Consider the following 56287-nt stretch of genomic DNA (forward strand, 5'->3'; position numbering starts at 1 on the left):
CGCGTCGGCGGTCCGAATCGCTCAGGTTGTAGACGATGAAAAAACGGACAGCAAAGTTGCGCGAGATCATCGGGAAAAACGGCAGGGTGAACTGTCTTGCGCCGCTGCCATAGACCACCCACTGACCGTTCGGACGCACAACCTCCATGTCGATGGCCGCATTCGTGGCGATGTCCATTTCGATCACCCGGTCGACCCCCTCGTCCTGTGTTTCCTCCAGCACGCGATCCACAACGTTTTCAGTGCGGTAGTTGATCGCCACATCGGCGCCTGCAGCCAGGGCCAACTCAGCCTTCACAGTCGAACTGACCGTCGAGATGACCTGACGCGCACCCAGCAAGCGCGCAAATTGCACGGCGTAGTGCCCCACCGCGCCCGCACCCCCAGCGACAAGCACCCGCTGACCTTCAACGCCGCCATCGGTCAACACGGCATGCAACGCCGTCAGCGCAGGAATGCCCAGGCACGCGCCGACTTCACCGGGCACGTTGTCAGGTAAGGGAACGGCCTGCTGTTCGGGCAAACACACCGACTCTGCTGCGGTGCCGAAAGGTCGGGCCCAGGCAGCGTTCCAGAGCCAGACCCGTTCGCCGTTTCGTGCCGAATCAACACCGGCACCCACCGCATCAATGATCCCCATGCCGTCACTGTGCGGAATGACGCGCGGAAAAGGCATCACAGGGCCGCGCGCACCAGAGCGCGCCTTCACGTCGGAAGGGTTCAGGCCGGACCACTGCAGCCGCACCCGAACCTCGCCGGGTGCGGGCTGCGGGTCGGGCACATCGCCCACCACCAGCACCTGGTCAGCGGGCCCGGTTTGTTCGTAAAAAGCCGCTTTCATCTCACGCTCCATTCGCTTGGATTGCCAACAAGAAATGCACTGTAGCGGTTACGGCAGCGCTGCTGCAGCTGGAGACATCGCTGCGCATCAAATTCGCTGATCTCAGCGTCATCTATTAGGACTTACCCTTGTGCTCATCACTTTTCACTCGGTGAAATTATGTTCGAGATGGATAGAGGGCAGAGTCATCAGGAACACATCATTCGCACCATTCCAAGACCGAACACCGGATCGAGGAAAAACAAACGACGCCTAAATATGGAAGTGGGAAAAGCCATTCCCACCGACCGGCGCAATGGAGACAACATGATTGATCTGAGTGGCAAAGTTGCGGCCGTCACAGGCGCAGCAGGCGGCATCGGCGCAGAGGTGGCTCGCACCTTGGCCAAGGCGGGGGCAAGAGTCGTCCTGGGCGACGTACAGGCCGAGCGCGGTGAGCAAGTCGCCCAGCAGATTCGCGAAGCCGGCGGCCAGGCCGTCTTCGTGGCGCACGACACGTCTATCGAAGACCAATGGATCGCATTCATCGACACCGCGCTGGACAGCTTCAGCGGACTGGACATCCTGGTCAACAACGCCGGCATCGAGCAGACCTGCTTCTTTGAAAACATCACCGTTGCCGACATCCAGAAGCTGCTCGCCGTGAACGTGACCGGCGTTCTCATCGGCCACAAACACGCGGTGCGGGCGATGAAGCCAGGCGGTCGCGCTGGCAAGGGCGGCAGCATCGTCAACCTGTCGTCGGTGGCCGGTCTGATCGGCACGCCCGGTCTGGGTGTGTACTCCGCGTCCAAGGGCGCGGTGCGTTTGTTGACCAAGGCGGCAGCGGTTGAGTTTGGCCGGCTCGGCTACGGCATTCGGGTGAACTCGATCCACCCGGGCCTGGTGGAAACCGAGATGGGCGAAAAGCTGCTCAGCGATTTCGTGAACCTCGGCATGTTCAAGGACCGCGATGACGCCTACATGCAGATGAAGGCGGCACATCCCCTGGGCATCACCGGTCTGCCCAGCGACATCGCCAACCTGGCGCTGTTCCTCGCCTCTGACCTGTCGCGCTGGATGTCGGGCGCCGAGCTCGTCGCCGATGGCGCGATGACAGTGAGCTGAATCCGGTTCATCAACATTGCCAGCCGAGCCGGCTGCAAGCCAGGAGATCCATGCCATGCATGTGCTGAAGATGTTCGACCTGAGCGGCCAAGTGGCCGTGATCACCGGTGCCGGCAACGGTCTCGGATACCAGTTCGCCGAAGCGATGGCAGAGGCAGGCGCAGATGTCGTTTGCGCCGACATCGACACGGCAAAGAACGAAACGACCGCAGCGCGCGTTGAGGCACTGGGACGCAAGGCGCTCAGCATCCGATGTGATGTCACCCGTGAAGCGGATGTGGCGAGCCTCTTCCAGGCCGCCGAGAAGGCATTCGGTCGTGTTGACATTGCATTTGCCAACGCCGGTATTGCGGACCCCGCTCCGCAGCCGCTGCACGATTACCCGACCGACAACTGGAACGCCGTCATCGCGGTCAACTTGCAGGGCGTCTTCTACACCGACCGCGAGGCGTTGAAGATCATGGTGCGCCAGCAGCGCGGCAAGCTGATCAATGTGGCTTCGATGTGGGGCCTGGCCGGAGCGTCGAGCGTGGCGCCCATCCCCGCCTACAACGCGGCCAAGGGCGCGGTGGTGAACCTGACACGCGAACTCGCACTGGAGTACGCGACGCAAAACATCCAGGTCAACGCGATCTGTCCCGGCTTCTTTCGCACCCGACTCGCGGATGGCAAGTACGACGACCCCGACTTCGTCGCCGCGATCACGGCGTTCACACCGATGGGACGCGTGGCCGACGCTAGCGAGGTCAAGGGAACGGCGCTGTACCTCGCTTCAGCAGCGTCGAGTTTCACGACCGGATTGATGCTGGTCACCGACGGTGGCTGCATGGCCAAGTAGATCCCGATAGCCTTCCTTCCCTTATCAACACCAGGAGACAACCATGAACAAAACAACCTTGAACACCACATCCCACCCGTTGCCCTCTCGGAGGACCGTGCTCGGCGCCGGTGGCGCCGTCGGCTTGGCGCTGCTGAACCCCAGCGCCATCTTCGCCCAGGGCGCCGATGGCGCCAACACGATCCGGGTCGGTTTCATCAGCCCGCGAACCGGCAGGTTGGCAGGCTTCGGCGAGGCCGACGGCTATGTGCTCGAACAGGCCCGCAATGCGTTGAAAGACGGCTTGACCGTGGGCGGCAAGAATTACGCGGTGGAGATCCTGGACCGTGACACGCAGTCCGATCCGGCCCGGGCCAGCCAGCTGGCCAAGACGCTGATCAATTCCGACAAGGTCGACCTCATTCTGGTCACATCGGCTCCCGAAACCGTGAACCCTGTTGCCGACGCTTGCGAAGGTGCGGGCGTGCCCTGCCTGTCGACCGTGGCGCCATGGGAGGTGTTTTACTTTGGTCGCGGCGCCAAGCCGGGCCAGCCCTCGCCATTCAAGTGGACCTTCCACTTCTCGTTCGGCGTCGGTGAGTTCGCCAAGTGCTACACCTCGCAGTGGGGCCAGTTGCCCAACAACAAGAAGGTGGCGGCGCTCTACCCCAACGACGCCGATGGCAACGCCATCCGCGCCAGTCTGGCGCCGGCGTTGCAAAAGGCCGGCTTCACCGTCGTCGATGCTGGCCCCTACGAGACCGGCACCACCGACTTCTCGGCGCAGATCGCGAAATTCAAGGCCGAAGGGTGCGACATCTTCAACACCTTCCCGAGCCCGCCGGACTTCGCCGCCTTCTGGCGTCAGGCTGCGCAGCAGGGTCTGGCAAAGTCATTCAAGATTGTTCAGGTCGCCAAGACGGGGCTGTTCCCGTCCACCGTGGAGGCGCTGGGGCCGCTCGGCTTCAACCTCTCCAGCGGCTGCTACTGGCACAAGACCTTCCCCTTCAAGTCACCACTGACCGGGGTGACCAGCCTGCAGCTGGCCGACGGCTACGAGAAGGCGTCGAACAAGCAGTGGAACCAGCAACTCGGTGCGTCAATGTCGCTGCTCGAAGCCGGCTTCGAAGCCTTGAAGGCCAGCACCAACCCGAAGGACAAGGCCAGCGTGGCCAAGGCGCTGGGCTCATTGGTGACCACCACCATGGTGGGCAAGATCGACTTCACCAAGGGCCCAGCCCCGGGCGTTTGCGCCACGCCGCTGATCGGTACGCAGTGGGTGAAGGCCGCTGAGGGCTCGAAGTACAAGCTTGACTACGTCATCACCGAAAACGCGGGCGATGCCGCCGTCCCGGTGGCGGCCAAGCTTCGCACCTACGCCTGAACCCACGCACGCTCGCAACACCATGTCGTCAACGGATGTTTTGCTCTCTGCTCGAGGGCTGCGCAAGCAATACGGTGCGCTGGTCGTCCTGGACGGCGTGGACTTCGAGGTCCGGCGCGGCGATGCGATCGGCATCGTCGGCCCGAACGGCGCCGGCAAGACGACCTTGCTCAGTCTCTTGTCCGGATCGCAAGCCGCCACGGCCGGCACGATCAGCTTCAAGGGCGGCGACGTGTCGTCGATGGACGCCGCCACGCGCTGCAAGATGGGCATCGTGCGCACTCACCAGGTGCCGCAGCCCTTCAGCGGCATGACGGTGTTTGAGAACGTCTTCACGGCGGCCACACACGGGGGTGGGTTCCGGCAGGCCGAGGCGTACGAGCGTTGCATCGATGCGATCGAACTCTGCGGCATGACAAAGGTGGCCAACCGGCGCGCCGCCACACTGGGCCTGCTGGACCGCAAGCGGATGGAACTGACGCGCGCGCTGGCCACCAACCCGCAGGTGCTGCTGCTGGACGAAATCGGCGGCGGGCTCACCGACGGTGAAGCCGCTGAACTCGTGCAAACCATCCAAGTGCTGCACGGCCGCGACATCGCCATCGTCTGGATCGAGCACATCGTGCATGTGCTGCTGCAGGTGGCCAAGCGGCTGGTCTGCATGGACTCGGGCCGCGTGATTGCCGAAGGTGATCCCCAAGAAGTGCTGTCCAACGCCACCGTGGTGGATGCGTACCTGGGGGGCGGAAGATGAGTCTCTTAAAAATCGAAGGCCTGGAGGCCCGGCACGGTCTGCTGAAGGCCGTTCAAGGCATCAGCCTGGAGATCGAGCAAGGCGAAACACTGGCGCTCGTGGGCGCCAACGGCGCGGGCAAGACGACGCTGCTGCGAACGCTGGCGGGCGTGCATCCGGTGACGGGTGGGCGCATCGTCTTCGACGGTGTGGACGTGAGCGCGCTGCCGGCGCACCGCCGGGTCGCGGCCGGGCTGGCTCTGGTGCCCGAAGGGCGCAAGCTGTTCCCCGCGATGACCGTGCAGGAAAACCTGCTGGTTGCCCTGTCGGCCCAGCGCGAGGGCAGCTGGAACCTGGGCACCGTGCTCGACGCCTTTCCGCAACTCAAACCCAAACTGAAGGCGGCCGCCGGCACCTTGTCGGGCGGTCAGCAGCAGGCCGTGGCCATTGGCCGCGCGCTGATGACGAATCCGCGCGTGCTGCTGCTGGACGAAGTGTCCCTCGGCCTCTCGCCGCTGGCCGTGCAAGGCGTCTACGACTCCTTGCGAACGCTGATGGGCAAGGGCACGGCCCACGGCACCACCGTCGTGCTCGTCGAGCAGGACCTGCAGCGCACGTTTCAGGTCGCAGACCGCATCGTCTGCATGCTCGAAGGCCGGGTTGTGGCCAGCGGGCGTGCCGACGAAATGACACGCGAGCAGGTGATGGAGCATTACTTCGGTCATCGCACATCCACGCCCAGCGCCGACTCAAGCGCCGCGTCAAGCACCTCTCCACCACGGGCAACAGCAACATGATCTGGCTCAACCAACTCGTCCAAGGCCTGATGCTGGGTGGCTACTACGCCTTGCTGGCGTGCGGTCTGGCGTTCATGTTCAGCGTGATGGGCATCATCAACCTGGCGCACGGCAGCCTGGCGGTGCTGTCGGCCTACATGCTGTTCGTGCTGGCCGAACGCTTTGAGGTGCATCCCCTGTTGGGGCTCGTGGCCGTGGTCCCGGTCATGGCGCTGATCGGGTGGGTGCTGCACAGGTTGGTGCTGGAGCGCAGCGCCCGCGCAGGCGCCTTGATTCCCTTGCTGAGCACCTTCGGTCTCGCGAGCGTGCTGGACAACTCGATGTTCCAGACCTTCGGTGCCGACACCCGCTCGCTGGCGCCCTACATCGACACGCTCAGCTACGACGGCTGGACCCTGCCGGGTGGCATCATCGTCGGCCAGCTTGCGGTGCTTACGCTGGCCGTCGCTATCGCATTGCTGGGTGGACTGAATCTCATGCTGGGTCACACCGCGTTGGGCCGGCGCATCCGCGCCGCGGCCCACGACCCGGACACGGCGCAGCTGGTCGGGGTGGACGCACGGGCTGTGTACGCGGCTTCGACGGCCATCGCCATGGCCACGGTGGCGGTCGCCGGCGCCTTCCTCGCCATGCGGGCCACGTTCGATCCCTACACCGGCCCCTACCAACTGATCTTCGCGTTCGAAGCGGTGATCATCGGTGGCGGCTCCCTGTGGGGCACGCTGTTGGGCGGCCTTGTTCTGGGTGTCGCTCAGAGCATCGGCGCGCAGGTGCATCCACAAGGCTTCCTCATTGCCGGGCATGTCGTCTTCCTGGTGGTGCTGCTGGCACGGGTGTACGCCGCGAACACCCTGCGCCGCTGGACCCGATCTTTGACCGGCCGCTTCAACAGCCGATCCCGCAGCCGAGCCTGAACGCCATGAACCTGACTCCACACCCTCCCGTTGCCATCACCTGCCCGGGCACCACCGCCCGCGTCACGCGATGGACCCTGCCCTCGATCATGACCGTGTCGCTGGTGGCGGCCGCCCAGCTCGTGCTCGTTGCGGGGCCGCTGTTCCTGTCGCCCAACGTGGTGGAGCGACTCACCACCCTGTTCATCTACGGCATCCTGGCCCTGATGTGGAACGCGCTGGCGGGCTACGCCGGCCTGCTGTCCGTGGGGCACCAGGCGTTCTTTGGCTTGGGGGCGTATGCCGCCATCCGCCTGGCCGACTGGGGCGTCAGCCCGTACCTGGCGCTGTTGCTGGCGGCGATGCTGGTCGGTGCGCTGTCCATACCCATCGCCGCTTTCATGCTGCGACTTCGCGGCGGTGAATTCGCGATCGGCATGTGGGTCGTCGCCGCTCTGTGCCACCTGCTGGTCAACCTGGACAACCTCGTTCAGGGCGAAACGGGCACCTCGCTGATCGCGCTGCAAGCCTATGCCGCCGAGGACCGACGCAACTACACCTACTGGGCCGCCTTGGGCACCATGGCCGCCTTGGCCTGGCTCGTGTTCGTGATGTTGCGCGGCAAGATGGGCACCGCCGCGCAGGCCATCCGAGACAACGAGGAAGCGGCCGGCTCGGTGGGCGTTCGTGTGCTGCCCTCCAAGCGCCTGATCTTCGTGCTGTCGGCGTTTGGCTGCGCGGCAGCGGGCGCCCTGTGGCTCGCCAGCTCGATCACGTTCCAGCCCCAGAACTACTTCAGCGTGCAATGGACGGCCTACATGATCTTCATGGTGCTGGTCGGCGGCATCGGCACCTACGAAGGCCCCATCCTTGGCGCGGTCCTGTTTTTCACCATCGAAACCCTGTTCGGCGCCACCGGGGTGACCTACCTCATCGGGCTCGGCGCGACCGCGTTGTTGTTTGCCCTGTTTGTGCCGCGAGGCATCTGGGGCGAGATCGAACACCGCCTCGGATTACAACTCTTGCCGGTGGGCTACAGACTGAATGGCCGGCCGAACGGCGGCACGGGTGACTCTCCGCCGAGTCAATGAGTTCAACGGCAGCCCGTCAAGAAACTTTTGACGCCCTGAACGGCGCACTGCACGCGTTTGTCCGGGTCAGATCCACCGGGCAGCCTCCGACTGCAGCGGGCCTATTGCACGGATGGGACATCGGGATCAAAGACTGCTTCGACCTCGCCGGCGACATCGCCAGCGTTGGTTCGCCCATGTTGTCGGCGCGGCGGGCGACCCAAACCGCCACCGCCGTCCAGCGATTGCTGGATGCCGGCGCCCACGTCGTCGGCCACACACAGATGGTCGAACTCGCCTTTGGCGGCTGGGGCATCAACGCCGCGATGGGCACGCCGCGCAACCCCTGGGACGGAAACACCGTGCGGGTGGCCGGCGGATCCAGCAGCGGCTCGGCGGTTGCGGTGGCCGCGCGCATGGTGCGGGCCGCCTTGGGCAGCGACAGCGCAGGCTCTATACGGATGCCGGCCGCGTTGTGCGGCATCACCGGGCTCAAGACCAGCTTCGGCCTGATCCCGGAAGACGGTGTGTTTCCTTTGGCTCCGTCGTACGACAGCGTGGGTCCGATGGCGTCATCCGCAGACGACTGTGCTCGACTGTTCGAGGTGCTGACGGGCATCCGCCTGGCGCCGATGCCAGCGCCCTATGGCTGGCGTCTTCGCGTGCTCGACAGCACAGCCTATCCGGTCACGGTGGAACCCGCCGTTCAGCGCGCTCTGGACGCGGCGGTGGACGTCTTCGTTCGCCTGGGCGCGCTGCCGAGCAAGAGCGTGCCGCCGTTCGCCCTGGCCGATCTGACGCAAGACGCAGGAACGTTGATCGGCGCTGAAGCCTGGGACCTGCACCGCGCGCGGTTCGAGGCCGATCCGAGCGGATTCGGAGCGGAACTGCAACGTCGTTTCGAACAAGCTCGCGTGGCTGACCCAGACACCATCCGCTCCGCCCGCGCCGCGCGCGTCGAAGCCAGTGAGCGGTTTCGGCGGTGGTTGCCGGCCGATGAAGTGCTGCTCCTGCCCACTGTGCATTGCAGCGCGCCGGACCTCAGCTCTGTCGACGAACGCGGGTCGCCGCTGGGCCAGTTCACCCGCTGGGTCAACCATGTGGGTGGTTGCGCGCTGAGTCTGCCTGCGGGTTTTGATGCACTCGGATTGCCGGTCGCCATCCAGCTCGTCGGGCGGACGGGGGCCGAGCCGCGCTTGCTGGCCCTGGGCTCTGCGTTCCAGCAAGCAACGGACTGGCATCGGCGCGCCCCTGACCTTGCCTGGGTCACCGACCGATAAAAACCAACCGCGTCAGGCGGCTGGGCTTGCGTCTGGTTTGAGCTTCAACAGCCGCACCGCGTTGTCCTTCAAGATCAAGGGATGAACCTCGGGCTTGAAGCCCGCTTCCATAAAGTCTTTCATCCAGCGATCCGGCGTGATCAGCGGAAAGTCGCTGCCAAAGAGGATGCGGTCCTTGAGCAGCGTGTTCGCGTACTGCACCAACTGCGGCGGGAAATACCTGGGGCTCCAGCCCGACAGATCGATCCAGATGTTGGGCTTGTGCATCGCCAGGGAAATCGCTTCGTCCTGCCAGGGCCAGCTCGGGTGAGCGATGACGATCTGGATGTCGGGGAAGGCGATCGCCACGTCCTCCAGCAGCATGGGGTTGGAGTTTTGCAGCCGCAGGCCGCCGCCACAACGCATGCCTGAACCAATGCCCGAGTGCCCGCTGTGGAAGATGGCGGGCAACTGGTATTCGTTGATGACCTCGTAGATCGGCCAGGCCATGCGGTCCTGCGGCTCGAAGCCTTGCACCGTCGGGTGGAATTTGAAGCCCCTGACGTCGAAGTCTTCGATCAGCCGCCGCGCTTCGCGCGCCCCCATCTTGCCTTTGTGCGGGTCGATGCTGGCAAACGCGATCATGATGTCGCTGTTGGCCATGGCCGCTTCCGCGATCTCTTCGTTGCTGATGCGCTGGCGTCCCAGTTGCGCCTCGGCATCGACCGTGAAATTGACGAAACCGACCTTGCGCTCTCGGTAGTAGGCGAGTGTTTCCTCCATCGTCGGGCGCCTGCTGGATCGGAAGTATTTGTCGGCCGCGCGGTCGTACGCTTCCCCGTAGTTGTCGAACGGGTTGCGGCACGACACCTCCAGGTGGGTGTGCGTGTCGATGGCGATCAGCTTGTCGATGTCCATGTCATTTCCTGCAAGGAGCGCGGGGGAAGCGGTGCACGCCAGAAGGTACGGCGCGCACCGCGCGCCTTCACGCCGTGGCCATTGCCCGGTTTTTTGTGTAAGCCAGCACCTGCTCAACGATGGCGTCTGCGAACTGTGCGTCGTTGATGTGGCAGTTGAACTCGCGAGCCACCACCGTCTTCGGCAAGGCGGCTTTCAGTGCGTCGAGAAACACCGGGCACATGGCCGGGTCGTGCAAGTGGCCTTCCGGGCTGTCGTGGTGCGAGAAGCCGGTGAGTGGCACAAAGAACGACACAGGCCCCTTGGCATCGGCAATCAGGCCACCCATGTGGTCGGCCAGCGCCTTGAGTTCGCTCGGCTCGGTGCGGACCGCCGTCAGGGCGTGGTTGTGCATGTGGTAACGGTGGTTCGGGAACATGGTTTTGGCCATGTCGATCGGACCGGCCACCATGAAATCGGCATTGCCTGGCGCGAAGATCACTGGCACACCCTTCGCCAGTGCCGATTTGGCGCGGTCCGGACCGGCGCTGCACAGGCCGTTGTTGAGAAAGTCATTGATCTCCACCAGCGAGGTGTCGACCACCGCGACCACGTCGCGCTCGCTCACGATCTGGTCCATCGCCATGCCGCCGGTGCCCAGGGTGTGGAACACCATCACTTCAAAGCCCTTGGCTTCGAGCTGTTTGCGCACGTTGACGGTGCAAGCGTCGATGGTGCTGAGTGTCGTCATCGCCACCAGCGGCTTGGGTTCGACGCGTGTGGGCGAGTAGTTCTTGGCCATGGCTGCGGTGGCCAGCGCGGCATTGCGGAACACGTCGCGGGTGATGCTGTTCAGGCCGGCGATGTCGCACACCGGGTTGAACATATTGATGTCCTTGGCGCCGATAAAGGGCTTGGTGAAGCCCGACGCCATGGTGGACACCATCACCTTGGGCAAACCGTACGGGAACATGCCCATGACAACGGTGCCCAGGGCGGTTCCCATCGAACCGCCCACACCGATGATGCCGCTCAGGCCGTGCTTGGCGTGGTACTCGAGGGCGCACTTGACCGAGCCTTCGATCATGACCCCTTGGCATTTGCCTTCGTGCTTCAGGTCGCGCACCTCTTCCAGGGTCTTGCCTGCCGCTGCCGCAATCGCCTCTGGCGGGATCTCGACGCTTGAGTCGGTGGACCTGCGGATGCTGGCGTCGAGGTGGACCACGTCCACGCCCTGCGACTCCAGCACCTCGCGAATGAATTTCGCTTCCACTGCCTTGGTGTCCAGCGTGATGATCATCAGGACTTTGGGTTTGTTGCTCATGCTTGTCTCCTTGTGTTGCTACACGGTAGGTATGCGGTTGCCGTCGAATTGCAGCTTTCCGCGGGGGGGTTAAAAAACGAACGGTTGTGACATCGGGTCAGCTGGTTTGCGGAGCATTCAGCTCATCTTTCAGCTGTTCTGCCAGTCGCTGGAAAAAGGAAATGCTCTTCGGGTTGACCATCGCATCGGGGCTGGCCACTTTCTCGGGCTCTGCCCCGAGCAGCAGCTTGCGCACCGGCACCTCCATCTTCTTGCCGGTGAGCGTGCGCGGGATTTCGTCGACCTGGTAGATCTCGTTGGGCACATGACGGGCAGACGCCTTGGTCTTGATCTGTTGAACGATCCGGGCTTTCAAAGCGTCGTTCAGCACCTGCCCAGGTTCAAGCACCACGAACAGCGGCATGAACGAAGGCCGACCGAGGTACTCAAGATCGACCACGAGGCTGTCCCGGATCTCGGTCAGCTCTTCCACCACCCGGTAGATTTCGGCCGTGCCCATGCGGATGCCGTGGCGGTTGATGGTCGAATCCGAGCGGCCGTAGATCACCGAGGTGCCGCGATCGGTGAAGCGGAGCCAGTCGCCATGGCGCCAGAGGCCGGGGTACATCTCGAAGTAGCTCTCCAGATAGCGCCGGTGCTCGGGGTCGCCCCAAAAGCAAATCGGCATCGACGGCATGGGCTTCGTGATCACCAGTTCGCCCACCTCGTCGGTCACGGGTTCGCCTTTGTCGTTGAACGCATAGGCCGCCACGCCCAGCTCACGGCACTGGATCTCACCCGCCGTCACCGGAAGGATCGGCGCACAGGCCACGAAGCCGGAGGCGATGTCGGTGCCGCCACTGATCGAGGCGAGCCACAGATCGGGCTTAACCGCGTCGTAGACCCAGTGGTAGGCATCTATGGGTAACGGAGACCCCGTGGCATTGATGGCGCGTAGGCTCTGCAACGGTGCGATGTCGCGCGGCCGCAGCCCGTCTTTTTTGCAGTTGATGAGGTAGGCCGCACCACAACCGAACAGGGTCACTTTCTGCTCGTCGATGAAGCGCCACAGCGCGGCCGCATCGGGCCAGGCCGGGTTGCCGTCATAGAGCACGATGCTCGCGCCGGTCAACAAGGCCCCGATCTGCAGGTTCCAGACAATCCAGCCGGTGCCGCCCAGGAACAGCAGCCGGTCGGCTGGCCGCAGGTCGTGCTGCAGCGCCATGGTCTTCAGGTGTGTCAGCACGATGCCACCCTGGCTGTGCACGATGGCCTTGGGCAACCCGGTGGTGCCCGACGAGTAGACGATCCATAGCGGATGTGAGAAAGGCAGGCGCTCAAAGCGCAGCTCGGCGTCGGCCGCAATGGCCTCAGACCACTCCGTGCGATCGCGCCACGCCGGCGGCTTGTGGGACGCAGCGCGGCAGATCGGCCCTGCGACATGGATCACGTGCCGAACGGTCGGCAAGGCGCCCAACAACTCATCGACCAGCTCGCGCCGGTCGTGGATCTTGCCGTTGTAGCTGTAGCTGTCCACGGCCAGCAGCACCTTCGGCTCGATCTGGCGGAAGCGGTCGAGCACCACGGTGGCGCCCATGTCGGGCGAACAGCTGGACCAGATCGCCCCCAGGCTGGCGCAGGCCAGGAAGGCCACCACCGTCTCGGGCCGGTTGGGCATGTACGACGCCACGCGGTCGCCAGGCCCCACGCCCAAGGCGCGAAGGTGGGCCGCCATGGCGCCGGTGTCGCGCTGGAGGTCGGCCCAGGAGACCTCGTGGGTGCCGGTGTCTTCGCTGCGCGCAATGATCGCCGGGCGTTCATCGGTGGCGCGGCGAAACACGTGTTCGGCGTAGTTCAACCGGGCGTTCGGGTACCACTGCGTGCCGGGCATGGCCTGCGAGCCCAGCACCGGTTCGCAGGCCCCATCGGCCTGCACCTCGAAATAGTCCCAGATCGACTGCCAGAAAGCCTCCAGTTCGTCCACGGACCACTGCCACAGGGCGTCGTAGCGGTTGAAGTTCAAGCCCCTGTCGGTGGCCAGCCAGCGCATGTAGGCCGCGAGCCGGGTCGGCTCGATCTGGTCCGGTCGGGGCGTCCACAGCACCTCGACAGGTGCCACCACTGCGGTCGAGGCGGTCATGACAGCAACTCCAGCAAGCGGTCGACGCCGCTGATTGAAAGGTGGGCTCGGCTGGCGGGCGACAGGCGCTCGAAATCCTCGGCGCTGTTCAGACCGGTGTGCACGCCAATCGACATGGCGCCGCCACGGTGGGCCATCGCATTTTCCAGGCTGATGTCGTCGCCAACGATCGCCATCTGGGCAGGCCTCACACCACCCAGACGACCACTGGCGCAGGTCAGCGCCTGGGGTGATGGCTTACCGACGACCACCGCCTTTTTGCCCGTGACACTGGCCACGGCTGCCGACAGCGCACCCGAGATGCCCAGCGTGCGGCCTTCCCGGCTAGCCACCACCGCGGCTTTGGAGACGGTGTAGAACGCCGCGCCGGCCCACACGGCCCGGCATGCGGCGTCCAGGTCACCCAGGCCAAATTCCGGATGCCAGCCAATCAGCACCGCATCGGCGTCGTCTGCCCGCTCGGGCGAACGCACGACATCAAAGCCGGCGTCCGCCAGGGGCTTCCAGACACCTTCGCCACCGAGCACCAGCAGCCGCTTGTAGCCACGGCGTTGAAATAAGTCGACTGCCACGCTCACGGGGGTCAGGGTGTGCCGCTCGTCAAGCTCGATGCCGATGGCCGTCAGGGCCTCCGACAACTTCTGTGGCGTTTTGGTGCTGCCGTTGGTGAACCCGACATAGGGGATGCCCCGTTGGCGTAGCAAGGCGAGCAACTCGCAGGCGCCCGGTAACGGCTGGTAGCCACTGAGGCGCTTGTCCGCGAGTGCCAGCGTGCCGTCGATGTCGAACACAAAGCCACGCACATTGGCCAATCTCGTTTCAGCGTACGCCGGGCCAGGCGTGTGTGCCAATGTCTGAATCATGTTGCTGCTCCTTGGGTCGCGGCGGTTGGGTTGGCCCGCAGGTCCAGCAGGAAGCCGTCCCGTTCGATCCGCGCGTGGGTGACATCGGGTCGGCGCGCCAACTCACCTACCAGCCGCTCCACCGGGCTGGCCACGGCGCTGTAGTGCTGGCGGCAAGGGCCTGCGGCCACCATCGCGTCCACCTGCTCGGCGGGCATGGTGGCGCGCAAGATGAACTCTTCGTCGGACAGGCGCGAATCGAACTTGCGGCGCAACTCCGCTAGTTCCGGCATCGCAGCTTGCGTGGCCAGCTCGCGCGCCCGGGGCAGCTGCTCGATGCGGTCGCGGACGTTGGCGTCCATCGGTGCGGGCGGCGTGCCGAAGCGGCCGATCACGTAGCGAATGACCTCGTCGGGCACGTTGGCGTAGCGCGTGGGTGCCAGCACATTCATCACAGCCATGGTGCCGACCACTTGCGAGAACGGCGTCACCATGATCGGGTAGCCCAGTTCGCGGCGAACGCGGGCGACCTCCTCGAACACCTCGGGCAGGCGGTGCTCCTGGCGCATTTCGCGCAGCTGGCGCCGCATGGTGCCGATCATGCCGCCCGGCAACTGGTGCTGGAAGTAGCGCATGTCGTACTCCTGCGGCACGCCGGTGGCGAGGCCTTCGGCTGCGGCGAGCTTGTTGAAGAAGCTGCTGACGCGGGCCGCGGCTTCCATGTCCAGATTCACCGAGACGCCCTGGCTTTGCAGGTTGGCCACCACGTTTTCGATGGCCGGCTGGCTGCTGCCGTTGCCCAGGGGCCGTGCGGCGGTGTGCAGGGACTGCACACCCAGTTCCGGAGCCTCGGCGTAGGTGAACGGGGCCAGGCCGATGGTGCAATGCGAATGCAGCTCCAGCGGCTTGCCGCCCAGCGCCGCGTGCAGCGCTGGCAGCAGCGTGCGAGCGCGCTCGGGTGTGAGCAGACCGCCCGGGTCTTTCAGGTAGACGCGGGTGATGGCCGGAACCAGAGCGAGCTTGCGCGCCGCGTCGGCAAAGTGCGCGTCGTCGTGGATGGGGCTGACCGTGTAGACAATGGCGCCGACGATCTCGCGTGCGCCCGCCGCCGCGATGGCCGTGGCACTGTCGGTCACGGCCTGCATGTTGTTCATGGGGTCCATCACCATGAAACGCTCGATGCCATTGCGCACCAGCAATTGGTAAGACAGCGCCATCAGCTCGGGGTGCGCCGTCTCCCATGAAATGAAGCGCATGCCGGTGGACAGAAAGCTCAGCGGCGTCCGCGGCATGAGCGCCTTCATCAGGCGGATGCGCTCCCAAGGATTCTCTTTGTGGAACCGCACTGTGACGGCCATGTGCGTGCTGGTAGTGAAGTCGAGCGCGCGGTAGCCGACGCGGTCGAGATCGGGGGCGACCTCCAGCATCATCCCGGTGCGCAGGCCGGTGGCCCCCCACAGGCTCTGGTTGCCATCGCGCAGCGTGGTGTCGATGAAGTCGGGGCCGCTGGAACTCAATGTGTTGGCGCTCATGAGCGTGGTCCTTCAGAAGCGGTGAGGGTGCTGGCCTGTGGGGCGGGCGGCGTGACAGGCTGGCCGAAGATGGCCGCGCCGGAGCCCGCCAGGAAGCGACCGAGAAAGCCCGTGTCGAACCCACCTTCGATGAACTCTGGCGTGGCCAGCACGGCGCGATGCAGCGCGATGTTGGTGAGCACGCCGTCGATGCGCACATCGGCCAGCGCAGACTCCAGCAGACGCCGGGCGTGCTCGCGGTCGCTGCCTGTGGCGATGACCTTGGCGATCATCGAGTCGTAGTACGGCGGGATCATCGCGCCGGCTTCCATGTGGGTGTCCACGCGCAGGTCCGTCCAGGCCGGGAAGTGGGCCGTGGAGAGCCTGCCGGGTGCCGGGCGGAAATCTTGCGTCGGGTCCTCGGCGTTGATGCGGCACTCGATCGCGTGGCCTGTCAGTCGAACGTCGGCCTGCTTCATGCGCAGTGGGTGGCCTTGCGCAACGATGATTTGTTCGGCCACGAGATCGAGCCCGGTGATCTGTTCTGTCACAGGGTGCTCCACCTGGATGCGCGCGTTCATCTCCAGGAAGTAAAAGCGCTGGCGCGCGACATCGACCAGGAACTCGATCGTGCCCAGGCTGCGGTAGTTGATGTGCTTGGAGAAGCGCACCGCAGCGGCGTGCAAGTCGCGGCGCATCTGATCGCTGAGGTGCGGCGCGGGTGCTTCTTCGACCAGCTTCTGGTAACGGCGCTGCACCGAGCAATCACGGTCACCCAGGTGGATCACGCTCTGCCCGTCGCCCAGGATCTGCACTTCCACATGGCGGCCCTGGGTGACGAAACATTCCACATACACCCGGCCGTCGCCGAACGCCGCCAGGGCTTCGGAACTGGCGAGGTCGAACAGCGCGCTCAGCTCGGCCGGTGTGTTGGCGCGCTTCAAGCCGCGCCCGCCGCCACCACCCACGGCCTTGATCAACACCGGGTAACCGATCTGCTCGGCCATCTCCAGCGCTGCGGGCAGGTTATCCACCTGACCGCCGGGCGCGATGGGCACCTCGGCCTGTTCAGCGCAGCGCCGGGCTTCGAGCTTGTTGCCCACGCGTTCGATCTGTTCGGCCGTCGGGCCGATGAAGATCAGGCCGTTCTCTTCGCAGGCCGCCGCGAACTCCGCGCGTTCCGACAAGAATCCGTAGCCCGGGTGAATGGCCTGTGCGCCGACACCCCGCGCCGCCTCGATCAGCGTGCCGATGCGCAGGTAGCTGTCGGTGGCACGGGCCGGGCCGATGCACACGGCTCGGTCGGCCAGGCGGGCGCCCATGCTGTTGCGGTCGGCCGCCGAAACGGCCAGCACCGATTCGATGCCCAGGCGCCTGAGCGTGCGGATGATGCGCACGGCGATCTCACCGCGGTTGGCCACCAGCACCCGCCGGATCGGGCCGTCCACGGCCAGTTGGTCTGCTGTCTTCATGGTCGTGCTCAAGCCGGACGAACACGCATCAGGACCTGATCGAACTCGACCAGGTCACCGTCGCGGGCCAGCACCTCGACCACCACGCCTTCGACCCCAGCGGAGATCGAATTCATCAGTTTCATCACCTCGATGATCCCCACGGCCGTGTTCGCGCTGACGCGACCGCCGACGGCGACAAAGGGTTCGGCACCCGGCTTGGGCGCGCCATAGAAGGTACCCAGCATCGGTGCCCGGACTTCCAGCAAGCTGGTGTCACCGCTGGCCTGGGGCGCCGCGGCAGCGGGGGCTGCCGCAGGTGCTGAAGGCGTCGCTGGCGGCAAGGATGCAGGAGCAGAAGCCACAGGCGCTATGGGCGCTGGGCTCGCAGCAGCGCCACCCCTGCGCAGCGACAGCTTGATGCCATCGGCTTCCAGGTGCAGTTCATCGAAATGCGAACTGTCCAGCAGTTGCAGCAGGCGCTGCACGTCTTCGTGGGAAAAACTCATGAACATGACTCCTTGGATGCAACTGCGACCGTGCAGCAGATAAGGAGACATGGCGCACCGGGCTGAATGGCGGCGCCCGGCGCTGTCTTGTCTCCTGTCGTTTTTTGCTCCCTGGTATCTGAGATCCGGGATGGACGTGAGTATTCGCGGCAAGCAAGTTCATCGGGTAGGATCACGAAAGAAGTTTTCTCCTGGTGAAACTCACCGAAATCTACAAGCCATGCGCGATTACAAAGTCAAGTCGATCCGCGCCCTGGACCGGGGCCTTGAGGTGCTGCAGTACTTGCACCAGGCACGGGCGGCCAGCTTGCACGACCTGTTCCTTGCGACTGGCCTTCCGAAAGCCACCTTGACGCGTTTGATCGTTACGCTCGAGAAGCGAGGAATGGTCTGGCAGCGTCTTGTTGATGGCGCTTACATGGCAAGCCACACCCTGCTGCCACGCGCCCCGCAGCTGAACGACGAGAACTACCTTGTCGAGGTAGCGGCTCCGGTGATGGAGCGGCTGTGTCGCAAGGTCAACTGGCCGTCCGTGCTGGCCGTTCCGCGCCTCGATTGCATGGAGGTGGTCGAAACCAATCGACCGAAGTCCTACTTCTCGCACGTGCCGGTGGGGCCGATCGGCTTTCGCATCAACATGCTGCGATCTGCGTCGGGCCGGGCTTACATTGCTTTCTGCAGCGAGAGCGAACGTCAGGCGATGCTGCAGCGCCTAGTGGCCAGCAACGAGCCTGGCAATTTCATGGCGCGCCAGCCCGCGATGGTGGAACGCCTGCTCGACGAAACACGGCGATTGGGGTACGGGCACAGGACCCCTGACTTTGGTGGGCACTTCGACCAGACGCGTCGAGAATGGAACGACGACAGGGACTCGATTGCTGTACCAATCTGGGCCGGTGACGAGGTGATCGCTGCGCTCAATTTGACGTGGATGCACAAGGTGGCGACCGTGCAGCAGATCGTGAAAGTACACCTGCCCGTTCTCACTGCCGCCTCGCGAGAGATTTCAATGCGACTTGTTGGAACCTAGGTAATCCTTCGGCCAGCCGGCAGGACATCGGTGACGTTTCCCATGGTCTGACCTCTCGCCAGAATTTTCTTCATCGCTGGCGATGTCACATAGGGCATTTTTGGGGTATTCACGTGCTGTTTCTGTGAACAGCCGCTCACCTCTGGCCTCTAGCGCAAGGAGTCGTTCTCGACGCACGACCGGGCCATCATGTATTGAGTAGTCGGTAACGCAGATACAGCGGCCGTTCGACACTTACGTCCTTGAACGGCAGGTGACCGCGGGGGGCCGACATTCAGGCGCGCAAGGTCACCGACAGCAAGCAGCCTTTATCGGGTACCCGGCTGGCGCCGGGCAAGGTCAGCTGATGGCTGAAAACAGCCCAACGACAGCCTCCTTTCACGGAGCGCCGTGGAGGTGGCCGCTCACCAGAAGTTCAGCCCCGCTCAACCCTCCAGCATCACACCCAAGGCCTGCAGCTTTTTCGCAAACGTGTCCCTGCGTTTGTCCGCCCGCTCCGCGGTACCGACGGCGGCTTGAATGGCTTTGGGGCCTTTTTGGGCGGCCTTGATGATCAGTCCACGCTTGTGCGCAGCATCTGCTTCAGCCCGCTTGAAAGTGGCGATCAATTCGGCATGGGCGACGGGTGGTTTCATAAGTTGGGGATTGTATGAAACACCATTTTTTCGCGGTTTGATTTCACTACCGGTTGACGCCGCGTGACCTGTCATTCCGCACAGTGGCCCTTCGGTGGTACCCACCACCACGCCACCGCCACCAGCACCGCAAACCCGGTGTAGGCCGCCACAAACACCCACCAAGGGGCTTCCCAATACAGCAGGCGCGACAGCCAGTGCTCGATGAAACTATGCGTGTAGCTGCCCTGGCCGGCCAGGCGGCGCAGGTCTTGTTCCCACACGGTCAGGGGGCAGAGCTGGCCGAGCCAGGTTTGTGCGGTGATGAAGGCCATGAGGCCCAGGTGGGTGAGGCGCAGGCCGCGCCGGCGCACCCAGCGCCAACCCCTTGCGCCGCCTAGCAACACCAGGGGCAGCAGGCCCACCACAAACACCACCAGGCCCAGGTGCAGGGCTAGCAGGGTGTCGGCCAGCAGGGCGGCCCAGGCGGGCGTGATGCTCATGGGGGTGGCGTGGCCGCGTTGGCGGGCCGGGTTGCTGTGCTGCTCAATCGAACATGTCGGGCTGGGTGCGCAGCAAGTCGTTCCAGATGGTCTGGAAGTGCAGCCAGCCAATGTATTCGCTGCCGACGTGCTCTCGGCTGTAGCGTGCCTTCTCCGGCGGCACCAGCCGGGGTTTGATGCCTGTGGCTTGCACCAGGAGCTGCTGCTGGCAACAGCGTTCCAGCGCAATGAACCAGAACGCGGCCGCTTCGATGCTGTGGCGGCTGGCGGTCAGCAGACCGTGGTTTTGGTGGATGGCGGCTTTGACGCCTTTGAACCAGTCGGCCACTTTCAACCCGGCTTTTACCTCGACCGCGACTTGACCAGCCTCGTCGCTGATGACCACATGGTCTTCAAAGAACGCGGCGGCGTCTTGCGAGATGGGCTCCAGCGGCTGGGCGAGTGCCGCAAACGCCGTGCCGTACAGCGTGTGGGCGTGGCACATGGCGACGATGTCCGGGTGGGCTTCGTGCACGGCGGCGTGCAGCACAAAGCCGGCGCGGTTGATCGCATGCTGGCCCTCGACCACATGGCCCTGGTGGTCGGCCAGGATCAGGTTGGACACCTTGACCTGCGCAAAATGCACCGCCATGGGGTTGGTCCAATACAGGTGCGGGTGCTCGGGGTCGCGCACCGTCAGGTGCCCGGCAAAGCCGTAGTCAAAGCCCTGCAGCGCAAAGGCGCGGCAGGCGCCCACGAGCCGTTCTTTCAGGTGGCGCCGGTGCTCGGCGTGGCTGGTGAAGTGGGGAATGCCGGGGAATATGCGCCCGTGCTGGTCGGGTTGGTAGATCGAAACCTTCTCGTCGGTGAGGGGGTCAAAGCGCGGCTCGCGCTGGGGCGTGATGTGCATCTCGGGTCCTGCGGGGGAAAGGGCAAAGCGCCTCATTTCAATGAAAAAAGGCCGTCAGCGTTTGCACACTGACGGCCGCGCTGAACAGAGACCGTGCTCAGTTCACCTTGAAATACTCAGACACCACTTTCCAGCGGTTGTCTTGCAGCTGCGACAGTCGGGTGGCGTCGCTGCCCAGGCGCTTGGTGGGGCTGAAGGTCATCTCGGAACTGCCGAAAATGTCCGGTGGGATCACCATCGTGTCCATGGCTTTGATGAAGCTGTCGGTGGTCAGGTTGGCGCCGGCTTTGCCTGCAGCACGCAAGAAAGAGTCAACCAGCGAGTAGCCGTACACCGAGAACACGGTCGGGTCTTCGTTGAACTTGGTCTTGTACTTGTTGGCCCAGAACCGGATCGGCTGTGAAGCTTCGTCGGTGTAGGGGTTTTGCACCGTCATGGTGGCGTAGAAGCCGTTCATGGCGGGGCCGCCCAGCTTGTGGATCAAGTCAGTGTAAGCGGCGCTGGAGCCGATAAAGGTGGGGTTGAAGCCCAGGCGGCGGGCGGTGGCAATGCCGCCAATGGTCTCGCGAATGATGGTGCCCATGACGACCAGGTCGCACTGGGACGAAGCCAGCTTTTGCATTTGCGACGAGAAGTCTGTGGCGCCGCGCTTGTAGGTGGTGACTTCGGCAAACTGCATGCCCGCTGCCTTCAGGCCGGCCTCGGCGCCGCGGAACACTTCCAGGCCGAACTCGTCGTCCTGGTACATGGTGCACACCTTCTTGGCGTTTTTCTCTTTGGCCAGCTTGGGCACGGCCACGCGCATCTGGTCGTAGTAGGTGGCGGCAAACGAGTACTTGAGCTTGTGGAATGGCTCGTACATTTCACGCGCGGCGGTCACGGGGAAGAAGTTGATCACGTTCTTCTGAAACTGCACCGGCATGGCGGCCATGTTTTGGGCGGTGCCAATGTGGCCAACCATGGCAAAAATCTTGTCCTGGTTGACGAGCTTCTGCGCGGCCAGCACGGCGCGGCGTGGCTCGTAGCCCGAGTCTTCCACCAGCAGCTTGATCTTGCGGCCGTTGATGCCGCCTTGCTCGTTGGCTTCGTCCACGCGCAGCATCATGCCAAAGCGCACCTGCTTGCCAAAGCCGGCCAGTGGGCCGGACAGGTCTTGAATGGAGCCCAGCACCAGCTCGTTTTTGCTGACGCCTTGCGACTGCGCCATGGCCGCTGTGCTGGCCAGGGCCAGGCTGGCGGCGATCAATGTCAGGGTGTGTTTCATGTCTCGTGTCTCCTTCGTTGTGAATGGGATGGGTGATCAAAAAGCACTGGCTGCGCGTCAGCTGTACATAGCTTCAATTTGCGGGTTGTATTTCTTTTCCACCAGCTTGCGCTTGAGCTTCATGGTGGGCGTGAGTTCTTCGTCTTCGGCGCTGAGCTGGGTGTCGAGCAGGAAGAACTTTTTGATCTGTTCCACCCGGGCAAACTTTCTATTGACGCGGTCGATCTCGTCTTGAATAAGCTGCTGCACTTCGGGGGCACGCGTGAGGCTGGCGTAGTTGGAAAACGGCACGTCGTTGTCCTGCGCATATTTTTCGACGTTCTCCTGATCAATCATGATGATGACGGTGAGGTAAGGGCGCTTGTCGCCGATCACCACCGCGTCGGTCACGTAGGGCGAGAACTTCAACTCGTTTTCCAGTTCGCTGGGGGTGATATTCTTGCCGCCTGCGGTGATGATGATGTCTTTCATGCGGTCGGTGATGCGGAAAAACCCTTCCTCATCGACCACGCCCACATCGCCTGTGTGCAGCCAGCCATCGGCGTCGATGGTCTCGGCGGTTTTCTCGGGCTGGTTGAGGTAGCCCATGAACACGTTGGGCCCGCGCACCAAGATTTCGCTGGTGACCGGGTCCAGCCGCACGTCGTTGTAGCTCGCGGCTGGGCCAATGGAGCCGGGCTTGATGCGCTCGGCCGGCACGCCGGTGGACGCGCCGCAGGTTTCGGTCATGCCCCACACCTCCAGCATGGGTACGCCCAGGGCCATGTACCAGCGCACCAGCTCGGGTGAAATGGGCGCGGCGCCGGTGACCAGAAAACGCGCTTTGTGAATGCCGATGAGCTTGCGCACGTTGTTGAGCACCAGCACCCGCGCCAGGTGAAACTGCAGCTTGAGCGGGGCGGGCACCGGCTGTTGCGCCATCACCAGGTCGGCCACGCGCTGGCCCACACCAATGGACCAGGCGTAGGCGGCTTGCTGCAGCTTGCCGGCTTCTTTCAGCGTGATCATGACGCCGGAGTAAAACTTTTCCCACACGCGGGGCACGGCGGTGAACACCGTGGGTGCGATCTCGCGCACGTTTTCCGGCACGGTTTCGGGGTTTTCAACGAAGTTGAGTTTGGCGCCGGTGTAGAGCGAAAAATACTCGCCGCCCATGCGCTCGGCAATGTGGCACAGCGGCAAGAAGCACATGCATTCGTCGGCGTCGCTGCGGGCAATGAGCGTGTTGTAGCCGCGCACGGTGTACACCAGCCCGTGGTGGCTGTGCATGGCGCCTTTGGGTTTGCCGGTGGTGCCTGATGTGTAAACCAAAATGGCGAGGTCGCTGGGTTTGCAAGCGGCCACGCGGGCTTGCAAGGCGTCGGGGAATTGTTTGGCGTGCTCGCGGCCCAGCGCGCGCAGCGCGTCCAGGCTCATCACTTGCGGGTCGTGCAGGTCGCGCAGGCCTTCCATGTCAAACACCACAATCTTGCGCAGCTTGGGCAGTTGCTCGCGCACGGCCAGGGCTTTGTCGAGCTGTTCGTCGTCTTCCACAAACAGCACCGTGGTGCTGGAGTCTTCACACAGGTACTGCACCTGCTCGGCTGCGTCGGTGGGGTAAATGCCGTTGGACACGCCGCCCGCGCTGAGCACGGCAATGTCGGCCAGCACCCAGTCGATGTTGGTGTTGGACAAGATGGAGGCCGTGTCGTGCGGCGCGAAGCCCAGCGCCAGCAGGCCGTTGCCGATTTCGCGCACCGCCTCGGCGGTCTGGTTCCAGGTCCAGCTGTGCCAGATGCCAAAGTCTTTCTGCCGCATCCAGACGTTGGGGCCACGCGCTTTCACCGCGTTCCAGAACATGGCTGGAATGGTGTCGCCGGGCAACACCACGGCGGTTTGCGGCTGGATGCCGGAGAGGTCCCAGAGATTACTCATGCTCGATGTCCAAGGTCAAAACCACATTCGATACGCAGGGGAGCCGTGCAACCCAGGGCACAGCCGGGCTGGCTTTGCCAGACGGCCAGTGCCGCCCCCTGGGGGGTAGCGCGAAGCGCTGCGGGGGGAGCCACATCTAGCGCCAATTTTTCTTCTTCTTCCAGCGCCGGTCTGCGCGCACGCCTTCTTCCTTCATGCCCAGGTAAAACTCCTTGATGTCGTCCTTCTCGCGCAGGTGGGCGCAGGTGTCTTCCATCACGATGCGGCCGTTTTCCAGCACGTAGCCGTAGTCCGAAGCGTTCAGCGCCATGTTGGCGTTTTGCTCCACCAGCAAGATGGTGGTGCCGCGCTCGCGGTTGATGCGCACCACGATCTCGAAGATCTCTTTGGTGAGCTTCGGGCTCAGGCCCAGGCTCGGTTCGTCGAGCAAGATCAGGTCGGGGTTGGCCATGAGGGCGCGGCTGATGGCCAGCATCTGCTGCTGGCCGCCCGAGAGCAGGCCGGCGTCTTGCAGTGCGCGCTCACGCAAAATGGGAAAGTAGTTGAACACCACCTCCATGTCGCGCGCCACGCCGTCGCGGTCTTTGCGGGTGTAGGCGCCCATCAGCAGGTTGTCGCGCACCGAGAGCAGCGGAAACACTTCGCGCCCTTCGGGCACGTGCATCAGGCCCTGCTGCACGATGTGCGCCGGGTCCTGGGCGGTGATGTTTTCGCCCTTGAATTCGATGCTGCCCTTGCGCGGGTCGATGATGCCGCTGATGGTTTTCAGAATGGTGGTTTTGCCCGCGCCGTTGCTGCCCAGCACGGTGGCAATTTCGCCGCGGCGCACCTGCAGGCTCACGCCACGAATGGCTTTGATGGGGCCGTAGGCGCTCTCGACGTTGAGCAGCTTGAGCACGGCGTTGTCAGTGACCGGGGCCGTCATGCGGATGCTCCCACGTGGTTCTCACGCCGCAGGCTGGACACGTCGTCCACCGAGCCCAGGTAGGCCTCGATCACGCCGGGGTCGCGCTGCACTTCGGCCGGTGTGCCGGTGGCCAGTTCGGCGCCCATGCTCATGGCCAGCACGCGGTCGGACACCTTGGACACCAGGGTCATGTCGTGTTCCACCATCAGCACCGTGATGCCCAGCTCGTCCTTGATGTCGGTGATCCAGAACGCCATGTCTTCGGTTTCTTCCACGTTCAGGCCTGAAGAGGGTTCGTCCAGCAGCAGCAGCTTGGGTTCGGTGCACAAAGCGCGCGCCAGCTCAACCACTTTGCGCACGCCATAAGGCAGCCCGGCCACCATCGATTCGCGGTGGTGTTGCAGGTCCAGCAGTTCAATGACCTGCTCGACTTTTTCACGCGCCTCAATTTCGGCTGCGCGGGTTTTGGCGGTGAAGAAAATCTCGCTCCAGAGCCCGGTTTTGCGGTGGGTGTGGCGGCCAATCAGCAGGTTTTGCAGCACCGTGGCGTGTTCAAACAGCTCGATGTTTTGAAAGGTGCGCGCAATGCCCAGGCTGGCTATTTTGTGCGGCGGCTGGTCGGTGAGCTTGAGCATGCCTTGCGGCCCGGCGTAGTCGATGGTGCCGGTGGTGGGCGTGTAGATGCGGCTGATGAGGTTGAACACCGTGGTCTTGCCGGCGCCGTTGGGCCCGATCAGGGTGAACACCTCGCCGCGCTTCACATCGAAGCTCACGTTGTTGACCGCCAGCACGCCGCCGAAGCGCACGCTGAGGTTCTTCGCTGAAAGAAGGATGTCGTCTGTCATGAAAGACTCGCCAAAACAGAAGCGGCACAGGCGAAGAAGCCCAAGCCGGGAACACCGCCGAACCGGCTTTGCCGGGTGGCAGGTGTTGCCCCCTTGAGGGGGTGACGCGAAGCGGCGCGGGGGTGGTGTTCCATCATTTCAACCGGTCGGATTTTTGGAAGCTCTTTTGCCGCTTGAACATACCCTTGCGGTAGAACGGAAAGAGCTGGAAGTAGGTGCGGATCTTGAGCCAGCGGCCGTACAGACCCATGGGTTCAAACAACACAATGGCGATCAACACCATGCCGTAGACCACGCCCTTGATGCCGGCGGCTTCACCAATCACGGCGGGCAAAAAGTCTTTGCCAATGGCGATCAGCTGCGGCATGACGATGATGAAAATGGCACCCAGAAACGCCCCGTGGATGGAGCCCAGGCCGCCAATCACCACCATCAGCAGCAGGTCGACCGACTGCAGCAGGCTGAACTGGTCGGGCGACAAAAACTGGATCTTGTGGGCGTACAGCGCACCGCCAATACCGGCCAGCGCAGCCGACAGCGCAAAGCTCATGGTTTTGTAGCGCGCCAGGTGAATGCCCATGCTCTGCGCAGAAATTTCCGAGTCGCGGATAGCGACAAACGCCCGGCCGGTGCTTGAGCGCATGAGGTTGACGATGGCCAGCGTGGACGCCACGGTGATCAGCAGGCACAAGAAGTAAAACTCGTTGGACGAGTCCAGTTCCCAGCCAAACAGGCTGGGTTGGTTCACCATCAGGCCCGAGTTGCCGCCGGTCATGCTTTCCCAGCGCGCCATGCCCTCTTCCACAATGAAGCCAAACGCCAGTGTGGCCATGCCCAGGTAAATGCCTTTCACCCTCAGCGCCGGCAAGCCCACCACCATGCCCACAGCGGCCGACAGCAAACCCGCGCAAGCCAGCGCAATGGGAAACGGCACGCCCGCGTTGACCATGATGGCCTGCGTGTAAGCGCCCACGCCCAGAAACGCCGCATGGCCCAGCGAAAACAGGCCCGTGAAGCCGGCGAGCAGCATCAGCCCCAGGCCGACGATGGCGTAGATCAGCACAAAGGTGAGTTGCGCCAGCCAGTACTCTTGAATAAGCCAGGGCGCTGCCACCAGCAGCACGCCCAGCAGGCTGTACCAGAAGGTATGGCCGCCGTGCTTGGCCAGCCGGATGTCCTGGTTGTAGTCGGTCTTGAAGAGAAATCTCATTTAGTCTCCGCAGAGCCGCCTCAAGGAGGCTGAGGCCCCCTCGGGGGGCAGTGAATACACGAAGTGATGAACGTGGGGGTTCATGTCATCAAACCTTTTTTCGGAGTTTTTCGCCGAACAGCCCGTTGGGCTTGAGCACCAGCATGATCAGCACCACGATGTAAGGCGCAATGTCCTTGAAGCCTTCGGCCATGTAGAAGCCCGCCAGCGCCTCCACGATGCCAATGATCAGCCCGCCCACAATGGCGCCGGGCAGGCTGCCAAAGCCGCCCACCACCGCCGCCGGGAACGCCTTGAGGCCGATGAAGCCCATGTTGGCGTGCACAAAGGTGATGGGCGCGAGCAGCAGGCCGGCAATGGCCGCCACCGCGGCAGCCAGGCCCCACACCAGGCCGTTGAGCCGCTTCACGGGAATGCCCATGTAATAAGCCGCCAGCTGGTTTTGCGACGAAGCCTGCATGGCAATACCGAGCTTGGTGTAGCGGAACATGGCAAACAGGCCGGCGCACAGCACGGCGGTGGCGCCAATCACCACCACCTGCTCGGCCGACACCACCAGCGTGCCCAGGCGCAGCACCTCGCCCGCATAGGGCACGGGCAGGGTGTGGGTGTCGGTGCCAATGTCGGGGATCATGGTGATGAGCCCGCGCAGCACATAGCCCACTCCAATCGTCAGCATCACGATGGAAAACGCCGGCTGGCCCAGGATGGGGCGGATCACCACCCGCTCCAGCAGCACGCCAAACACGCCCATGCCCACAATGGCGGCGGGCACCGACAGCCAGAACGGGAAGCCCAGCACGGTCATGGCGGCCAGGCCGCCAAAGGCGCCCACCATCATCAGGTCGCCCTGGGCAAAGCTCACCGTTTCGGTGGCCTTGTAGATCAGCACGAAACCCAGGGCGATGAGTCCGTAGATACAGCCCTGGGCCACACCGCTGATGAGCAGTTGCAGCAATTGCACGCTTGTCTCCTAAATTGTTCTCTGGGGCGCCAGACGGGTGAACACCTGCGTATGCAGGTGGCATTTCCGAACGCCCGTGCTTTTGCGGAGCTTAGTCGGGGACTCAAAGGCTTGCCCATGGGGGTTTCCCGCAGGACAGTGCTGTAGGCGACACAACGGACATTTGTGCCAAGCGGCCGCTTGGTGAACGCATGCCGGGGCGCTATGCTGAATACTTCATTGTTAAGAGCCTGCCATGAAGTCCATACGCATTGGTGCCGGTCTCGGCTTTTACGGCGACAACTGGGAACCGGTGGTCGCGAGCATCGAACGCGGCAACGTGCAGTTCATCGCCAGCGACCACCTGGCCGAACTCACCCTGGCCATTTTGCAAAAAGACCGCCAGCGCGACCCGGCGCTGGGCTATGCCCGCGATGTGGTGCCCATGCTGCTGCGGCTATGGCCGCTCATGGCTGAGCGCGGCGTGCGCTTTGTGTGCAACGCGGGCGGGCTCAACCCGCACGGAGCCGCGCAGGCGGTGCTGGCGGCATTTGCCGCCAAAGGTTTCACGGCGCGGGTGGCGGTGGTCACCGGCGACGACGTGTTGCCGCAGTTGCTCGACGCCTCAAAGCCGGCCGACGGTTGGGCGCACCTGTTCACCGGCGAACCGGTGGCGGGTGTGCGCGAGCGCCTGGTGTTTGGCAACGCCTACCTGGGCGCGCAGCCCATCGTGCAGGCGCTGGACGCGGGGGCCGACATCGTCATCACCGGGCGCGTGGCCGACGCAGCGCTGTTTTTGGGCCCGCTGGTGCACAGCCTGGGCTGGACGCTCACCGGCGCCACGGCCCAGGCCGACCTGGACCGCCTGGCGCAAGGCCTCACCGTGGGGCACCTGCTGGAATGCTCGGGCCAGGGCAGTGGCGGCAACTTTGGCAGCCAGGGTGCCTGGCAGGCCATACCCGACCTGACGCATATTGGCTACCCCATTGCCGAGGTGTGGGAAGACGGCACCGCGCTCATCACCAAGGCGCCGGGCACGGGCGGGCGCGTCAACTTCGACACCGTGCGCCAGCAGTTGCTGTATGAGGTGCACAACCCGCACGCTTACCATGCGCCCGACGTGGTGCTGGACATGGGCCATATCACCCTGCACGACGAAGGTCACGACCGGGTGCGCCTCACGGGTGCACGCGGGCAGGCGCCGAGCGACCAGCTGAAGGTGGTGGCTGGCTACCGCGACGGCTACAAAGCCGAGGTGACCTGGGGCTTTTCATGGCCCGATGCCTGGGACAAGGCTCAGGCCGCGCAGTCCGCTATCCTCACCCAGTTGCTTGAAAAACGCATACCGCACGACGAGCTGTACATCGAGCACCCCGGCCTGAATTCGGCCCACGGCGCCCTGGCGCCCCTGCCCGATGCCGACGCCCTCAACCAGCTCAACGAGGTGTGGACACGCATGGTGCTGCGCACCCCGGTGAAAGCCGCCGCCGATGGCTTCGGGCGCTTGTTTCCCTGGCTCGCGCTGAGCGGGCCGGCCTACACCTGCGGCTTTCATGGCCTGCACAACACCAGCGAACTGCTGGGCATCTGGCCCACCCTGGTGCCCCGCGCGGCGGTGGAGCCAGGTGTGCGCGTGCAACTGCTGGAAGGGTCGGCGCCATGAACACATCGGTTGACATGAAGGACAAGGTTCGCGTGCCGCTGGCGCGCCTGGCCCACGCCCGCAGCGGCGACAAGGCCGACTGGGTGGACTTTGGCCTGTTCGCCTGGAACGCAGCGGGCTACGCGCTGCTGGCCCGCGAAGTGACGGCCGAGCGGGTGCGCACCCACTTCATGCCGTGGCTGGGGAGCGACATGACTGGCGAGGTGGACGCCTGGCTGTTACCCAACCTGCTGGCGATCAAACTGGTGCTGCGGGGTGCACTGCAAGGCGGTGGCGCGCGCAACCTGCGGCTGGACAACCTGGGCAAATCCATGGCGGGTGCGCTGCTGCGCATGGAGGTTGAGGTGACGCCCGCCGAGCTGGCCGAGGCGCTGGCCGCCCCGCGCGTGGGCTGGTGGGGCGAGGGCGCGCCATGAACGCGGCGCTGATCGGCCGCAAGCCTGAGGCGGCCAAGGCCTGTGCTGACATGGATGAAGCTTCGGTGCGCTCTGCCACCGAGGCCTGGATCGCAGCCTTCAACCGCGCCGATGCGGCGGCCATGGCCGCGCTGTACGACCCGCAAGCGGTGCTCTGGGGCACAACCGCCACGCAGCTCATCACCACGCCACAGGGCATTGCGGCGTATTTCGACGCTGTGTTTGCCCTGCAACCCGTGCCCCGCATGGCGCTGGTGGAGGCGCTGCCCAGGGTGTTTGGCGACGTGGCGGTGAGCTCGGGCCGCTACACGCTCACGCTGTCCCCCGCGCCGCACCTGCGCGAGGTGCCGGCCCGCTTCAGCTTCACTTACCGCCGCACCGCAGGCATATCCGGCCTGTGGCGCATCGTGGACCACCATTCGTCTGCCATGCCCGCGCCACTGGCTGCGCTGGCCGCAGCCGCCTGACCGTTTTCTATGATCGGGCCATGACATCCACCGATTTCTCCACCCCTGCCGACGTGCTGGTGTTGCAGCACTTGCTGGAAGACGGCCCGGGTTACCTGGGCCAATGGCTCGACGAGCAAGGCGCCAGCTGGCAGGTGCGCTGCACCGAAGCTGGTGACGCGTACCCCACTTCGGTGCGGGGTTTCCGAGGTTTGGCCGTGCTGGGCGGTGCCTGGAGCGCCAACGACGAGCGTCCCTCGCTGCGCCAGGCCGAGGCGCTGATTCAAGAGGCCGATGCGCTGGGTATTCCCGTCATTGGTCATTGCCTGGGGGGCCAGCTCATGGCGCGGGCTTTCGGTGGCCGAGTGCAACAGCTGCCGCAGCCCGAGGTGGGCTGGTTGCCCTTGCACATTGGCCGCAGCGCGTCGGCGCGCCACTGGTTGGGCGACGCTCCGGTGGCCACGGTGTTTCAGTGGCACCAGGACAACTTTGTGCAGTTGCCGCCCAACGCCGAGCTGATCGCCAGCTCACCGGCCTGCGTGCACCAGGCATTCGCCATTCGGCAGCACCTGGCCATGCAGTTCCACATTGAGATCACCCCGGCCAAGATCGCCGCGTGGCTGGCCCACCCCGGCCAAGCCTACCCGCTGCATGTGCTGCTGCACCCGGACAGCGTGCAAGACCCGGCCCGCATGCACGCCGCCACCCAGCAGCACCTGGCTGGCAGCCAGACACTGGCCAGCCACATTTACCGCACCTGGCGTTCGCGCTGGCCGAGTTGAGCGCGGTTCAGCCCGCCAAACCCGGAATGTTCAGGCCTTCCTTGGGAATGGCGCGTGGCTTGCCGTCCTTGTCGATCGCCACGTAGGTCAGGCTGGCTTCGGTCACCTTCACGTATTGCCCCTGGGCCGAGAAGCGCTCGGCGAACACCTCGACCTGCACCGTGATGGACGTGTTGCCCACGCGCGTGACGTGCGAGAAAAAGCTCAGGATGTCGCCCACCCGCACCGGCTGCTTGAAGATGAACTGGTTCACCGCCACGGTAGCCATGCGCCCGCGCACATAGCGCGCCGGCAGCACGGAGCCGGCCAGATCGACCTGGGCCATGACCCAGCCGCCAAAAATGTCGCCGTTGCCGTTGGTGTCAGCCGGCATAGGGATGACCTTGAGCACCAGCTCGCGGTCTTGCGGCAGGGCGGTTTCTGGGCGGGGGCTTGATTCGTTGGACATGGGCACAATCTGGTTTCAACAGACCACCATTCTCCTGCATGCGCCCCAACTCTCCCAGCCCAGCCACCGTTGCCTTGCCCACCAGCCACCCCGGGGGCGGCGCGCCCGCCGCCAAGCGCTCCGACTGGGCCACGCTCTCTCGCCTGTTTCCCTACCTGTGGCAATACAAATGGCGCGTGCTGATCGCGCTGGGCTTCATGGTGGCGGCCAAAGTGGCCAACGTGAGCGTGCCGCTGCTGCTCAAAGAGCTGGTGGATTCCATGACCATTTCACCCACCAGCCCGCAGGCGCTGCTGGTGGTGCCGCTGGGGCTGTTGCTGGCTTACGGGGGCTTGCGTTTGTCCACCACCTTGTTTACCGAACTGCGTGAGCTGGTGTTCGCCAAGGCCACCGAGGGCGCCACCCGCAGCATCGCGCTGCAGGTGTTTGGCCACCTGCACGCGCTGAGCCTGCGCTTTCACCTGGAGCGCCAGACCGGCGGCATGACGCGCGACATCGAGCGCGGCACGCGCGGCGTGCAGTCGCTCATTTCGTATTCGCTTTACAGCATCGTCCCCACGCTGATTGAAGTGACGATGGTGCTGACGGTGCTGGGCACGAAGTTCGACATGGGTTACGTGTGGATCACCCTGGTGGCCCTGGTTCTCTACATCAGCTTCACCGTGGTGGTGACCGAGTGGCGCACCAAGTTCCGCCGCGAGATGAACGAGCTGGAGTCCACCAGCCAGTCGCGCGCCGTGGATTCGCTGCTGAACTACGAGACCGTCAAGTATTTCAACAACGAAGCGTTTGAAGCGCGGCGCTACGACGAGGCGCTGGAGAAACTGCGCCGCGCCCGCATCAAGAGCCAGACCACGCTGTCCATGCTCAACGCCGGGCAGCAGCTGGTGATTGCGATTGCGTTGGTGCTCATGCTCTGGCGCGCCACCCAGGGCGTGGCCAGCGGCGAGATGACGCTGGGCGACCTGGTGATGGTCAACGCCTTCATGATCCAGCTCTACATACCGTTGGGCTTCCTGGGCGTGCTGTACCGCGAAATCAAGCAGAGCCTGACCGACCTGGACAAGATGTTTGTGCTGCTGGAGAAAGAGCGCGAAATTGCCGACGACCCCAGCGCCCAGCCGCTCGCGCTCAGCGGCGCGCCCGCGGTGCGCTTTGAAAATGTGCGCTTCTCCTACGAGCCCGCGCGCGAAATTTTGCACGGCATCAGCTTTGAGATTCCCGCCGGGAAAACGGTGGCGGTGGTCGGGCCATCGGGCTCGGGCAAGTCCACGCTGGCACGCCTGTTGTACCGGTTTTACGATGTGAGCAACCACGGCGACACGGGGCCGCATGGCGGCGGGCGCATCCTCATCAACGGGCAAGACATTCGCCAGGTGACGCAGTCCAGCGTGCGCCAAGCCATTGGCATCGTGCCGCAAGACACGGTGCTGTTCAACGACACCATCGAATACAACATCCTTTACGGCCGCCCCGACGCCGGCCATGACGCTGCCGTGGCCGCCGCGCAGGCCGCGCACATTCACAACTTCATTGAAAAGCTGCCGCTGGGCTACCGCACCATGGTGGGCGAGCGGGGTTTGAAGCTCTCAGGCGGTGAAAAGCAGCGCGTGGCGATTGCGCGCACGCTGCTGAAAAACCCGCCCGTCGTGATTTTTGACGAAGCCACTTCGGCGCTGGATTCGGCGAACGAGCGGGCGATCCAGGCGGAATTGAAAACGGCTGCGCGGAACAAGACTTCGCTGGTGATTGCGCACCGGTTGTCTACGGTGGTTGATGCGCACGAGATTTTGGTGCTCGTCAACGGGGAGATTGTGGAGCGGGGGACGCACGCGGATCTGGTGTTGCTTGGGGGTGTTTATTCGGGGATGTGGGCGCTGCAGCAGTCTGGGACGGACTGACCGTTTTGTGTTGGGGTTGCTTTTGTGGGGCGGGTCTCGCCCCGGCGGGCGCCTCACTTTTCTTTGCTTCGCCAAAGAAAAGTAAGCAAAAGAAAGGCGAGCCGAAGTCCGGGCCGCTTCGCGGTGCCTTGCGCTGCTCGGTTCGCGGGGGAAATTCGCAAACTTGTCCGCTTCGCGGCCTTCGGACATGCGAATTTCTGATCCCCGCGCCCCTGCGCTGCTCAGCCCGGCCACACGGCAAAGCATGGTTGCGGGAACGGGAACGGGAACGGGAACGGGAACGGGAACGGGAACGGGAACGGGAACGGGCTTCCCTTCCGGCGAGCCGGTCTTTCCCCCTCTCCCTCTGGGAGTGGCCAGGGGAGAGGGCCACGCCAGCCAAACATCTGTTCGGCAGCCGTGCCTTTACGCCGCCCGCATCGTCCCCGTCCGCTCATACCGGCTGTGCCAGCTCAGCGCTTCGTCCAGCAAATGCGGCGTGTGCATGCCGGCATGCCCCGCACGCGCATTGGCTTCAGAGCGCTCTACGTAGTCCAGCAGCGCTGGTTTGAAATCTGGGTGCGCGCAGCGTTCGATGATGTGGCGCGAGCGCTGGCGGGGTGAGAGTCCACGCAGGTCGGCCAGGCCTTGTTCGGTCACGACGATCTGCACGTCGTGTTCGGTGTGGTCCACGTGGCTGACCATGGGCACGATGCAGCTGATGCTGCCGCCCTTGGCGGTGGACGGCGTCATGAAGACCGAGAGGTAGGCGTTGCGCGCGAAGTCGCCCGAGCCGCCGATGCCGTTCATGATGCGCGTGCCCATCACGTGGGTGGAGTTCACGTTGCCGTAGAGGTCGGCTTCGATCATGCCGTTCATGGCGATGATGCCGATGCGGCGGATCACCTCGGGGTGGTTGCTGATCTCCTGCGGCCGCAGCACGATGCGTTCGCGGTAGAAGTCCAGATTCGCCAGAAACTCTTCCATCACCGGTGCCGAGAACGACAGCGCGGTGGACGAGGCCATGGCCATCTTGCCGGACTTGAGCATGGCGAGCATGCCGTCCTGCAGCACCTCGGTGTAGCCCTGCAAATCATTGAACGGGCCGTCGTTCAGGCTTTCCATCACCGCGTTGGCGATGTTCCCCACGCCCGATTGCAGCGGCAGCAGCTCGGGGGGCAGGCGCCCTTGGGCCACTTCGTCCTGCAGGAAGGCCATCAGGTGGCCGGCGATGCGTTTGGATGCTTCGTCGGGCGCCGAAAAGCGCGTGTCGCGGTCGGGCAGGTTGGTTTCGACGATGGCGATCACCTTGGCCGGGTCGCAGCGCAGGTAGGGTTCACCGATGCGGTCGCCCGCGTGCGTCATGGGGATCGGCTTGCGGTGCGGCGGGCGCTCGGTGCCGTAGTAGATGTCGTGCATGCCCTCCAGCCCCAGGCTGTGGCCGTGGTTCACTTCCAGAATGACCTTGTCGGCCTGGTCCAGCCAGGTCTTGTTGTTGCCCACCGAGGTGGCCGGGATCAGGCGGCCGTCTTCCAGAATGCCCGCGACCTCGATCACCGCCACATTGAGCTTGCCCAGAAAGCCGAACCACACGTACTGCGCCACGTGTGAGAGGTGGATGTCGATGTAGGCCATCTCGCCGTCGTTGATGCGGGCGCGGCAGGTCGGGTCGGACTGGTAGGGCAGGCGCATGTCCATGCCGCCCACCTTGGCGAGTGCGCCGTCGAGCTCGGGCGCTGTGGAGGCACCGGTCCAGACGCCGATACGAAAGGGCTTGCCCGCGTCGTGGTGGGCCTGGATGTGCTGGGCCAGCGCGAGCGGAATGGCTTTGGGGTAACCAGCGCCGGTGAAGCCGCTCATGCCGACGTGATCGCCGTGCTCAATCAGGGCGGCCGCCGCCTCGGCCGACATGATTTTCTGGCGCAGCCCTGTGTGGGCGATGCGGGACGGGCGGATATCGGGTGGATTTTTCGTCATGGTGTGAAATATTAGGGTTAACCCTAGTTGGAGGCGATGGTACCGGAAGCGCTCGGCCGCAAAGCGGCGAAAAACACCGGATTTCGCCCGCGCGCATAATCCGCGGCCATGGAAACCAAATGGCTTGAAGACTTCGTCAGCCTGGCTGAAACCCGCAGCTTCAGCCGCTCGGCCCAGCTGCGCCATGTGACCCAGCCCGCGTTCTCGCGCCGCATCCAGTCACTGGAAGCCTGGGCCGGCACCGATCTGGTGGACCGGTCTTCGTACCCCACCCGCCTCACCCCAGCCGGGCAAACGCTGTACGACCAGTCGCTGGAAATGCTGCAAGCGCTGCAAAGCACCCGCGCCATGCTGCGTGCGCACACGGTGGCCGCGCAGGATGTGATCGAGTTCGCGGTACCGCACACGTTGGCCTTCACGTTTTTTCCGTCGTGGCTCTCGGGCCTGCGCGAAGCCTGTGGCCCCATCAAAAGCCGGCTGATCGCCCTCAATGTGCACGACGCCGTGATGCGCCTGGTGGAGGGCAGCTGCGACCTGCTCATCGCCTACCACCACATGGCCCAGCCCATTCAGCTCGATGCCGAGCGCTACGAAATGCTGCCACTGGGCCGTGAACTGCTGTCGCCCTACGTCAAACCCAACGAGCACGGTGGGCCGCTGTATGCGCTGCCGGGTACCGCCAGCCAGCCGCTGCCTTACCTGGCCTATGCTCCCGGCGCCTACCTGGGCCGTGCGGTGGACCAGATCCTCAAGCAAAGCGCCACGCCCCTGCACCTGGACCGCATTTACGAAACCGACATGGCCGAAGGCCTCAAGGCCATGGCCCTGGAAGGGCACGGGGTGGCGTTTTTGCCCTCCAGCGCGGTACGCAAAGACGTGCGTGCCAAAAAACTGGTGCCGGCCGGTGGAGTGTTTGAAACCACGCTCGACATCCGCATTTACCGCGAACGCCCCTCGGCCCGCAAAGCCAAAGGCCCGGTCGAAAAGTTTTGGTCCGATCTGCAAAACCACCTGGACGCCGCGTCGGCGCCACCCGCCACCCGCTGAGCGAAAATAGAACCATGAGCACCACGGCCCCCCTGAAACACATCACCATCACCCGCCCGGACGACTGGCACCTGCACGTGCGCGACGGCGACGCCCTGCGCACCGTGGTGCCGCACACCGCCGCCCAGTTTGGCCGCGCCATCATCATGCCCAACCTGCGCCCGCCGGTGACCACCGCCGCCCAGGCCATGGCCTACGCCGAGCGCATCCGCGCCGCCGTGCCCGCCGGCGTGAGCTTCGAGCCGCTGATGACGCTGTACCTGACGGACAACCTGCCGGCCGACGAAATTGCCCGCGCCAAAGACGCTGGCGTGGTCGCCGCCAAGCTGTACCCGGCCGGTGCCACCACCAACAGCGATGCCGGCGTGACCGACATCCGCAAAACCTACAAAACGCTGGAAGCCATGCAGCGCGCCGGCCTGCTGCTGCTGGTGCATGGCGAAGTCACCAGCCCCGACATCGACCTGTTTGACCGCGAAGCCGTGTTCATTGAACAGCAAATGATCCCGCTGCGCCGCGACTTTCCCGAGCTCAAGGTGGTGTTTGAACACATCACCACCAAAGAAGCGGCGCAGTATGTGACCGAAGCAGGCGCTTACACCGCCGCCACGCTCACCGCCCACCACCTGCTTTACAACCGCAACGCCCTCTTCACCGGCGGCATTCGCCCGCATTACTACTGCCTGCCGGTGCTCAAGCGCGAGACCCACCGCCTGGCCCTGGTGGCTGCCGCCACCAGCGGTTCGCCCAAGTTCTTTCTGGGCACCGACAGCGCCCCCCACCCGGCGCACCTGAAAGAGCACGCCACGGGTTGTGCCGGCTGCTACACCGCGCACGCCGCCATGGAGATGTACGCCGAGGTCTTTGATGCCGCTGGCGCGCTCGACAAACTCGAAGGTTTCGCCAGCTTCTTTGGAGCGGACTTCTACGGCCTGCCACGCAACACCGGCACCATCACCCTCCAGCGCGAAAGCTGGACGCCACCCGAGAGCTTTGCGTTTGGCGAAGCCGAGCTCAAGCCGCTGCGCTCGGGCGAAGCGCTGCCCTGGAAACTCGTGGCCTGATTTCGCGATGTGCGCACCTGGCGAAGGTGTGGCAGTCTGGCCAGCGCCCGACTGGTCGCAACCCTGGTTTGAGCCGGTCGCCGCCCATGGCGCGGCTGTGCGCCAGGCGTGCGACGCCGGTGTGGGCTTGCCGCAGGCGCTGACAGCGCGGGCCGTGGGCTTGTCCGTGCCGCGCTTCATCCCACAAGCCGAATTGCCCGCTGGCGTGGCCTATGAAGCCCACATCTTCAACACCGGCGCCGTGCCCACCCGCGAAGGCCTGCACGATTTTTTCAATGGTTTGTGCTGGATGCGGTTTCCCCAAACCAAGCGGCGGCTGAACCAGCTGCAGGCGACTGAAATTGCCACCGCCGGCGTGGGCCAGGTGCGCGGTGCGGTGCGCGACGGGTTGACGCTGTTTGACGAAAACGCCGCCTTGCTGCAAGCCCCCGATGCGCTCTGGGACGCGCTGCTGGCGCGTGACTGGACACGTCTTTTTGTGGACCTTCGGCCGCTGTGGGCGCAAGCCCGGCTGGTGCTGTTTGGCCATGCCCTGCTGGAGAAGCTGATGGTGCCCTACAAGTCCATCACCGCCCACGTGGTTCGCGAGCCGGTGCCGCTGGCGCTGGGCGACGACCTGGCCGCTTGGGACGGCTGGCTGGCCGCTCGCCTGAGTGCCGCCGATCTGGCCACCAAGCCCTTCACCCCGTTGCCGGTGCTGGGCGTGCCGGGCTGGTGCCCGGCCAATGAAGACCCCGCCTACTACGCGGATGCCGGGGTGTTTCGCCCCAAGCGCGTGGTGGCCTGACCCACGCTGCACCCCGAGCCCAGGCGCTCACCGATTGTTTTGCAGGACCACCCATGACCTTGCCCGTTTCGCCCTCGTGGGCGCATCTGAACCTGTCGCAAAGTGCCGACAGCGCCGAACTGGCCGCGCATTTCAAGGCCAGCGGCGTGCGCGATGTGGAGTGCATGTTTGCCGACGTGACCGGCTACCCGCGCGGCAAGCTCATGCCGGCGGCCAGCTTCGCGGCGGGCAGCGAGCTGCGCATCTGCCAGGCCATTCCCATGCAATGCGTCACCGGTGAATACAGTGTCGACCCGATATTTCCCGACAGCGACCCCGACGTGCGCCTGGTGCCCGACCTGGCCACCCTCAAGCCAGCGCCCTGGGCCAGCGTGGCGCGTTATGTGGCGGTGCACGACTGCGTGGAGATGGACGGCAGTCTGTGCGACTTTGCGCCGCGCTCGGTGCTGAAGCAGGTGGTGGCGCGTTACCAGGCGCTGGGGCTGCAGCCCGTGGTGGCGCCCGAAATCGAGTTTTACCTGACCGCGGCCATGACCGACCCGACCCAGCCGCTGACCGCCCCGCTGGGCCGTGGCGGTCGGCCCGAGGTCGGTCAATCTGCCTTCAGCATGAACGCGCTGAACGAGCTGGCACCGTTTTGGGATGCGTTCCACGCCGCCATCGACACGCTGGGCATCCGCACCGACACCTGGCTGCACGAAGTCGGCCCGGGCCAGTACGAGATCAACCTGCTGCACGGCGACCCGGTGGCCGTGGCCGACCAGGCTTTTTTGTTCAAGACCGCCGCGCGTGAAATCGCTCTGCAGCATGGGCTGAACGCTGTTTTTATGGCCAAGCCCATGGCGGCCGAGGCGGGCAGCTCCATGCACTTGCACCAGAGCGTGGTGGACGCGCAGGGACGCAATGTGTTCAGCCAAGCGGACGGCTCGGCCAGCGAGGCGTTTTTGCATTACATCGGCGGTTTGCAGGCCTACACCCCCGACCTGATGCTGCTCTATGCACCCACCGTCAACAGCTACCGACGCTATGTGGCGGGCAGCCAGGCGCCCACCAACGTGCAGTGGGGCCACGACAACCGCACCGCCGGCCTGCGTGTGCCGGTGAGCCCGCCGGTGGCCCGCCGCGTGGAAAACCGCCTGGCCGGTGCCGACGCCAACCCCTACCTGGCCATGGCCGCCACGCTGGCCGCCGGGCTGGCTGGCATGCAAGAGCGCCTGCAGCCCACCGCTCCGGTGGAAGGCAACGGCTACCACCAGGCGCGCGGCCTGCCGCATACTTTTTCGACCGCCCACGAACAGATGGCACACAGCGTGCATGCACCCCGCTTGCTGGGCGCGCGGTTTGTGCAGGCTTACCTGGCCGTCAAAGGTCTGGAGCACCAGAGCTACCTGGCCGAGGTGAGCGCCTGGGAGCGGCGTTTTTTGTTGCCCCAGGTGTGAACTGCCGCGGGGTTTTCGGGTCTCATACCCGGCCAGCGTTGACTTGAAAACGCAGCCCTGATCCCCACTATGATTCGGTCAGTTTTTCTTTCTTCGGAGATTTCATGAAACGCATCCTGTTGTTTGTCTTGACCAACTTCGCTGTCATGGCGGTGTTGCTGGTCACCACCCGCATCCTGGGCGTGGACCGTTTTCTCACGGCCAACGGGCTGAACATGACGGCGTTGGCCGGCTTTTCGCTGGTGATCGGTTTTGGCGGCGCCATCATTTCGCTGCTCATCAGCAAGCCCATGGCCAAGTTCAGCACGGGTGCCCGGCTGATCAACCAGCCCCAGACCGCTGACGAAGCCTGGATCGTGCAGACGGTGCAAAAGTTTGCTGAAAAGGCCGGCATCGGCATGCCCGAAGTGGCCATTTTTGAGGGGGCGCCCAATGCGTTCGCCACCGGCGCTTTCAAAAATTCGGCCCTGGTGGCCGTGTCCACGGGCCTGCTGCAAAACATGACCAAGGAAGAAGTCGAGGCCGTGATCGGTCACGAAGTCGCCCACATTGCCAATGGCGACATGGTCACCATGACGCTGATTCAAGGCGTGATGAACACCTTTGTGGTGTTCCTCAGCCGGGTAATCGGCTACGCCGTGGACAGCTTTTTGCGCAAAGGCGACAGCCAGAGCAGCGGCCCTGGCATCGGGTACATGGTCACGACCATCGTGATGGACATCGTGCTGGGCTTTGTGGCCGCCATCATCGTGGCCTGGTTCAGCCGCCAGCGCGAATTCCGCGCTGACTCGGGCGCCGCCAACTTGATGGGCCGCAAGCAACCCATGATCAATGCGCTGGCCCGCCTGGGCGGCCTGACGCCCGGTGAACTGCCCAAAACCATGCAGGCGCTGGGCATTGCCGGTGGGCTGGGCAAACTGTTCAGCACGCACCCACCGATTGAAGAGCGCATTGCTGCACTGCAAAAGTCTTGATCCCTGCGCCGCTTGCTTGCGGCGCTCCCAAAAAAGAAGCGACCCGAGGGTCGCTTCTTTTTTGTCAATTGGCTCTACGGCTTTCAGCGCCAGTTGCGTTCCCACCGGTCCTCCTGCCGTTCGCGGCGGTGTTCCTTGCGCTCATGCCGGTCTTTTCGGTCGTGGCGCGGGTGCATCTGCTGCACAGATGCCTGCCGGTAGCCGTTGATGTAAACCACCTGCGGCGACGCCACCGTGTAGGCGGGGTAAAACTGCGTGCCCACCACCACGCGGCCCACCACCGGTGCGGCCGGCTGGTAGTGCACCTGGGGTTGCGGTGCGTAGCGGGCAGGCGGCGGCGGGGGCAGGTTGTCCACCGGCGTCACGCTCAGGCGCACATAGCGGCCAGGGTCCTGCGGCATCTGGGTGGTGTACTGGCGGCCGGCGTATTCGTAGACCACGTTGTAGGCCACGGTGCGGTTTTCATAAAAGTTTTGCGTGCTGCATTGCTGCACCGTCTGGGTGCGCGCCTGGCCACCGCCTTCAATGCGGTCGCCCACCATGGCGCCACCAATCAGGCCGATCACGGTCGCCAGGGCCCGGCCGCTGCCATCGCCGATGGCGTTGCCCATGGCGCCGCCAGCAATGCCGCCCACGATGGCGCCAGCGCCCGACTTCTGGCCGGGCACCGTCACCACCTGCTCCTGGCACACCTGGCGGGGCACCGCGATCTGTTGCACCACGGGGGTGCTGCTGATCACGCGGCCTTGTTCGTCTTGGGCCTGTGCGGCACCGGCACCCGCCAACGCCAGCAAGCCGGCCATCACGGGAAGCAACACGGGTTTGTTCATGGTTGTCATCGAAAAAGCTCCTGAGATGAGGAGCCTTCAGCATGCGGGCGCTGTGTCAAGCGCTGATGGCCGGTTTGTAAAGTTGGGTATCGGGCCGCTGTTCAGGCCGGCAGCCCCAGCGCATCGCGCGCCAGCGCCTCGGCCACCTTCAGGCCGTCCACCCCGGCCGACAAAATGCCGCCCGCATAGCCAGCGCCTTCGCCCGCTGGATACAGGCCGCGCGTGTTCAGGCTCTGAAAGTCGGCCCCGCGGGTGATGCGCAGCGGCGCCGAGGTGCGCGTTTCAACCCCGGTGAGCACCGCGTCGGCCATGTCGTAGCCCTTGATCTTGCGGCCAAACACCGGAATGGCCTCGCGCATGGCTTCAATGGCATAGGCGGGCAGGGCGGGTGCCAGGTCGCCCAGCTTCACACCCGGCTGGTAAGAAGGTTCCACCGCGCCCAGTGCGCTGGATGGCTTTTGCGCCACAAAGTCGCCCACCAGCTGGCCGGGCGCTTCGTAGGTGCCGCCACCCAGGGCGTAGGCTCGGGCTTCCAGCTCGCGCTGCAGCACGATGCCCGCCAGCGGGTGTGTCTGGCCCCGCTCGGCCAGCGCCTGGGCTTCGGTGGCGTAGCGCGCACCGTCTGCTTCGCCAAAGGCGGCGGTCCACAGCGGCGTGTCTTGCGGAAACGTCTGTGGAAAGTCGGCTGGCTCAATGCCCACCACCATGCCCGCGTTGGCGTTGCGTTCGTTGCGCGAATACTGGCTCATGCCGTTGGTGACCACCCGGCCCGGTTCGGACGTGGCAGCCACCACCATGCCGCCCGGACACATGCAAAAGCTGTACACCGCGCGCCCGTTTTTGGCGTGGTGCACCAGCTTGTAGTCGGCCGCGCCCAGCAGCGGGTGGCCGGCGTGGCGGCCCCAGCGGGCGCGGTCGATCACGCTTTGCGGGTGCTCAATGCGAAAGCCCACCGAAAACGGCTTGGCTTCCAGGAACACGCCTGCGTCATGCAGCAGCGCAAAGGTGTCGCGCGAGCTGTGGCCCAGCGCCAGCACCACGCGGCGCGCGGGCAGCGTTTCCACGGTGCCCGTGTCCAGCCGGCGCACCTGCAGGCCGGTCAACTGGTGTCCACCACCGTCGGTGGGGGCCAGCTGCAGGCCGCACATGTGCTGCTGAAAGCGGATTTCACCGCCGAGCGCGATGATTTTTTCGCGCATGGCTTCCACCACCTTGACCAGCTTGAAGGTGCCAATGTGTGGGTGCGCCATGTACAGAATTTCGGGTGGCGCGCCAGCGTCCACAAACTCATGCATCACCTTGCGGCCCAGAAACCGCGGGTCCTTGATCTGGCTGTAGAGCTTGCCGTCGGAAAACAGGCCGGCGCCGCCTTCGCCGTATTGCACGTTGCTTTCGGGGTTGAGCACCTTTTTGCGCCACAGGCCCCAGGTGTCTTTGGTGCGCTGGCGCACCGGTTTGCCGCGCTCCAGCACGATAGGCCGGAGGCCCATTTGCGCCAGCGCCAGCGCGGTGAACAGGCCACATGGCCCCAGCCCCACCACCACGGGGCGGTCGGCTTCGTCAGCCGGCCAGTGCGCGGGCGCGTGGCCAGGGGGGTGCCAGGCCATGTCGGGCGTGGGGTGGATGTGCGGGTGGCCCGCGTGCCGGGCCAGCAGGGCGGCTTCCTGGGCCGGGTCAGCCAGCGTCAGGTCCACGATGTACACCGCCAGCAAATCGGCCTTGCGGGCGTCAAAGCTGCGCTTGAACACCTGCAGCGCTGCGATGTCGGCCGGCGCAATGCCCAGGGCCGCAGCGGCCAGCCGGGTCAGCGCGTCCGTGGGGTGCGGCGGCGGTGTTCGGTCTTCGTCGGTTTCCGACGGTGCATCGGCGGCGCGGCGGTGTTCGGCCGGCACATCGGCCAGCGGCAATTTGAGTTCTGAGATGCGAATCATGGTGTCTGGGGCTTGTGGTTATCAAGCAGTCGGCGGCCTGGTGCTGCCAGGTAGCGATAATAGCGGGGTGAAGCGCGCTAGGCCGTCGCTGGCACAGCCCGCAAGGGAACCCGAAAGGGAGTGCTGGAGGAACGTCCGGACTGCACAGGACAGCGTAGGAGGTAACACCTCTCCACCGACAAGCCAGCCAGGGCAACCTGGCGGGCCCTAAGGTGAGGATCAGAGCAACAGAGACGAGCCGATTCAGTTCGGGTGAAACGGGCAATCTCTACGCGCAGCAATACCAAATAGGCCAACGTTGACGTGGTTCCGCGGAGTTGGCGGGTAGGTAGCACCGAGCCGCTTGGGTGACCAGCGGCCCAGAGGAATGACGGTCACGCCCAGGGCGTTCGCAAGAATGTCACGGGTGCACAGAATCCGGCGTAACGGCGCGCTTCACACTTTATTCACCGCGCCATCCAGCCCGTGCGCAGGGCGTGGGCCCAGTCGGGGCGCTGGCGCTGGTCGGCCAGCCCGGCCATCGATTCGTGGTCATAGGGCACGCTGATCAGCTCGCAGGTCCAGTGCCCGCTCTGCCGTTCCACCACCGCGTAGCGCGCATCGGGGCTGCCGGTTTCGATGCGGTGGAAACTCGAATGCGGGTAGGGATGGTCGTCGTCGTAGGCGGGCAGGCCCACGCTGCCGGGGTTGACGATCAGCAAGCCGCTGGCGGTGTGGACCGCGCGCGGCACATGGGAGTGCCCGCAGGCCAGCAAGGTGATGTGCGGCGGAATCCGGCCATCCAGGCGTTCCTGGATCTCGTCGGGCCTGGCCAGTCGGGCCTCTTCACCCACCGGCGTTTCCAGCAGGTATTCGATGTCGCTGCGCGGGCTGCCGTGGCACAGGGCCACGTCGCCGCCGAGCCGTTCGGGCCAGACTTGGCCGCTGTGCAGGCGCGGTTCGCAGGGGTCGGCATGACCGGCCAGCCAGGCCTTGTCCGCGTCGGCCAGCCGGCCGCTGGTGTAGGCGTCGGATGGGTTCTGGCGCGCCAGCGGCAGCTGCAGCACCTGCCGTTCGTGGTTGCCCGCCACGTGCAGCCAGGGCAGCTTGCTCAGGCGCTGGGCCGTCTCCAGCGGCAGCAACGGACCGCTCACTGTGTCGCCCAGGTTCACGACCTCGTCCACCCCGCGCCGTTCGATGTCGGCGATGACCGCGTCCAGTGCGGTGAGGTTGCCGTGGATGTCGGAGACGAAGGCGATGCGCACGGTGCGGACTTTCAGCGGCCGCCGTCGACCAGCCAGCGCACAAAGCGACCGGCTTCTTCGGCACTGAGCCGTTCGTGGGCCGCCACGCCGCCGAACAGGTGGTGTTCGCGCAGATGGGCGGTGAGCCGGGCGATCTCGTTCTCGTCGCCCTGGGCGGCGGCGTAGCGGTTGGCGAGTTCGGTCATGGTCGGTGCCTTGCCGCGCGGGGGCGTGCCGTGGCAGCCCAGGCAGCCCTTTTCGAGGGCCAGGTTCATGCTGGCCTGGGCAGCCAGGGGCAGGGCGCTGCCCATCAGCGCGAGCAGCAACACCCGGGTGGGGGTGCGAGGTGTCATGCGTTGAAACCTCCCAGGCTCTGGATGCGTTCGACGTGCGCCAGCATGGAGCGCTTGGCCACCGGCCACAGCCGTTCGGGAACATCGTCGTAGGCCAGCTTCACCCAGTCGTCGGGCGTGCCGTGGGGCAGTGCGGTCATGGCGCGGCCCACCTTGGCTTCACGGGCCAGGCGGTGCGCCTTCAGGTGGTTGATGGCTACTTTGGCGCCACCTTCGGCAGGAGCCGACGGGTTGTCGACGCTCTGGCGCAGGTCGCCCAGCACGTAGCCGTGCGCGGGCAAGATGAAGTTGATGACGTGGGTGTCACACAGGCTGGCCAGCCGGTCCAAGGCGTCCAGGTACGCGCCCATGTTGCCGTCGGGCGGGTCGATCACGGTGGTGCTGCCGTTCAAGATGTGATCGCCGCTGAACAGCAGCCCGTCTTCTTCAAGCACCAGGCACAGGTGGTTGGCCGCGTGGCCTGGGGTGTGCACCACCTGCAGCGTGTGCGTGACGGTGCCTTGGGCGTTTTCACCTTGCAGCACCAGGCGCTCGCCGTCGGCCAGGTCGCGCTCGGGGGTGAATCGGCTGTTCTCGCGGGCTGTGGTGGCGCTGGGCAGACCCAGAATGGGTGGCTTTTCGCGCGCGGCGGTGCTGCAAAGGGCCTGCAGGCGCGGAGCGCCAGGTGAGTGGTCGGGATGCGAATGGGTGCAGACGATGGCGCGGATGTCGCCACCCGCCGCACGCCACAGGCGCTCCAGGTGCTCGGGCTCGTCCGGGCCTGGATCGATCACCGCGTAGCCTGTGGTCGGGTCGCCGACCAGGTAGCTGTTGGTGCCGGGGCCGGTCATGAACCCGGGGTTGGGCGCGGTGAGGCGCTGCACGTTTTTCAACAGCGCCACGGGGCGCTCGGTCTGCCAGTCCAGGCTGTGCACGATCTGCCCATCGGGGCTGACAAGGGCCAGCTCGCCAAACGGCGCTTCGTGCTCCATGTGGCGCGACTCGCTGCCACCCAGCAGCCCGGCACGCGGGCAGCTGGTGAACAGCGGCTCATCGTTGACGGCGCAGGCGTCCAGCAAGGCCTGCACGCTGGGGTAGGTTTGCAGCCGCTCCAGCGTGCGAATGGTCGGGAAAATGATGAAGAAACCGCCGGCGGCATGGCGCGCCAGCGCGTCGGCCGGGCGCACCCACAGCGGCTCGAACTGCTCGGACTCGTCGGCCACCGGCTCCTGCCCTTCGGGCATGCGCGCCACCAAAAAAGGCACATCGAAGCGGCGCGGCAGGTCGCGGTCGGTGATCCAGTGGGAGAGCACGAACACCTCAGCGCCGTCCAGGGTGAGGCCGTTGGCTGCGCACACGGCGGCAAAGGGCGCCTGGCGGTCGAGCGCGGCAATATCGGCCGTGCCCAGGTGCGAGCCGTCCGGTCGGCGGGCCAGCAAAACGCCCAGTTCTTCAAAGCTTTCCCGGATCGCAGCGATGGCTTGCGTCAGGTGCACATCGCTTTGTGTGGCGCGCCGGGTGGACTGGCTGTGCGCCAGCGCGTCGGCAGCGTCGATGCCGCCGCCGGGGAACACGTAGGCACCTGGCGCAAAACTCGCCGTCATGGAGCGGCGCGTCATGAGCACTTCAATGCCTTGGGGGCTGTCGCGCAGCAGCAGCACGGTGGCGGCGGGCCGCAGCGCGGCGGGCGTGCGGGGGGTGTGTAGGAGCTGGGTGGGTCTGACCATCGCTCCATTGTGAAGGATGCCCGGGGGCGGCTTCTGTCGCCGGTCTGCCAGTGGCAGGGCCTGCGTTGGCCCATTGGCGCAGGGCGATAATCCGCCCATGCACATTCGATTCACCAAGATGCAGGGCGCGGGCAACGACTTCGTCGTGCTCGACGAGACCCGTGGGCGCCTGGGCCTGAGCACGGCCCAGTACCGCTGGCTGGCCGACCGCCACTTTGGCGTGGGCGCTGACCAGATCCTGAGCGTGCGACCCTCGCCCGCGCCGGGGCTCGACTTCGAATATGTGATTCACAACGCCGATGGCGGCGAGGTGGAGCACTGCGGCAACGGCGCGCGCTGCTTTGTGCGCTACGTGCACGAAAAAGCGCTGAGCGCCCGCAACCCGCTGCGGGTGAAGGTGCAGCAGGGTGAGATTGAGCTGCGCATGGACCCCGATGGCCGTGTGACCGTGGACATGGGGGCGCCGGTGTTTGAGCTGGCCCGCGTGCCCTTTGACGCCAGCGGCCTGCCGGCCCAGCCCATGGCGGGTTTTGAGCATTGGCCACTGGCCCTGCCCGATGGCAGCCAAGCGTGGGTTTCGGTGCTGTCCATGGGCAATCCGCACGCCGTGTTGCTGGTGGACGATGTGGACACCGCCCCGGTGTTGGTGCAGGGGCCACTGGTGGAGCAGCATGAGCGCTTCCCACGGCGTGTGAACGCCGGCTTTTTGCAGGTCGTGAACCGTACCCAGGTGCGCCTGCGCGTGTACGAGCGCGGCGCTGGCGAAACCCTGGCCTGCGGCACCGGCGCCTGTGCGGCCGTGGTGGCAGGCATTCGGCTGGGCTTGTTGGACGCCAGGGTTGACGTGCACACCCGCGGCGGCGTGCTCACCATTGAATGGCACGACAGCCCGGCGCACGATGGCTCGGTGTTGATGACCGGCCCGGCCACCACCGTTTTTGAGGGCGAGATTGACGTGCCCGACCTGCCCTGAGTGGCCTTAACCCCGACACACCCCACATGAACCACGAACCGATTTCCCCGATCACCGAAGACGACATTGCCAACTACTTGGCCAATACGCCCGATTTTTTCGAGCGCCACGCCAGCCTGCTGGCTGCCGTTCAGCTGACCAGCCCACACGGCCAGCGCGCGGTGAGTTTGCAGGAACGCCAGGCGGGCATGTTGCGCGAAAAAATCCGCGGGCTCGAGCTCAAGGCTGCCGAGATGATTCGCCACGGACAGGAAAACACCGCGATTGCCGACAAGCTGCAACGCTGGACCCGCGAGCTGCTGCGCGCCCGCGAAGCGCGCGAGCTGCCTGGCGTGGCGGCGCGCGAAATTGCCGCGCAGTTTCTGGTGCCCCAGGTGGCCATCAAGGTCTGGGGGGTGGCGCCCGATTTTGCCAACGAGCCGTTTGCCCAAGGCGCCAGCGACGACGTGATGGCGTTTGCCTCATCCCTCACGCGCCCCTACTGCGGCACCAACCCCGGCCTCGAAGCCGCCCGCTGGCTGGACGATCCCACCGCCGCCGCCTCGCTGGCTCTGATCCCGCTGCGCGCTGGCGCGGCGCCACAAGCCTTTGGCCTGCTGGTGCTGGCTTCTGGGGATGCACAGCGGTTTTCGGCCGACATGGGCACCGATTTCCTCGAACGCATCGGTGAGCTCACCAGCGCCGCCTTGTCGCGCCTGAGGCCGGTGGTGCCGGCCGCGGTGGTCTGACGTTGAGCGTCTTTCGCCCATGACCGACGTGGCGGCTTCGTTGCAAACGCTGGACGACGCCGCTCTGGTGCGGGCCTACCTGACCCATGTGCGGGTAGAAAAGCGGCTGGCCGAGCGCACCGTGGCGCTTTACACCCTGGATCTGGAAAAGCTCGTGACCCACGCCGCTGAGGCAGGCTTGCCTTTGCGCTCGGTGCACAACCCGCACATCCGCCGCTGGGTGGCGCAGATGCACAGCGGCGGGCGCAGCGCCCGTGGCATTGCGCTCATTTTGTCGGGCTGGCGCGGTTTTTATATCTGGCTGGGTCGCCAGGGCCTCATGGACCACAACCCGGTGCAAGACGTGCGGGCGCCCAAAGCCGGCAAGCCTTTGCCCAAAGCGCTGGGTGTGGACGAGTCGGTGCAGCTGGCTTCTTACGAACACGAAGCCGACGACCCGATGCTGGAAGCCCGCGACCGCTGCATCACCGAGCTGTTGTATGGCTGCGGCCTGCGCATTGGCGAGCTGGTGGGGCTGGACGTGGCCGCCAGCGGCCAGGCGCGCGGCTGGATCGACGCCGATGCTGGCGAGGCCCACGTGCTGGGCAAAGGCGCCAAGCGCCGCAGCGTGCCGGTGGGTCGCGCCGCGTTGGCCGCGCTGGCCGCCTGGCTGGCGGCCAGGAGCGCCTGGCCGCAAAACGACCCAGCGCTCTTCATCAGCGCCCGCGGCCAGCGCCTCACGCCGCAGCACATCCGGGTGCGGCTCAAGCGCCGCTCGCTGCTGGCCGGGCTGGCTACGCCGGTGCACCCCCACATGCTGCGCCACTCGTTTGCCAGCCACGTGCTGCAGTCCAGCGGCGACCTGCGTGCCGTGCAGGAGCTGCTGGGGCATGCCAGCATCAGTACCACGCAGGTGTACACGCGGCTGGACTTTCAGCATCTGGCCCAGGTGTACGACGCGGCCCATCCGCGCGCGCAGGCCCGTGGCGCAGTGCCTGCCGCGTCCGCCGATGCGGCACGAGATGACCCAACACCCAGCGGCTCGCCAGACACAAGTCGCTGAGGTACGGAGCAACCCCTGTCGGCGCTGGGCTGTGGTTCTGGTGGCCGTGCCGTTTCGGGTAATCCCTGTAGCATTTCGGGGTGCTTGTCTGACAATTCATTGGTCTATAAGCAATGGCTATCAGGCCTTACCCATTTACCCCGGAGACGTCCCATGTTCAAAATTTTTGCCACCCTCAAGGCCCTTGTGTTCGCCGCTGTCATGGCCACCTCGTTGCAGGCCCAGGCGGCTGACGACGTCATCAAGGTCGTGTACCACCTGAGCGAAGGCATTCCCCAGGCCTCGCGTGGGCTCAACAACATCCGCAACCACCTGGCGGCCGATCCCAAGGCCAAGATCGTGGTCGTCACCCACGGCCTGGGCATTGACTTCCTGCTGCAGGGCGCCACCAACCAGATGGAACAGCCTTTTGCCGGCGCCATCGCCGACCTGGCCAACAAAGGTGTGGAATTCCGGGTCTGCAACAACACCCTGGTGTCGCGCAAGATCGACGCCAGCAAGTTGGTGATGGAAGCTTCGGTGGTGCCTGCTGGCGTACACGAAGTGGCCAAGCTGCAAGCCCGCGAAGGTTTCGTCTACCTGCGCCCCTGAACAGGGACGCCCCCGCCGCGCTTCGCTCAACCCCCTCCAGGGGGCAACGCGGTGCCGCCTGGCCAAGCCGGTTCCGCCGCGTTCCGGATTTGTGCACCCAGATCCGGAGAGGGGCAAAGTCGCAGAAAAGCAGGGAAGCCCATCCAGGGCACCGCCGGTCCGGCTTCGCCGGACGGCCAGTGCCGCCCCCTGGGGGGGGGTGACGGCCGCAGGCCGGCGCGGGGGGAGACAATACCCAGATGAAAACCATACGACTCAAGCCCGGCAAAGACCGATCCCTGCAGCGCCACCACCCCTGGGTGTTTGACGGCGCCATCGCCAAAGGCGGGGCCGATGCGGGCGAGACCGTGCGTGTGGAAAGCCACGAAGGGCAGTTTCTGGCCTGGGGCGCGTTTTCGCCCACATCGCGTATTCGCGTGCGGGCCTGGAGCTTTGACGAAGCGCAGCGCATCGACGCTGCGTTTTTGCGTGGCCGGTTGGCCCGCGCCATCGCCCTGCGCGAGCGCATGGGCATTGACAGCAACGGCCTGCGGCTGGTGCATGGCGAGTCAGACGGTCTGCCTGGCCTGATCGTCGACCGCTATGGCGACACCCTGGTGGCCCAGTTCACCGCCTGCGGTGTGGAGCGCTGGAAACCCGAACTGGCCGATGCGCTGATCGAACTCACCGGCTGCCCGCGCCTGTACGAGCGCTCAGACACCAGTTCGCGCAAGCTTGAAGGCTTGGCAGAGGCCACCGGCTGGCTGCGCGGCAGTGGCGACACCGCGCTGGTGCTGAAAGAGCACGGCTGGAGCCTGGGGCTGGACATTGCCCATGGCCACAAAACCGGCTACTACCTGGACCAGCGCGACAGCCGCCAGGTCTGCCACGACTACACCCAGCGCCTGGGTTTTGCCCAGGTGCTCAACTGCTTCAGCTACACCGGGGGCTTCACCGTGGCCGCGCTGGCCGGCGGGGCCGGGCATGTCACGTCCATCGACTCGTCAGCCCCTGCGCTGGAGCAGGCCGCAGCCAACCTCGCACTCAACGGTTTTGACGCTGCACGCGCCACCTTCATGGATGCCGACGTCAATGCCTCGTTGCGTCAGTTCATCGGCGAGGGTCGCCAGTTCGACGCCATCGTGCTCGACCCGCCCAAGCTCGCCCCCACCGCCGCGCACGCCGAGCGCGCCGCCCGTGCCTACAAAGACATCAACCGCCTGGCGTTCAAACTGCTCAACCCGGGCGGCGTGCTGTTCACCTTTTCGTGCTCGGGTGGTATCGGCGTGGAGCTGTTTCACAAGATCGTCGCCTCGGCCGGGTTGGACGCTGGCGTGGACGGCGCGATTTTGCAGCGCCTGGGTGGCGCCTGCGACCACCCGATGACGGTGAACTTCCCCGAGGGTGAGTACCTCAAAGGCCTGGTGATCATGAAAAGCAGCTGATTTGATCCACAGCAGGCAGAGCGCGGGCTGGTCGAATACACTCCCCCGCTGTCGCCTTCCCGTCACTCCGTCGTACGAGCACCGATCACCATGTCCCTGATTCCCGCCACCATCCTCACCGGCTTCCTGGGTTCGGGGAAAACCACGCTGCTCAAGCGCGTGCTGAGCGAGGCCCACGGCCAAAAAATCGCGGTGATTGAAAACGAGTTCGGTGAAGAAAACATCGACAACGAGATCCTGGTGGCCGACACCACCGAAAACATCATCCAGATGAGCAATGGCTGCATTTGCTGCACCATTCGCGACGACCTGCGTGCCACGCTGCAAGACCTGGCCGAGAAAAAGCGCAAAGGTGAGCTCGACTTTGACCGCGTGGTGATTGAAACCACCGGCTTGGCCGACCCCGGCCCGGTGGCGCAAACCTTTTTTATGGACGACGAGGTGGCCGAGCAGTACCTGCTGGACTCGATCTTGACCCTGGTGGATGCCAAGCACGCGGCGAACCAGCTCAACGAGCGCCAGGAAGCACGCCGCCAGGTGGGTTTTGCCGACCAGATTTTCATCAGCAAAGCCGACCTGGTGGACGCGGGCGAGCTGGAAGCCCTGACCCACCGCCTCAAGCACATGAACCCGCGTGCGCCCATGCGCCCGGTGCATTTTGGGGAGGTGTCGCTGAAGGAAGTGTTTGACCTGCGCGGCTTCAATCTGAACGCCAAGCTCGACATCGACCCCGATTTCCTCAAGGTCGAAGACGACCACGACCATGGTCACGACCACCACGGGCATGGCCACGAGCACGGCGAGCACTGCAACCACCCGTCGCACCAGCACGGGCACGAGGGGCATGGCCACCACCATCACCACGACGATGACGTAAAAAGCTTCGTGTACCGCGCCACCCGGCCGTTCAACCCGGCCAAACTGGAAGACTTTCTGGGCGCCATCGTGCAGGTCTATGGCCCGCGCATGCTGCGCTACAAGGGGGTGCTCGACATGGAAGGCACCGACCGCAAGGTGATTTTCCAGGGCGTGCACCAGCTCATGGGCAGTGACCTTGGGCCACCGTGGGCCGAAGGCGAGACCCGTGTGAGCAAAATGGTGTTCATCGGTCTCGACCTGCCGCGGGACATCCTGGTTCAGGGGCTGGACCAGTCGCTGGTCTGAAAACCGCGTGGCATGACGGCTCCATAAACAAGGTCTGCTCGTGCTCTTTGTCTCTCTTCTCCAACGCCTTGGCTTTCTTGCTGGAGGCATTTCGCAGCCTTCGGCCACACCCTCGTTACAATCGCGGCCCAAGTCGGTCGCCCAAGGCTCCGCCAGACCCGCCACCCGCCCACCAGCGGCTGGCCATCTGGAGCCTGACCGCAACGGGGGTATAACAACCAATAAGCCGAGTTCACCGGCTCAACGTGAGGCGCAGCGAACCCCGGTTCGCGGCATCGACCGGCCCCAAGATCCCGCATCGTCAGGTACTGAGAGGAGACCCGTTGTGAAAGCCCCGGCCACCAAGACCGCAAAACCAGGCAAATCAGCTGCAGTGGGGGCCAAAGAGCGCTCTGCCGCCGCGCCAGCCAAGGTCTCTGCCGGCAGCAAGCTTGCCGCGAAAACCCCGACCAAAGCCCCGACCCCTGCGGCGGTGAAACCCAAGCAACCGGCTGTCGCAGCCAAAAAAGCGGCGGCATCTGCCAAGTCCAGTTCAACCCAACCCCCCAGCCGCACCGCCACACCCGTGGTTTCGCCGGTCAAACCTGACAAACAAACCGTGGCCAAATCTGCCGTGAAACCCGCGGCCAAGCCCGCGGCCAAAGTGGCAGCGCAACTGCCTGTGAAGCCCGCCGCGGCCAAGCCTGCTGTCGCCAAACCGGCGAAAGCGGCGGTTGAGGTGGTTGAAAAACCAGCGGCGAAAACCACACCCAAGCCCCCTGCCAAAGCTGCTCGCTCTGCGCCTGCGCCGGTCATTGTTGAGCCCACACCAAGGCCACTTGGCAAGCGTGCCGCCAAAAAGGTGATGATGGAGCAAATGACGCAGGCAGCGGTGGTTCCCACCCACGCACCCGATGCCGCCAAGGCGACTTTTTCCACCATGAACGAACGTGCCGTAATGACCCCTCCCGTGCCATCCTCCGTCCAGAAAGATCCCACGCGGGCGAACAACTGGAAGACCCTGTCGATCGAGCAGCTGACCGACCAAGACGTCCAGGCCATGCCCGACAGCGAGTACATGAGCGATCTGCAGCTGGCTTACTTCCGCCGCAAGCTTTCGCAGCTCAAGGCCGACATGCTGGCCAACGCGGGCGAGACCACCGAGCATCTGCGCGAAGACACCGTGGTGGTGCCCGATCCGGCAGACCGCGCGACCATTGAAGAAGAGCACGCCCTGGAGCTGCGCACGCGCGACCGCGAACGCAAGTTGCTCAAGAAAATCGAGCAGGCCATTGCACGCATTGATTCGGGCGACTACGGTTACTGCGAAGAAACCGGCGAAGCCATTGGTGTGGGCCGTCTCATGGCGCGCCCCACCGCCAGCCTGTCGCTGGAAGCCCAGCAACGCCGCGAGCTCAAGCAAAAAATGTTTGGGGATTGAGTTTTAACGGTCCTTCCACTCTTCTACCCAGACCTGACGCTCCATGTCCAAGGACGAATCCAACGGCGGCTTCCTGTCCAAGGTGGTGAAGTTCGTGCGCCATCCGACCACCAGTTGGTCGGATCTGGACACGCGCGCGGCCGACCGTGAGAGCGAGTACAGCAAGGCGGCGCTCAAGGAAATGATTGAGCGCAAGCGGCGCAATGACTTTGTGCGCAAGCGCGAATTCGATTTGTTGCGCAAAGTGCGCAGTCGGGAAGCCTCGGGCGAAGAAGGTCAGGGCGTCAGACCCTCGTTTTTCCAGAGCAGCCTGCCGTCCAAACCGGACGACCGCGCCATGACGCTCAAGAAAATCGACGAGATCGAAGCCCAGATGTCGATGCAGTGGTGGAAGACCAAGGGGCCGGACTCGTTGGTGACGGGCTCCAGCCTGAGCAGCGGCACGCACTCCACGGGCGGCACGCCCTTGAGCCGCAAGAGCGACGCCGCCGACCGCAAAACAGCGCCTGATCCACAGGAAAAACGGCGCATCCAGCAATACAACGAGACCGAAGCCAGCCCGTTGGCCTTCGATGAGTCGGCACCGACCGAGCCAACCGTGCCAACCGTGCCCGCAGCGGCGGCTCCTGCCGTTCGAAAAGCCTGGTCACCGTCCAAGGAAAGCGAATTGGTGGCCCAGGCGCCTGCTGCGCCAACGCCATCTGCCGCCCGCACCGGTTTGATGGCGCCCACCGCCCAGGGTGAGCTCAACAGCGCCAACTCGGTTTTCTCGGCCTCCCATTTCTTCGCGCTTGACGTGCAGGAGGTGGCGCAAGACCCCGAAGTGGAGGAAGCGGCCATTCGGTTTGCCAACGGTGACGATACGGGCGCTGAGCAAGGTTTGCTCGAGGCGCTGGGCGAGGGCGGGAACCGAGCCCATCAGCAAGAAGACTGGTTGGCCTTGTTCGACCTGTACCGAGCCACGGGGCAGCTTGCGCCCTTCGAGAGCCATGCGGTGGACTTCGTCAACCGCTTCAACCGATCGGCGCCGCAGTGGTTTGACATGCCCGAGCTGGTTTCCAGCATGGGAAGCAAGAGCTTCAAGCCCTCGGCTGCGCCCAATCGCGCGGTCTGGGTGTGCGAGCCAGTGATTGACGCGCACGCGGTCGGTACGCTGCAAAACGTGTTGCTGCGCGCCAGCCAGCCTTGGGTTCTGGACTGGTCGCCGGTCGAGTCCATCGACGTCAAGGCTGCCCGTGCCTTGCTGGGTATTTTTACCCTGTGGGGCGACCAAGATGTGGAGCTGCGCTTCTGCGGCACCAGCGAGCTGCGCGATCTGCTCAAGAAGCTCACGCCCTCGGGGCGGCGCGATATGGAGCAGCTCTGGTGGGAGCTGCGTATGGCCGCTTTGCGCGTCATGAATCGGCCAGACGAGTTTGAACTCACCGCGCTCGATTTTTGCGTCACCTACGAAGTGTCTCCCCCCGGCTGGGAACGGCCCCGGTGCCATTTCCAGTCGGTGTCGAACGACGACACGGCGGAAACCGGTCAATCGGTGCTGGGTGAGGTCGTGCTGGAGCAGGTTCCTTCCACCTACCCCAGCGACTCCGTCATGGACGGGCAAGCGTCCGAGTTCAACAACCTCGGTCTGGTCGAGCTGTCGGGCGAAATCCGGGGCGATCCGCAGGACACGTTGACCGCGCTGGAGCACCGGCTGAAGGGCGCGGACGTGTTGATCATTTCCTGCCGCAACCTGATTCGAGTGGACTTTTCGGCTGCCGGTACCTTGCTGAACTGGGTGTCGGGTCACCACGCCGAAGGGCGCATGGTTCAGTTTGTGGATGCGCATCGGCTGGTATCGGCGTTTTTCCATGTGATCGGCATCACCGAATACGCCAAAGTGGTGCTGCGCAACGACTGATCCGTAACGCCCCAGCCCTCGGTGTCACCCCATTCGGGGGGCAGCCCCGCCAGCCCAGAGAAACCGCCTGTGCGGTGCCTGAGGTTCGCACCGCGTAGCGCAGGCTTGGTCTGTGCCGCGCTTGAGATTCATCCGATCACCCCCACTTCTTTGCTCTTATGGAATCATTTCACGGAACTACCATCGTCTGCGTGCGCCGCGAGACGCCCGACGGTGTTCAGGTCGCCATCGGCGGTGACGGTCAGGTGACCTTGGGCCACATCGTGGTCAAGGGCACCGCGCGCAAGGTGCGCAAGCTGCACCACGACAAGGTACTGGCCGGTTTTGCCGGCGCCACGGCCGACGCTTTCACGCTGTTTGAGCGCTTCGAGGCCAAGCTGGAAAAGCACCAGGGGCACCTGGTACG

52 protein-coding genes and 1 other RNA gene (2 of these 53 running past the window's edge) are annotated in these 56287 nt (G+C 64.8%); 29 read left to right on the plus strand and 24 right to left on the minus strand.

All coding sequences use genetic code 11. The annotated features are described in order from the left end of the window. Positions 1 to 841: the 5' portion of an NADPH:quinone reductase gene (locus AC4QBL_RS00465; protein ID WP_472906847.1), read on the minus strand. It extends 146 nt beyond the left edge of the window; 841 of the gene's 987 nt are visible here — the first part of the coding sequence; it begins with the start codon at positions 839 to 841; its stop codon lies beyond the left edge, outside the window. 306 nt (positions 842 to 1147) lie between these two features. Here AC4QBL_RS00465 and AC4QBL_RS00470 point away from each other — a divergent pair, with 306 nt between their 5' ends. The 8 genes from AC4QBL_RS00470 to AC4QBL_RS00505 all read left to right on the plus strand — a co-directional run bounded on the left by AC4QBL_RS00470 (position 1148) and on the right by AC4QBL_RS00505 (position 8922). Continuing rightward, positions 1148 to 1948, plus strand: coding sequence for an SDR family NAD(P)-dependent oxidoreductase (locus tag AC4QBL_RS00470; protein ID WP_472906846.1), 801 nt, complete (start codon positions 1148 to 1150; stop codon positions 1946 to 1948). A 55-nt stretch (positions 1949 to 2003) separates the two neighbouring features. Then, on the plus strand, positions 2004 to 2786 hold the full coding sequence (locus AC4QBL_RS00475) for an SDR family NAD(P)-dependent oxidoreductase (RefSeq protein WP_472906845.1): 783 nt from the start codon (positions 2004 to 2006) through the stop codon (positions 2784 to 2786). 43 nt (positions 2787 to 2829) lie between these two features. Continuing rightward, positions 2830 to 4149, plus strand: a complete 1320-nt coding sequence (locus AC4QBL_RS00480) for an ABC transporter substrate-binding protein (RefSeq protein WP_472906844.1) — start codon at positions 2830 to 2832, stop codon at positions 4147 to 4149. A 22-nt stretch (positions 4150 to 4171) separates the two neighbouring features. Then, positions 4172 to 4903, plus strand: a complete 732-nt coding sequence (locus AC4QBL_RS00485) for an ABC transporter ATP-binding protein (protein ID WP_472906843.1) — start codon at positions 4172 to 4174, stop codon at positions 4901 to 4903. Further along, complete coding sequence (locus tag AC4QBL_RS00490; RefSeq protein WP_472906842.1) at positions 4900 to 5679, plus strand: ABC transporter ATP-binding protein; 780 nt, start codon at positions 4900 to 4902, stop codon at positions 5677 to 5679. The genes AC4QBL_RS00485 and AC4QBL_RS00490 overlap by 4 nt, the downstream gene beginning before the upstream one ends. Further along, entirely contained in the window at positions 5676 to 6593 is a 918-nt protein-coding gene (locus tag AC4QBL_RS00495; protein WP_472906841.1) for a branched-chain amino acid ABC transporter permease, read from the plus strand. The genes AC4QBL_RS00490 and AC4QBL_RS00495 overlap by 4 nt, the downstream gene beginning before the upstream one ends. A gap of 5 nt (positions 6594 to 6598) precedes the next feature. After that, a complete protein-coding gene (locus AC4QBL_RS00500; protein ID WP_472906840.1) occupies positions 6599 to 7663 on the plus strand; it encodes a branched-chain amino acid ABC transporter permease in 1065 nt (354 codons plus the stop codon). A 104-nt stretch (positions 7664 to 7767) separates the two neighbouring features. Next, complete coding sequence (locus tag AC4QBL_RS00505; protein WP_472906839.1) at positions 7768 to 8922, plus strand: amidase; 1155 nt, start codon at positions 7768 to 7770, stop codon at positions 8920 to 8922. A gap of 12 nt (positions 8923 to 8934) precedes the next feature. Here the strand turns inward: AC4QBL_RS00505 and AC4QBL_RS00510 are convergent, their stop codons facing one another. The 7 genes from AC4QBL_RS00510 to accB form a co-directional block, all read right to left on the minus strand. After that, positions 8935 to 9819, minus strand: coding sequence for an amidohydrolase family protein (locus tag AC4QBL_RS00510; protein ID WP_472906838.1), 885 nt, complete (start codon positions 9817 to 9819; stop codon positions 8935 to 8937). A 67-nt stretch (positions 9820 to 9886) separates the two neighbouring features. Further along, positions 9887 to 11122, minus strand: a complete 1236-nt coding sequence (locus AC4QBL_RS00515; RefSeq protein ID WP_472906837.1) for a Tm-1-like ATP-binding domain-containing protein — start codon at positions 11120 to 11122, stop codon at positions 9887 to 9889. Positions 11123 to 11219: 97 nt separating this feature from the next. After that, positions 11220 to 13241, minus strand: coding sequence for an acetoacetate--CoA ligase (locus AC4QBL_RS00520; RefSeq protein ID WP_472906836.1), 2022 nt, complete (start codon positions 13239 to 13241; stop codon positions 11220 to 11222). Further along, entirely contained in the window at positions 13238 to 14104 is an 867-nt protein-coding gene (locus AC4QBL_RS00525; RefSeq protein WP_472906835.1) for an HAD-IIA family hydrolase, read from the minus strand. Before AC4QBL_RS00525 ends, AC4QBL_RS00520 begins: the two co-directional genes overlap by 4 nt. Then, on the minus strand, positions 14101 to 15615 hold the full coding sequence (locus AC4QBL_RS00530; protein ID WP_472906834.1) for a hydroxymethylglutaryl-CoA lyase-like TIM-barrel protein: 1515 nt from the start codon (positions 15613 to 15615) through the stop codon (positions 14101 to 14103). The genes AC4QBL_RS00525 and AC4QBL_RS00530 overlap by 4 nt, the downstream gene beginning before the upstream one ends. Beyond that, positions 15612 to 17066, minus strand: a complete 1455-nt coding sequence (locus AC4QBL_RS00535; RefSeq protein ID WP_472906833.1) for an acetyl-CoA carboxylase biotin carboxylase subunit — start codon at positions 17064 to 17066, stop codon at positions 15612 to 15614. Before AC4QBL_RS00535 ends, AC4QBL_RS00530 begins: the two co-directional genes overlap by 4 nt. Before the next feature lie 8 nt (positions 17067 to 17074). Continuing rightward, positions 17075 to 17554, minus strand: a complete 480-nt coding sequence (gene accB / locus AC4QBL_RS00540; protein ID WP_472906832.1) for an acetyl-CoA carboxylase biotin carboxyl carrier protein — start codon at positions 17552 to 17554, stop codon at positions 17075 to 17077. Positions 17555 to 17774: 220 nt separating this feature from the next. Here accB and AC4QBL_RS00545 point away from each other — a divergent pair, with 220 nt between their 5' ends. Continuing rightward, entirely contained in the window at positions 17775 to 18584 is an 810-nt protein-coding gene (locus tag AC4QBL_RS00545) for a helix-turn-helix domain-containing protein (protein WP_472906831.1), read from the plus strand. A 425-nt stretch (positions 18585 to 19009) separates the two neighbouring features. Here the strand turns inward: AC4QBL_RS00545 and AC4QBL_RS00550 are convergent, their stop codons facing one another. The 9 genes from AC4QBL_RS00550 to AC4QBL_RS00590 form a co-directional block, all read right to left on the minus strand. Continuing rightward, positions 19010 to 19219 (minus strand): hypothetical protein, encoded by a 210-nt coding sequence (locus tag AC4QBL_RS00550; RefSeq protein WP_472906830.1) that lies wholly within the window; start codon positions 19217 to 19219, stop codon positions 19010 to 19012. A 71-nt stretch (positions 19220 to 19290) separates the two neighbouring features. Then, positions 19291 to 19701, minus strand: coding sequence for a DUF2784 domain-containing protein (locus AC4QBL_RS00555; protein ID WP_472906829.1), 411 nt, complete (start codon positions 19699 to 19701; stop codon positions 19291 to 19293). Positions 19702 to 19744: 43 nt separating this feature from the next. Further along, the gene (locus AC4QBL_RS00560) at positions 19745 to 20590 is read right to left on the minus strand and encodes a class II aldolase/adducin family protein (RefSeq protein WP_472900882.1); all 846 of its coding nucleotides are present in this window, start codon (positions 20588 to 20590) and stop codon (positions 19745 to 19747) included. Between the two features lie 97 nt (positions 20591 to 20687). Further along, complete coding sequence (locus AC4QBL_RS00565) at positions 20688 to 21854, minus strand: ABC transporter substrate-binding protein (RefSeq protein ID WP_472906828.1); 1167 nt, start codon at positions 21852 to 21854, stop codon at positions 20688 to 20690. A 57-nt stretch (positions 21855 to 21911) separates the two neighbouring features. After that, positions 21912 to 23768, minus strand: coding sequence for an AMP-dependent synthetase/ligase (locus AC4QBL_RS00570; RefSeq protein ID WP_472900884.1), 1857 nt, complete (start codon positions 23766 to 23768; stop codon positions 21912 to 21914). 136 nt (positions 23769 to 23904) lie between these two features. Next, positions 23905 to 24693 (minus strand): ABC transporter ATP-binding protein, encoded by a 789-nt coding sequence (locus AC4QBL_RS00575; protein ID WP_439114658.1) that lies wholly within the window; start codon positions 24691 to 24693, stop codon positions 23905 to 23907. Next, on the minus strand, positions 24690 to 25520 hold the full coding sequence (locus tag AC4QBL_RS00580) for an ABC transporter ATP-binding protein (RefSeq protein ID WP_472900885.1): 831 nt from the start codon (positions 25518 to 25520) through the stop codon (positions 24690 to 24692). The genes AC4QBL_RS00575 and AC4QBL_RS00580 overlap by 4 nt, the downstream gene beginning before the upstream one ends. 133 nt (positions 25521 to 25653) lie before the next feature. After that, complete coding sequence (locus AC4QBL_RS00585; protein WP_472900886.1) at positions 25654 to 26730, minus strand: branched-chain amino acid ABC transporter permease; 1077 nt, start codon at positions 26728 to 26730, stop codon at positions 25654 to 25656. A gap of 88 nt (positions 26731 to 26818) precedes the next feature. Next, the gene (locus AC4QBL_RS00590; protein ID WP_439114655.1) at positions 26819 to 27694 is read right to left on the minus strand and encodes a branched-chain amino acid ABC transporter permease; all 876 of its coding nucleotides are present in this window, start codon (positions 27692 to 27694) and stop codon (positions 26819 to 26821) included. Positions 27695 to 27929: 235 nt separating this feature from the next. Here AC4QBL_RS00590 and AC4QBL_RS00595 point away from each other — a divergent pair, with 235 nt between their 5' ends. Genes AC4QBL_RS00595 through AC4QBL_RS00610 form a run of 4 tightly spaced genes read left to right on the plus strand, consistent with a single transcriptional unit; the run spans position 27930 to position 30980 of the window. Then, positions 27930 to 29336: an acyclic terpene utilization AtuA family protein gene (locus tag AC4QBL_RS00595; RefSeq protein WP_472900887.1), complete on the plus strand. Its 1407-nt coding sequence runs from the start codon at positions 27930 to 27932 to the stop codon at positions 29334 to 29336. Then, positions 29333 to 29752, plus strand: coding sequence for an AtuA-related protein (locus AC4QBL_RS00600; protein ID WP_472900888.1), 420 nt, complete (start codon positions 29333 to 29335; stop codon positions 29750 to 29752). The genes AC4QBL_RS00595 and AC4QBL_RS00600 overlap by 4 nt, the downstream gene beginning before the upstream one ends. Further along, on the plus strand, positions 29749 to 30219 hold the full coding sequence (locus AC4QBL_RS00605) for a nuclear transport factor 2 family protein (protein WP_472900889.1): 471 nt from the start codon (positions 29749 to 29751) through the stop codon (positions 30217 to 30219). Before AC4QBL_RS00600 ends, AC4QBL_RS00605 begins: the two co-directional genes overlap by 4 nt. Positions 30220 to 30239: 20 nt before the next feature. After that, positions 30240 to 30980 (plus strand): type 1 glutamine amidotransferase, encoded by a 741-nt coding sequence (locus AC4QBL_RS00610; RefSeq protein WP_472900890.1) that lies wholly within the window; start codon positions 30240 to 30242, stop codon positions 30978 to 30980. 7 nt (positions 30981 to 30987) lie between these two features. Here AC4QBL_RS00610 and AC4QBL_RS00615 read toward each other — a convergent pair whose 3' ends face one another. Continuing rightward, positions 30988 to 31428 (minus strand): acyl-CoA thioesterase, encoded by a 441-nt coding sequence (locus tag AC4QBL_RS00615; protein ID WP_472900891.1) that lies wholly within the window; start codon positions 31426 to 31428, stop codon positions 30988 to 30990. A 38-nt stretch (positions 31429 to 31466) separates the two neighbouring features. On the opposite strand from AC4QBL_RS00615, the gene AC4QBL_RS00620 reads away from it, so the two are divergent. Further along, positions 31467 to 33329 carry an ABCB family ABC transporter ATP-binding protein/permease gene (locus AC4QBL_RS00620; RefSeq protein WP_472900892.1) on the plus strand — a complete coding sequence of 621 codons (1863 nt, stop codon included), beginning with the start codon at positions 31467 to 31469 and terminating at the stop codon, positions 33327 to 33329. Positions 33330 to 33734: 405 nt separating this feature from the next. Here AC4QBL_RS00620 and scpC read toward each other — a convergent pair whose 3' ends face one another. Next, the gene (gene scpC, locus AC4QBL_RS00625) at positions 33735 to 35285 is read right to left on the minus strand and encodes a succinyl-CoA:acetate CoA-transferase ScpC (RefSeq protein ID WP_472900893.1); all 1551 of its coding nucleotides are present in this window, start codon (positions 35283 to 35285) and stop codon (positions 33735 to 33737) included. A 108-nt stretch (positions 35286 to 35393) separates the two neighbouring features. Here scpC and AC4QBL_RS00630 point away from each other — a divergent pair, with 108 nt between their 5' ends. The 5 genes from AC4QBL_RS00630 to htpX all read left to right on the plus strand — a co-directional run bounded on the left by AC4QBL_RS00630 (position 35394) and on the right by htpX (position 40596). Continuing rightward, complete coding sequence (locus tag AC4QBL_RS00630) at positions 35394 to 36332, plus strand: LysR substrate-binding domain-containing protein (RefSeq protein WP_472900894.1); 939 nt, start codon at positions 35394 to 35396, stop codon at positions 36330 to 36332. Between the two features lie 14 nt (positions 36333 to 36346). Next, the gene (gene pyrC, locus AC4QBL_RS00635) at positions 36347 to 37396 is read left to right on the plus strand and encodes a dihydroorotase (protein ID WP_472900895.1); all 1050 of its coding nucleotides are present in this window, start codon (positions 36347 to 36349) and stop codon (positions 37394 to 37396) included. 7 nt (positions 37397 to 37403) lie between these two features. Then, positions 37404 to 38183, plus strand: a complete 780-nt coding sequence (locus AC4QBL_RS00640; protein WP_472900896.1) for a DUF3025 domain-containing protein — start codon at positions 37404 to 37406, stop codon at positions 38181 to 38183. Positions 38184 to 38236: 53 nt separating this feature from the next. Further along, a complete protein-coding gene (locus AC4QBL_RS00645; protein ID WP_472900897.1) occupies positions 38237 to 39622 on the plus strand; it encodes a glutamine synthetase family protein in 1386 nt (461 codons plus the stop codon). A gap of 104 nt (positions 39623 to 39726) precedes the next feature. Then, a complete protein-coding gene (gene htpX / locus AC4QBL_RS00650) occupies positions 39727 to 40596 on the plus strand; it encodes a protease HtpX (protein ID WP_472900898.1) in 870 nt (289 codons plus the stop codon). Positions 40597 to 40679: 83 nt separating this feature from the next. Here htpX and AC4QBL_RS00655 read toward each other — a convergent pair whose 3' ends face one another. Then, positions 40680 to 41426, minus strand: coding sequence for a glycine zipper 2TM domain-containing protein (locus AC4QBL_RS00655; protein WP_472900899.1), 747 nt, complete (start codon positions 41424 to 41426; stop codon positions 40680 to 40682). A gap of 101 nt (positions 41427 to 41527) precedes the next feature. Next, complete coding sequence (locus tag AC4QBL_RS00660; RefSeq protein ID WP_472900900.1) at positions 41528 to 43357, minus strand: NAD(P)/FAD-dependent oxidoreductase; 1830 nt, start codon at positions 43355 to 43357, stop codon at positions 41528 to 41530. Between the two features lie 69 nt (positions 43358 to 43426). Between AC4QBL_RS00660 and rnpB the strand changes: the two genes are divergently transcribed. Then, positions 43427 to 43798: RNase P RNA component class A (gene rnpB / locus AC4QBL_RS00665), an RNA gene on the plus strand. A gap of 5 nt (positions 43799 to 43803) precedes the next feature. On the opposite strand, the gene AC4QBL_RS00670 is transcribed toward rnpB, so the two are convergent. Genes AC4QBL_RS00670 through AC4QBL_RS00680 form a run of 3 tightly spaced genes read right to left on the minus strand, consistent with a single transcriptional unit; the run spans position 43804 to position 46639 of the window. Next, a complete protein-coding gene (locus tag AC4QBL_RS00670) occupies positions 43804 to 44601 on the minus strand; it encodes a metallophosphoesterase family protein (protein WP_472900901.1) in 798 nt (265 codons plus the stop codon). Positions 44602 to 44612: 11 nt separating this feature from the next. Next, positions 44613 to 44933 (minus strand): c-type cytochrome, encoded by a 321-nt coding sequence (locus tag AC4QBL_RS00675; RefSeq protein WP_472900902.1) that lies wholly within the window; start codon positions 44931 to 44933, stop codon positions 44613 to 44615. Continuing rightward, the gene (locus tag AC4QBL_RS00680) at positions 44930 to 46639 is read right to left on the minus strand and encodes an MBL fold metallo-hydrolase (protein WP_472906827.1); all 1710 of its coding nucleotides are present in this window, start codon (positions 46637 to 46639) and stop codon (positions 44930 to 44932) included. Before AC4QBL_RS00680 ends, AC4QBL_RS00675 begins: the two co-directional genes overlap by 4 nt. A 97-nt stretch (positions 46640 to 46736) precedes the next feature. Between AC4QBL_RS00680 and dapF the strand changes: the two genes are divergently transcribed. From dapF to hslV, 9 genes are all read left to right on the plus strand, one after another. Continuing rightward, positions 46737 to 47612, plus strand: a complete 876-nt coding sequence (dapF, locus tag AC4QBL_RS00685) for a diaminopimelate epimerase (protein ID WP_472906826.1) — start codon at positions 46737 to 46739, stop codon at positions 47610 to 47612. Positions 47613 to 47638: 26 nt separating this feature from the next. Next, the gene (locus tag AC4QBL_RS00690) at positions 47639 to 48340 is read left to right on the plus strand and encodes a DUF484 family protein (RefSeq protein ID WP_472900905.1); all 702 of its coding nucleotides are present in this window, start codon (positions 47639 to 47641) and stop codon (positions 48338 to 48340) included. A 19-nt stretch (positions 48341 to 48359) separates the two neighbouring features. Continuing rightward, complete coding sequence (locus AC4QBL_RS00695) at positions 48360 to 49382, plus strand: tyrosine recombinase XerC (RefSeq protein ID WP_472906825.1); 1023 nt, start codon at positions 48360 to 48362, stop codon at positions 49380 to 49382. 153 nt (positions 49383 to 49535) lie between these two features. Continuing rightward, the gene (locus AC4QBL_RS00700) at positions 49536 to 49973 is read left to right on the plus strand and encodes a DsrE family protein (RefSeq protein WP_472900907.1); all 438 of its coding nucleotides are present in this window, start codon (positions 49536 to 49538) and stop codon (positions 49971 to 49973) included. 239 nt (positions 49974 to 50212) lie between these two features. After that, a complete protein-coding gene (locus tag AC4QBL_RS00705; RefSeq protein ID WP_472906824.1) occupies positions 50213 to 51397 on the plus strand; it encodes a class I SAM-dependent rRNA methyltransferase in 1185 nt (394 codons plus the stop codon). Between the two features lie 90 nt (positions 51398 to 51487). Then, positions 51488 to 52561, plus strand: a complete 1074-nt coding sequence (locus tag AC4QBL_RS00710) for a CobW family GTP-binding protein (RefSeq protein ID WP_472906823.1) — start codon at positions 51488 to 51490, stop codon at positions 52559 to 52561. 598 nt (positions 52562 to 53159) lie between these two features. After that, on the plus strand, positions 53160 to 53981 hold the full coding sequence (dksA, locus tag AC4QBL_RS00715) for an RNA polymerase-binding protein DksA (RefSeq protein WP_472900910.1): 822 nt from the start codon (positions 53160 to 53162) through the stop codon (positions 53979 to 53981). Positions 53982 to 54024: 43 nt separating this feature from the next. Then, positions 54025 to 55881, plus strand: a complete 1857-nt coding sequence (locus tag AC4QBL_RS00720; protein WP_472900911.1) for an STAS domain-containing protein — start codon at positions 54025 to 54027, stop codon at positions 55879 to 55881. 158 nt (positions 55882 to 56039) lie between these two features. Then, positions 56040 to 56287: the beginning of an ATP-dependent protease subunit HslV gene (hslV, locus tag AC4QBL_RS00725; protein WP_472900912.1), read on the plus strand. Its footprint extends 298 nt past the window's final position; only the first 248 of its 546 coding nucleotides appear in the window; its start codon is at positions 56040 to 56042; the stop codon falls past the right edge of the window.

The organism is Hydrogenophaga sp. L99 (assembly GCF_058731905.1).

Bases quoted from the DNA above. Each gene is read 5' to 3' on its own strand.
- AC4QBL_RS00550 (WP_472906830.1), bottom strand. From the start codon at position 19,219: ATGAAACCACCCGTCGCCCATGCCGAATTGATCGCCACTTTCAAGCGG.
- AC4QBL_RS00680 (WP_472906827.1), bottom strand. From the start codon at position 46,639: ATGGTCAGACCCACCCAGCTCCTACACACCCCCCGCACGCCCGCCGCG.
- AC4QBL_RS00510 (WP_472906838.1), bottom strand. From the start codon at position 9,819: ATGGACATCGACAAGCTGATCGCCATCGACACGCACACCCACCTGGAG.
- dapF (WP_472906826.1), top strand. From the start codon at position 46,737: ATGCACATTCGATTCACCAAGATGCAGGGCGCGGGCAACGACTTCGTC.
- AC4QBL_RS00545 (WP_472906831.1), top strand. From the start codon at position 17,775: ATGCGCGATTACAAAGTCAAGTCGATCCGCGCCCTGGACCGGGGCCTT.
- AC4QBL_RS00610 (WP_472900890.1), top strand. From the start codon at position 30,240: ATGACATCCACCGATTTCTCCACCCCTGCCGACGTGCTGGTGTTGCAG.
- AC4QBL_RS00600 (WP_472900888.1), top strand. From the start codon at position 29,333: ATGAACACATCGGTTGACATGAAGGACAAGGTTCGCGTGCCGCTGGCG.
- AC4QBL_RS00470 (WP_472906846.1), top strand. From the start codon at position 1,148: ATGATTGATCTGAGTGGCAAAGTTGCGGCCGTCACAGGCGCAGCAGGC.
- AC4QBL_RS00575 (WP_439114658.1), bottom strand. From the start codon at position 24,693: ATGACGGCCCCGGTCACTGACAACGCCGTGCTCAAGCTGCTCAACGTC.
- AC4QBL_RS00500 (WP_472906840.1), top strand. From the start codon at position 6,599: ATGAACCTGACTCCACACCCTCCCGTTGCCATCACCTGCCCGGGCACC.
- AC4QBL_RS00585 (WP_472900886.1), bottom strand. From the start codon at position 26,730: ATGAGATTTCTCTTCAAGACCGACTACAACCAGGACATCCGGCTGGCC.
- AC4QBL_RS00535 (WP_472906833.1), bottom strand. From the start codon at position 17,066: ATGAAGACAGCAGACCAACTGGCCGTGGACGGCCCGATCCGGCGGGTG.
- AC4QBL_RS00605 (WP_472900889.1), top strand. From the start codon at position 29,749: ATGAACGCGGCGCTGATCGGCCGCAAGCCTGAGGCGGCCAAGGCCTGT.
- AC4QBL_RS00720 (WP_472900911.1), top strand. From the start codon at position 54,025: ATGTCCAAGGACGAATCCAACGGCGGCTTCCTGTCCAAGGTGGTGAAG.
- AC4QBL_RS00655 (WP_472900899.1), bottom strand. From the start codon at position 41,426: ATGAACAAACCCGTGTTGCTTCCCGTGATGGCCGGCTTGCTGGCGTTG.
- AC4QBL_RS00480 (WP_472906844.1), top strand. From the start codon at position 2,830: ATGAACAAAACAACCTTGAACACCACATCCCACCCGTTGCCCTCTCGG.
- AC4QBL_RS00695 (WP_472906825.1), top strand. From the start codon at position 48,360: ATGACCGACGTGGCGGCTTCGTTGCAAACGCTGGACGACGCCGCTCTG.
- AC4QBL_RS00620 (WP_472900892.1), top strand. From the start codon at position 31,467: ATGCGCCCCAACTCTCCCAGCCCAGCCACCGTTGCCTTGCCCACCAGC.
- AC4QBL_RS00520 (WP_472906836.1), bottom strand. From the start codon at position 13,241: ATGACCGCCTCGACCGCAGTGGTGGCACCTGTCGAGGTGCTGTGGACG.
- AC4QBL_RS00495 (WP_472906841.1), top strand. From the start codon at position 5,676: ATGATCTGGCTCAACCAACTCGTCCAAGGCCTGATGCTGGGTGGCTAC.
- pyrC (WP_472900895.1), top strand. From the start codon at position 36,347: ATGAGCACCACGGCCCCCCTGAAACACATCACCATCACCCGCCCGGAC.
- scpC (WP_472900893.1), bottom strand. From the start codon at position 35,285: ATGACGAAAAATCCACCCGATATCCGCCCGTCCCGCATCGCCCACACA.
- AC4QBL_RS00580 (WP_472900885.1), bottom strand. From the start codon at position 25,520: ATGACAGACGACATCCTTCTTTCAGCGAAGAACCTCAGCGTGCGCTTC.
- AC4QBL_RS00515 (WP_472906837.1), bottom strand. From the start codon at position 11,122: ATGAGCAACAAACCCAAAGTCCTGATGATCATCACGCTGGACACCAAG.
- AC4QBL_RS00525 (WP_472906835.1), bottom strand. From the start codon at position 14,104: ATGATTCAGACATTGGCACACACGCCTGGCCCGGCGTACGCTGAAACG.
- AC4QBL_RS00555 (WP_472906829.1), bottom strand. From the start codon at position 19,701: ATGAGCATCACGCCCGCCTGGGCCGCCCTGCTGGCCGACACCCTGCTA.
- AC4QBL_RS00705 (WP_472906824.1), top strand. From the start codon at position 50,213: ATGAAAACCATACGACTCAAGCCCGGCAAAGACCGATCCCTGCAGCGC.
- AC4QBL_RS00595 (WP_472900887.1), top strand. From the start codon at position 27,930: ATGAAGTCCATACGCATTGGTGCCGGTCTCGGCTTTTACGGCGACAAC.
- accB (WP_472906832.1), bottom strand. From the start codon at position 17,554: ATGAGTTTTTCCCACGAAGACGTGCAGCGCCTGCTGCAACTGCTGGAC.
- htpX (WP_472900898.1), top strand. From the start codon at position 39,727: ATGAAACGCATCCTGTTGTTTGTCTTGACCAACTTCGCTGTCATGGCG.
- AC4QBL_RS00645 (WP_472900897.1), top strand. From the start codon at position 38,237: ATGACCTTGCCCGTTTCGCCCTCGTGGGCGCATCTGAACCTGTCGCAA.
- AC4QBL_RS00475 (WP_472906845.1), top strand. From the start codon at position 2,004: ATGCATGTGCTGAAGATGTTCGACCTGAGCGGCCAAGTGGCCGTGATC.
- AC4QBL_RS00560 (WP_472900882.1), bottom strand. From the start codon at position 20,590: ATGCACATCACGCCCCAGCGCGAGCCGCGCTTTGACCCCCTCACCGAC.
- AC4QBL_RS00710 (WP_472906823.1), top strand. From the start codon at position 51,488: ATGTCCCTGATTCCCGCCACCATCCTCACCGGCTTCCTGGGTTCGGGG.
- AC4QBL_RS00570 (WP_472900884.1), bottom strand. From the start codon at position 23,768: ATGAGTAATCTCTGGGACCTCTCCGGCATCCAGCCGCAAACCGCCGTG.
- AC4QBL_RS00675 (WP_472900902.1), bottom strand. From the start codon at position 44,933: ATGACACCTCGCACCCCCACCCGGGTGTTGCTGCTCGCGCTGATGGGC.
- AC4QBL_RS00640 (WP_472900896.1), top strand. From the start codon at position 37,404: ATGTGCGCACCTGGCGAAGGTGTGGCAGTCTGGCCAGCGCCCGACTGG.
- AC4QBL_RS00630 (WP_472900894.1), top strand. From the start codon at position 35,394: ATGGAAACCAAATGGCTTGAAGACTTCGTCAGCCTGGCTGAAACCCGC.
- AC4QBL_RS00660 (WP_472900900.1), bottom strand. From the start codon at position 43,357: ATGATTCGCATCTCAGAACTCAAATTGCCGCTGGCCGATGTGCCGGCC.
- AC4QBL_RS00700 (WP_472900907.1), top strand. From the start codon at position 49,536: ATGTTCAAAATTTTTGCCACCCTCAAGGCCCTTGTGTTCGCCGCTGTC.
- AC4QBL_RS00485 (WP_472906843.1), top strand. From the start codon at position 4,172: ATGTCGTCAACGGATGTTTTGCTCTCTGCTCGAGGGCTGCGCAAGCAA.
- AC4QBL_RS00565 (WP_472906828.1), bottom strand. From the start codon at position 21,854: ATGAAACACACCCTGACATTGATCGCCGCCAGCCTGGCCCTGGCCAGC.
- AC4QBL_RS00490 (WP_472906842.1), top strand. From the start codon at position 4,900: ATGAGTCTCTTAAAAATCGAAGGCCTGGAGGCCCGGCACGGTCTGCTG.
- AC4QBL_RS00530 (WP_472906834.1), bottom strand. From the start codon at position 15,615: ATGAGCGCCAACACATTGAGTTCCAGCGGCCCCGACTTCATCGACACC.
- AC4QBL_RS00690 (WP_472900905.1), top strand. From the start codon at position 47,639: ATGAACCACGAACCGATTTCCCCGATCACCGAAGACGACATTGCCAAC.
- AC4QBL_RS00615 (WP_472900891.1), bottom strand. From the start codon at position 31,428: ATGTCCAACGAATCAAGCCCCCGCCCAGAAACCGCCCTGCCGCAAGAC.